The sequence below is a fragment of the Nocardia brasiliensis NBRC 14402 genome (assembly GCF_000308475.2).
GTDB lineage: Bacteria > Actinomycetota > Actinomycetes > Mycobacteriales > Mycobacteriaceae > Nocardia > Nocardia brasiliensis.
On sequence record NZ_BAFT02000006.1, the window covers coordinates 1 to 57,137 of the forward strand.

Sequence of the window (57,137 nt, forward strand, 5' to 3'; positions counted from 1 at the left end):
ACGCGGGCGAGCCGAGCCTGCTACCCGGGGCGGTGCGTCGGCGACCGGCGCTGCCGCGGTGCGGCGGCTCGGGCGCGGGGTGGGCTCGTCGAGGCCCGCCTCGTCCGGATCGTCCTTGGGGCGGCGAGTACGCCGGCGAGCGGATTCGGTGAGCGAGGAGCCGCGCTCGCGGCCGCCGCGCGGACGTTTGGCCGAGGACCGACCCCAGCTTTCCCCCCGGCGCGACTCGGCGCCGCTCTCCGCCTGCTCGATGCGGCGCTGCAGCAGGATCCGGCCGCCGCCGATCAACAGGACGAGCACGGTCGCGAGCATCATCGTGGGGAAGCGCTGCACCAGCGGCACCGCCAGGTTCAGCAGCACATCTTTGATCGAACTCGCCGGGCGGCCGGTCAGCTGCTGGTAGGCCAGCGGAACGGCGATCGAGAGCAGCAGCGGCGGCAGCACCATGGTGGTGAACAAGCCGCGATAGCGGACCGCGAGCACGGCTGCCACACAACCGACGATGTACAGCGCGGCGAAGGTACCGGTGAGATCGGTAGCGTCGCCGTGGGCATCGATCAAGAACCCCAGAAACGTACAGGCGACCGCGATCAGGACCGCCGCGCCCACCGGGATGCCCGGGACCGTCGGCAAGGTCGAACGATGCGGCGCGGGCACCCGGGATCGCACACGTTGGGAAGCAGCCACATTATGAACACTAACTGTCGCCGCGCCCGGGGGCGTTATGGCACGGCGGTTCCACCGGCTAATCGTCGGCGTCGGCGAACCCCACGGCCCGCGGCCACACGTCGACCCGCTGGATTGCCGGCACCTCCTGCTCCGCTATTTCCAGGTCGTGCAGTTTGCGCGCGGTGACCATCACCCGCGATTCCACCGATGCCACGGTGTAGTTGAAAGCGTCGACGGCTTTACCGAGTTGCGCGCCGAGCCGGTCCAGATGCCGGCCCGTCATACCGAGCCGGGCGTACAGCTCCTTACCCAATTGCTGAACGGTTGCCATATCCCGGGACAGTGCTTCCTGCCGCCAGCCGAATGCCACCGTGCGCAGCAACGCGATCAGCGTGGTCGGCGTAGCCAGGATCACGTTGCGGCCGAAGGCGTACTCGAGCAATCCGGAGTCGGTGGTGAGCGCGGCGTCCAGGAACGGATCGCCGGGCACGAACAGCACGACGAATTCCGGCGCCGGGTCGAAGGCCGCCCAGTACGCCTTATCGGCCAGCTGGTCGACGTGGGCGCGCAGGTGCTTCGCGTGCCGGATCAGGTGTTCGGCCCGGACGTCGGGATCCTCGACCGTGCTGGCGTCGAGGTACGCGCTGAACGGCACCTTGGCGTCGACCACGATGTGCCTGCCGCCCGCCAGATTCACCACCAGGTCGGGCCGGACGGTGCCGGTGCGGTCGTTGGCGCCGTCACCGCGGGCCGCCCGCGACACCTGCGTGTCGAAATCGCAGTGCCGCGTCATGCCCGCGAGCTCGACCACGCGCTCCAACTGGATCTCGCCCCACCGGCCGCGCACCTGCGGCGCGCGCAGCGCCGCGACGAGCTGACTGGTCTGGCTGGTCAACTGCAGCGAGGTGCGCTGCATACCCGCCACCTGCTCGCGCAGGCTGGAGTAGGCGTTGATCCGATGGTGCTCGACCTGCTGGATGTGCTGGTTCAACGCACCGACCGCGTCGCGCAGCGGATCGACCATCGCGCCGATGGCGTGCGAATGCCTGCGTGCCGCATCCTCGTTCGCCGCGTTGAGCGATTGCCGCAGCAGCCGTTCGTTGTCCGTGGCCGCGGCCAGTCTCGCCTCTGCCGCCACCGCGCGTTGCCCGGCGCGCGCGGCATGGCCGAGCCAGCCGAGCCCAGCCCCTGCGGCGAATACCAGCATCAGTGCGACGAGCATCGGTGCGGTCATAGCGCCGATAGTGCCGCACGACACCGACAAGAACGCCCGCTCGGCAATCCACCGGCACCGTGTCGGCAAATGCGGCCTGGCGCAAGCCCGCTCGGGCCGGTCGGTGAAACCGTAACGGGGCTTACGCAACCCGGCCCGGAAAACACCGTGGACACGCCGCGTGAAATGCGCCGCTATCCGACACGGCGGCCTCGGCAATTGAATTCTGTCGGTGCCCTCGCCTACGGTTTCGCGGCATGCGGATGCTGCACACCTCGGACTGGCACATCGGGCGCACGTTCCACGGGGTCGATCTGCTGGCCGATCAGGCCCGGGCACTGACCGCGATCGCGGAGCTGGTGGCCGCGGAGTCGGTCGACGTGGTGGTGTTGCCCGGGGACGTGTACGACCGGTCCATTCCGAGCGCGGACGCGATCGCGGTGTGCAACCGGGGATTCGAGGCCATCCGTGCCGCCGGCGCGGTGATCGTCGCCACGTCGGGCAACCACGATTCGCCCGCACGGCTCGGCGCGGGCGCGAGTTTCGCGGCGGCGGGCGGACTCCATCTGCGCACCACGGTCGCCGATGCCGACCGCCCGGTACTGCTGGACGACGCGCACGGCCCTGTGGCGTGCTACGGCATTCCGTACCTGGAACCCGAGATCACGCGCGCGGAACTCGGTGTGCCGCAGGCTCGTTCGCACGCCGACATTCTGGACGCGGCGATGGCCCGGATCCGGGCCGATCTCGCCCGGCGGCCGGGGACGCGCGCGGTGGTGCTGGCGCACGCCTTCGTCGTCGGCGGGGAGGCGACCGGTTCGGAGCGATCCATCTCGGTGGGCGGCGTGGAGACCGTGCCGATGTCGGCGTTCGACGGCATCGACTATGTCGCGCTCGGGCACCTGCATTCGCCGCAGACGCTGTCGGAGTCGGTGCGCTACTGTGGTTCGCCGCTGCCGTATTCGTTCGCGGAGAGCTCGCATCGCAAGGCGGTCTGGCTCGTCGACCTTGATGCCGCGGGGCTGGGCGAGGTGCGCCGCCACGACCTGCCGGTGGTCCGCGGGCTCAGCAAGCTCACCGGCACCTTGGACGACCTGCTCACCGACGTGCGGCACGACGCCGCCACCGACGATTACGTCTCCGCGGTGCTCACCGACTCGGCCCGGCCGGTGGACGCGATGCGTAAGCTGCGCGAGCGCTTCCCGCACGCGGTACACGTGGAGTGGGTGCGCCCGGAGGGCAACCCGGAGCTGCGCTACCGTGAACGGGTGCACGGCCGCCGCGATACCGAAGTAGCGCAGACCTTTCTCACCGATGTGCGGGGCGAGCCCAGCGCGGGCGAAATGGCTTGGCTGGAGCGGGCACTCGCGGCCGCGGTCGCCGAGCCCGACCGCGTGCCGACGGCGGCGGAATCGGCCACGGAACTCTCGGCGTGAGCGCCCAGGCCGGGGCGTACCCGGCGGCGGCCGCATGAGGCTGCACCGGCTGGAGATGACCGCGTTCGGCCCGTTCGCCGAGACCACGGTCATCGACTTCGACGCGCTCGGCGCCGACGGACTGTTCCTGCTGCACGGGCAGACCGGCGCGGGTAAGACCACGGTGCTGGACGCGATCGCGTTCGCGCTGTACGGCAAGGTCCCGGGCGCGCGTGGGGAGAGCAAGCGCCTGCACTCCGACCACGCACCGGACCAGACGCCGCCGCAGGTGGTGCTGGAGGTGACGCTCGGCGGCCGCCGCATCCGCCTGACCCGCATCCCCGAGTTCGAACGTCCCAAGCTGCGTGGCACCGGGATGCGCACCGACCCGGCCAAGGCCACGCTGACCTGGCTGGACGGGCGAGGCGAAAACCTTTCCCGGATACCCGATATCGGAGACGAGATCATCCGGCTGCTCGGGATGAGCGCCGACCAGTTCTTCCAGGTGGTGCTGCTGCCGCAGGGCGACTTCGCACGATTCCTGCGGGCGGAGAACGAGGATCGCGAGAAGCTGCTCGAAAAGCTCTTCGACACCGAACGATTCGGCAGCGCCGAGCAGTGGCTCGCGGACAAACGCCGCGCCTCCGCCGCCGACCTGGAGGCGCGCAAACAGGGCATCGACCGGTTGATCGCCAAAGTCGGTGTCGCGGCGGGAGTCAGCGCCACCGAGACTGTCGGTCCACTAGAGGCGGTGGGCTGGTCGCAGGATCTGCTAGCCGCCGCTCGCGTCGAGCTGACCGGTGCCGCCGCGACAGCCGAACGCTGCCAACAGGAGGCGGCGCGGGTGCAGGCGCGCGCCGAGGAGCAACGCCGCCTGCACGACCTGCTCCGCCGCCGGGCGGCTGCCCACGCGCAACTCGAGCAGTACGCCGCGGCCGCCGACCACCGTGCCGCGGCGCGGGCCGAACTCGACGCCGCCCGGCGCGCCGAGCCGGTTGTCACGGCGATCGACGAGGCCAGGGACGCGGTCATGCTGATGCGCGCCAAGGAGAACGAAACCGCCGGTACGGCCCGCCGTTTGGCCACGCATCTGCTGGAGCCCGGCGCGGCGGATCTCGGCGGCGCGGAGCTGATCGGTGTCGAAGATTCGCTCACCGTTCGCGACGACGCCGACATCGATGCCGCGATCCGCCGCTGGAGCGCGCAGATCGGCGGCTTGGACGAGGTGCGCGCCGACGCCGCGGCCGTGACCGGGCTGCACCAGGAACTGGCGGGACTACGGGCCGAGAGCACGGCGCTCACCACCCGGATCGCCGACCTGACCAAGCGGCGCGACCAGCTGCCCGGCGCCCTCGCCACGCTCGAAACCCGGCTGCGCGAGGCGACGAACGCGGCCGCGACGCTGCCCACCCTGACCGCCGAATGCGAACGTCTGCAGGCCGCCGCCCTGGCGGCGGTCGAACTCGCCTCGCGCAGAACGAATCTCGATCACGCCAGGGTCGAGTTCGAGACCGCCCGTGCCGCGCACAACGATGCCAAGGAACGGGTCCTGGAGCTGCGCGAACGCCGGTTGGCGGGCATGGCCGCCGAACTGGCCGGTGAGCTCGTCGACGGCACCCCCTGCGCGGTATGCGGATCCGCGGATCATCCCGAACCGGCCCGCCCCACCGCCGACGCCGTGTCCAAGGACGCCGAGGACGCGGCGGTGACCGCCGAACGCGCGGCCGAAGACGCCCGCGACCGGGTGCATGCCCGAATCACCGGTCTGGAACGCGAGATCGAGGCGCTCATCGCCCGCGGCGGCGACGCCGACCGGGTCGAGCTGGCGGCCGCCCTGCGCACAGCCACCGATCGCTACGAAGACACCGCCGAGCTGGCGGCCCTCGCCGACGGGCTGACCGCCGAGCTGACGCGCCTGCGCACCGACGAGACCCGCCTGCACGACGAACTGCGCGAAGCGGATTCCCGGCGCAGCGCTGTCGCCGCGAACATCGTCGCGGCCGATACCCGTCTCGTGGAACTCACCGAGCGCCTGCGCGTCGCGGCCGGTGCGGACGAAACCATCGAGCGCCGCCGCGCCCGCCTCACCGCCCTGGTCACCGACAGCAGTGCGCTGCGCGACGCCCGCGCCGAGGCCGCCGCGGCGCGAGAGAAGGTGGCGGTCATCGCCGGCCGGGTCGAGAACCTCGCTCGTGCAGCGGGTTTCGTGCCGGACGATCCGCGCTGGAACATTGGCGACGGCACAGAGCAGCACGATGCGGTCCTGGACGTGACGTCCGACCAGGGGGCCTCTGGCCCTGGGACAACAGGCAGCGCAAGCACCGGTAGTGAAGGTGTCGCCGGGACCGCCGCGACCGAACCGGACGCTGCGCCGCGCGATCACGTGGCACGTTTGACCGCGTACGCCCGAGTCGTCAACGCGGCGAGCCGAACTCCGCAGCGCCGGCAAGAGATCGACGCGGAACTGGCCGCCGCCGACAACGCCCGCGCACACGCGCAAGCCGTGCTCGCCGAGCCGGAGATCCAGGCGGCCGCGACCCGGGAGCCGAGTGATCTGGCCGAACTCGAGCAGCTGGTCGAAGTCGCACGGAAGCAACTGAACGCCGCTGTCGCCGCGCACGCGGAGGCGAACCGGCGGGTGAGCCAGCTCGAGGATCTCGGCGGTCAGCTCTGGGCCGCGGTGGACCGGATCGCCCCGCTGCAGCGCACGCACGACGAACTCGCCGGGCTCGCCGAGGTGGTGGCCGGGCGGGGCGAGAACAATCGCCGGATGTCGCTGCGCTCTTACGTTCTCGCCGCCCGGCTGGAAGAGGTGGCGCAGGCCGGTTCGGTGCGGTTGCGCCGAATGTCAGCGGGCCGTTACGAATTCGTGCATTCGGACAAGGCGGGTCCGCGCGGCCGCCGCGGCGGCCTCGGCCTGGACATCCGCGACGACTACACCGGTGCGGTCCGCCCCGCCAAAACTCTGTCCGGCGGTGAAACCTTCATGGCCGCACTCTCTTTGGCTCTGGGGCTGGCCGACACGGTGGCCGCCGAATCCGGCGGCCTGGTCCTGGACACCCTGTTCATCGACGAGGGTTTCGGCGGCCTGGATGCCGACACCCTCGACGCGGTGATGGGCGTCCTCGACGAACTCCGCGCCGGCGGCCGCGTCGTCGGCGTCGTCAGCCACGTAGACGAAATGCGCCAGCGCATCCCCAGCCGCCTGCACGTCCGCCGCGGCCGCACCGGCTCCCACCTACAAGCCACCGTCGCCTGACCGCTCTGCGTCTTACGCCTCGTGGTCGAGTAGCCAGCGTTTGATCGGCAGGCCCCAGCGGAAACCGCCTAGGGCGCCGCCGATTCGGTAGATGCGGTGGCAGGGGACGAAGAGGGCGGCGGCGTTGCGGGCGCAGGCGTTGGCGGCGGCGCGGGTGGCGTCGGGGCGGCCGGAGATGGCGGCGAACTCGGTGTAGGTGATCGGGCTGCCTGCCGGGACTTTGCGTAGTACTTCCCAGGCGTGCAGCAGGAATTCGCCGGAGTGCTGGCGGACCGGGACTGCGTCGATCGCGGTGACATCGCCGCGGTGGTAGTCGAGCACGGCCTGGGTCACCGCGCCGAGCGAATCACGTTGGCGCAGTTCGGCTGGGCGCAGGGACGGGTGGATCAGCGTGCGCAGGTTCTGTGCGTCGGTGGTCCACCCGGCGGCCAGCACCTGTCCTTCGGGGTCGACGAGCGCGGTGAACGGGCCGATCGGGGTCTCGGTCGTTGCGAAATCCGCAGTGCCGGTGCCGATCCGGCGGGTGGCGGGTCGAACGGCGGCGGTCATGGCCGGCTCGCTTTCGCGGCGGCGGACTTGGCCGCGGCAGATTTGGTGCGGTCGGCACGCTCGGTCAGCGCGGCCTTCCACAGATGCATGGACAGGTAGGAGCGCCACGGCGCCCAGCGCCCGGTATCGGCCAGGTCCACGCCGAGCAGCGCGGCGCCCTGGCGGACCACCAGGTCGGTGTTGAGCAGCACATCGGGATCGGCGAGCAGCCGCATGGTCACGTAGTCGGCGGTCCACGGGCCGACGCCGTCGAGTGCGAGCAGGTCGCGGCGCAGGTCGGCGGCGGTGCGGCCCTGGTGCAGTGCGAGTTCGCCGCCGGCCAGCGCCTCGGCGACGCCGATGATCGAGCGGACCCGCCGGGCCGGACCGGTGAGCACCTCGGCACCGCGTTCGGCGATGGTGGCCGGGGTGGGGAACAGCAGCGGAATGGGCCCTTCGACGCGTTCGCCGAGCGCCTCGACCAGTCGCGCGGTGTGCGTGGCGGCGGCCGACACCGAGATCTGCTGGCCGATCATGGTGCGCAGCAACAATTCCGGGCCGTCGAGGCAGCCGGGTACGCGAATGCCCGGACTGAACACGGGCGGCCTGGTGCCGGTCGCGTCGGGCAGGTCTTCGGCGTCCGGCGGCGCGCCCGCGCCCGCGTCGGGCAGCCGGGTGGTGCCAGGATCCGCGAGCTCCGGTGCCGGAAGGTCTTGTCCCGCGCTGACTCCCAGCACCTCGTCGATGCCTACCGGGTCGGCGTCGAGGTCGAGCAGGTGACGCAGGCGCGCGACGGTCGGCGCGAGATCGCGCATGTCGTGCAGTGCCAGCTCCGCGCGGACGTGGTCGCGCTGGAAGCTCAGCCGCGTGGTCGCGTGTCCGTGCGGGGTGCGCAGATTCCTGGTGTAGGAACGGTTTTCCCACAGTTCCATGCCGGGAGCCACGTGCGAGGAGAGGAACCATTCGAGCCAGGCGCGGTCGAGCGGCTCCCGGTAGGGCAGGCGCAGGCTGAGCGTCCCGTTGACCGGCGGCGTCTGGCGGCCATTCGAGCTGGACTTCGTCCGTTGCGCTTCGGTGCGCATCGTGGTCGGGCTGACCGCGAACACTTCGCGCACCGTGTCGTTGAACTGCCGGATGCTGGCGAAGCCGGCCGCGAAGGCGATGTCGGACATGGGCATTGCCGTCGTCTGAATGAGCAGCCGCGCCGTATGTGCCCGGTGCGCGCGGGCAAGCGCCAACGGACCGGCCCCCAGTTCGGTGGTGAGCACGCGGGTCAGCTGCCGCTGCGAATAGCCGAGGGTGGCCGCCAGCGCGGGGACGCCACCGCGTTCGATCACGCCGTCGCCGATCAGCCGCATCGCGCGCGCGGCCAGATCGGCCCGGGTGTTCCAGAGTGGTGAGCCGGGGGCGGCGTCGGGCAGGCAGCGGCGGCAGGCCCGGTACCCCGCCTGCTGTGCCGCGGCGGCGGTGGGCAGGAACGAGACGTTCGCCCGTTTCGGGGTGATCGCCGGACACGAAGGGCGGCAATAGATTCCGGTGGTCCGCACCGCGGTGAAGAACTGCCCGTCGAATCGGGAGTCTCTGGTCGACACCGCCCGATAGCACCGCTCGAAATCCAACACCGTGATCGTCACGCTCACCACAATGTCATTTGGAAGCAATCTCCGCTAGCGGGAATCCGCCATTATCGCCGTCGAGTCGCTGAGCTGCGCGGAGCTCGGATAAATGCTGGAAGTCAGCAGCAGCGGTTCTGCGGATTGCTGTCGGCGTCGGCGTGCCGGATGCGCCAGTACTCCCGTTCGGTGGGTATCGCGCAGCCGGGATGGTTGCGCGTCAGATGCGCGACGTAGCGCTGATAGTCCTGACCCCCGAGGATCGAGTTGAACCACCAGCCGATGTTGCGAACCGCTGTCGCACAGGCGTTTCGAGCGGTCCGCAGGCGCCGCAGGACGGCCGGTCGAGCCGACCGGCCGTCCTGCGGGGTAGCACTGAGCGTCAATGCAGGGCCTTCGCCGCGCCCGGCGGGCGGACCTTCCCCGTGGCGATCAGGGCGTTCCATTCCTGCTGCACTTCTTTCTCCGTGGGGGTCGCGAGGAAGCCCTTCGGCGCGAAGATCTTCGACGGCTCGTCGGGCGTTTCACTGCTCTCGCCGCCGCCCGCGCGCCAGGCTCGCACGCAGACCAGCACGCCGACGATCGCCACGACCAGCACCAGCACCGCGAAGATGATCGACAGGCTGCCCTGGATGAAGCTGTTGCGGACCACCTTTTCCATATCCTCGGCCGTCTTGGCCGGTGCCACAACCTTTCCGGCGTCGAGTGCCGCGCTGTAGATGCTGTGCTGCTTCCAGTAGCCGATCTTCGGGTCGGCGGAGAAGATCTTCTGCCAGGACGCGGTCATCGTCACGATCAGGTCCCAGACCAGGGGGATCGCCGGAATCCAGGCCCATTTGATCAGGCCCTTCTTGATCACGATGGTCAGCACGACGGTGAGCGCGATCGCGGCGAGCAACTGGTTGGAGATGCCGAACAGCGGATACAGCGTGTAGATGCCGCCGAGCGGATCGGTGACACCCATCAGCAGCACCGAACCCCACGCGGCGACCACGATCGCCGAGCACAGCCACGCGCCGGGCCGCCACGACGGATCCTTGAACTTCTTGGCCGGTCCGCCCAGGTTGCCCAGCGAGTCCGACAGCATGAAGCGCGCGACGCGGGTGCCCGCGTCGATCGTGGTGAGGATGAACAGCGCCTCGAACATGATCGCGAAGTGGTACCAGAACGCCTTGAGCCCGGTTCCGCCGAGGAAGCGGTGCAGTACCTCGGACATGCCGACCGCGAGCGTCGGCGCGCCGCCGGTGCGGGACACGATGCTGGTCTCGCCCACGTCCTTGGCCGCCTGCTCCAGCTGACCCGGGGTGACCGGCGGGCCGCTGAGCCCGAGGCTGTTGGTGTAGGCCGCCGCCTTCTCTGCGGTGCCGCCCGTGACGCCGGCGCCCGCGTTCATCGCGAAGTAGAGGTGCTGGTCGATGATGCTGGCGGTGATCATCGCCATGACCGCGACGAACGATTCCATCAGCATGCCGCCGTACCCGATCATCCGGGCGTGCGACTGCTTCTCCAGCAGTTTCGGCGTGGTGCCCGAGGACACCAGCGCGTGGAAGCCGGACAGTGCGCCACAGGCGATGGTGATGAACAGGAACGGGAACAGGCTGCCCGCGAACGCCGGCCCGTTGCTCGAACTCGCGAACTGGGAGACCGCGGGGGCCTTGAGCACGGGCATGGTGATCAGCACGCCGACGGCCAGCAGGACGATGGTGCCGATCTTCATGAAGGTGGACAGGTAGTCGCGCGGCGCGAGCAGCAGCCACACCGGTAGCACCGAGGCGATGAAGCCGTAGGCGATGAGGAACCAGGCGATGGTGGTGCCCGACAGCGTGAACCAGTCCTGGCCCCAGCTGGATTCGGCGACCCAGTTACCCGAGATGATCGCGAGCATGAGCAGCGCGAAACCGATCAGGGAGACCTCGCCGACCTTGCCGGGGCGCAGGTAGCGCAGGTAGACGCCCATGAACAGGGCGATCGGGATGGTCATCGCGATGGAGAACACGCCCCATGGGCTGCCGCCCTGCAGCACGCCGTCCTTGCCCGGGGTCGCGGCCAGCGCGTTCACCACGACGATGCCGAGCACCGCGAGCAGGATCATCATGATCACCAGCACGGCGACGATGGCGGCGATACCGCCGACCACGCCGAGCTCGTCACGCGCCATCTGCCCGAGGCTGCGGCCGCGGCGGCGGGTCGAGGCCCACAGCACCAGGTAGTCCTGCACCGCACCGGCGAACACGACACCGAACACGATCCAGAGCGTGCCGGGCAGGTAGCCCATCTGCGCGGCCAGGACCGGACCGACCAGGGGACCCGCGCCCGCGATGGCGGCGAAGTGGTGCCCGAAGAGCACCCGCCGGTCCATCGGCATGTAGTCCTTGCCGTTCTCCAGGATCTCGGCGGGCGTGGCCTGATCGTCGCGCGGCTTGGTGATCCGGTGTTCGATCAGCCTGGAGTACAGCTGGTAGGCGAGCACATAGGTACAGACCGCCGCGACCACGATCCACACCGCGTTGACCGACTCGCCCCTGGCGATGGCCAAGACGGCCCAGGCGATCGCGCCCACCACGGCGATCACCGCGAAAATGGCCTTTTTGGTGGGGGTGATAGGCGAACGGTCCACGACACCCACGGGAGGGAGGTCGGGATCAGTCCGGAGGTATTCGATGGTCGCCATGCGAACTACTCTCCCGTGAGATCGAGCTTGACTTGCTGAAACGTTGACAACGTAGCTGAACTGAAGCGCGCTCGAGCCGGACTTAGGGAAGTCTGAACATTCGCTGCATTTCGTTCTCGGCGCGGCGACTCGCCCTGTGTCTTCCTACGAGTCGCGGCGCGCGGCGGGTACGGGTGGCCCACGTGACGCTGTGCTCCGGGGGCCTGGGTCGAGGTCGCCGGTTGTTCGCCGGTTCGGCTGGGCGTGTTCCCTCGCCCGGCGATGTTGCCATCCGTATGCTGCCATGCCGGGTCGGGCATTCGTTGGTCGGACCCACCGTGGAGGAGGCGGCGATCCTCGACGGCTGCACCCCGTGGCAGGTCTACCGGCGGGTGTTGCTGCCGCACACCCGTCCCGCGCTGATGGTGCTCACCTGGATCACCGTGTGGAACGACTTCCGGTGGCCGCCGGTGATGATCCAGCGGCAAACGGCCCGGACCCCGCGGTCGCCGGGCCGTTCGAGACAGCTAGGGCAGCAAGGCTATTCGCCCCAGTAGGTGCCGAAACTCCACAGGTTGCCCTCGGGGTCGCGGACCACGAAGCCGCGCGAGCCGTAACTCTCGTCCTGCAGGCCGCGGATCACCTCGGCGCCGGCGGCCGAGGCGCGCTCGAACAGCGCGTCGGGGTCTTCGCAGACCAGATAGACCGAGTCGTTGCCGGGCAGGCGCTTGCCGAAAACACCCGCGTCCTTGCACGAGCTGCCGAACATGATGCCGCCGCCCAGCGGCCAGCGCATTTCCGCGTGCTCGATCACCGAGGGGTCGTCTTCGCGGGCGTACATCGCGGTCTGCACGAAGCCGAACGCCTCGGCGAGAAACGTGGCCATGGCTCGGCTGTCCCGGAAGGTCATGGTGGGCCAGACCGCGGTGCGGGTGGTGATATCGGTATTCGCTGGATTCGTCATGCGTCCAGCCTCACTCGGCCGACCCCGCCCCGTCTTGGACGGATGGAACCTCCTCGGCCAGCCAGATCGTCGGGCTGGCGCCCGCGAGTTCGGCGAAGTCGCGATTCAGATGCGCCTGGTCGTAGTAGCCGCACGCGGCCGCCACCTGGGCGATGGAGATATGGGAAGGGGTGCGCTGCAGCATCCGCCGGGCCCGCTCGAAGCGGGCGATCCGGGCCGCCAGCTTGGGGCTCAGCCCGAACTCGGCGCCGAAGCGGCGCGCCAAATGCTGTCTGCTCCAGCCGATCTCGTCCGCCAGCGCGCCGACGGCGAGCGCGCCGCCGGACCCGACCACCGTGCGCCACGCCCACGTCAGTTCCGGCCCGACCAGTCGTTCGGGCTGCGCGATCCGGCCCAGGATCCGGTCGCAGGTCGCGAAGCGCGCGGCCCAGGTGGCCGGGCCCTGCAACCGCTCCCACAGCTCGGTGCCGACCGGCCCCACGACATCCGCCAACTCGACCGAGACATCCCAGAGCGCCGCCGCGGGCGTCCCGAACAGTGCCCGGCTGCCCAGCGGGGTCAGCGCGACCGCGACGCCCTCCTGGTGACCGGTATGCGAGATGAGCGCGGAACTGGCCTGCAGTCCGCCCAACGAACACCGGTAGTCCTGGGGCGACTGCCGCGGATCGGTCTGCGCGACAACGTCGATGGTCGGTCCGATGCTGACGATGAACGTCATGTGCGCGGACGGCAGGCCACGGTGCAGGCCCGCCGGATACCCCACCATCCGGTAGCCCACGTAGTGGTCGATGAACCGCGCGAGCACCGGCGCCGGTCGCGCCGTCACCATCTCGGTGCTCGGCTCCATGCAGGTCACGCTACGCCTCGCGGGCCGCGGTGCAAGGTGGCCCGGCGCTTCACCAGCACTGCCGCCCGCCGGTGAGATGTCGCACTCGGGGGTGTGGTTCGACGGCGATCTGCGGTTACCGTGGCCACTTCTGATGAGTTGTGGAGGTGTGATGCGTCGGGTCCAGTACGAGCGCAGCGGTGGTCCGGAAGTGCTCGAGGTCGTGGCGGTCGAGGTGCCGACGCCGGGTCCTGGCGAATTGCTGGTGCGGGTCGAAGCGATCGGCGTGACCTTGCCGGTGGTGCGGAAGGTGCGCGAACAGCGCGAGCCGATCGCGCTCGGCGGCGAGATCGCCGGTGAGGTGGTTGCCGTCGGTGAAGGGGTCACGGGTTACCAACCCGGCTATCGGGTGACCGGGCTGGTGTTCGGGCACGGCTACGCCGACTACGCCCTGCTCTCTGCGGCGATGGCCTCGCCCATCCCCGACGGCGGGTCCGCCGTCGACGCGGTCGCGCTGGTGCGCAGCGGTCTGGTCGCGCTGGGTGCGCTCGACGCGGCGCAGCCCAAGGATGGTGAATCGGCGCTGATCACGGCGGCAGCCAGCGGCGTCGGCCATCTCGCCGTGCAGCTGGCCCGGCTGCGTGGGGCCGCGCGCGTCGTCGGTGCGGTCTCCGATCTCGCCAAGGCCGAGTTCGTGCGCGATCTCGGGGCCGACGAAGTCGTCGAATACGGCCAGGAATCGTGGGGCGCGCCCGTCGACTACGCGCTCGACGCGGTCGGCGGCGAGCTGCTCGGACCGGCCATCGCGGCCGTCGCGCCCGGCGGACGGCTGGTCGCCTACAGCTCCGGCGGCGGCACCATCCAGGCCTACGACCTGCTCGTCGGGGCCAAATCGGTGATCGGCTTCCAGGTGGCGCGGATCGCGCAGGGACAGCCCGACCTGTTCGACCACTGGCGGCAGGAACTGTGGCAGTTCCTCGCTTCTGGTCTGCTGCGGCCCGTCGTGCACGCGGAGTTCGCGCTCGACGACGCTGTCGCGGCGCATCGGGTGATCGAGGGGCGTGCCAACCTCGGCAAGGTTGTGCTGGTGCCCTGATCGCATGCCGGCTTTCCGCACCCGGCAGTGTTTGACTGTTCGGGTGCGGGAAACCGTGGGGGTGGCGGCCGGTGCAGGTAGAAGTGCGTCTGCCGCGTAGACTTCCGTTCTCGTGAGTCTCACCCTCGGAATCGTCGGCCTGCCCAACGTCGGAAAGTCGACGCTTTTCAACGCGCTGACCAAGAACGACGTGCTCGCCGCGAACTATCCGTTCGCGACCATCGAGCCGAACGTCGGCGTCGTGCCGCTGCCGGATCCGCGGTTGAACAAGCTCGCCGAGATCTTCGGTTCCGAGCGGATCGTGCCCGCCGTCGTGTCGTTCGTCGATATCGCGGGCATCGTGAAGGGCGCCTCCGAGGGCGCCGGGCTCGGCAACAAGTTCCTCGCCAACATCCGTGAGGCCGACGCCATCTGCCAGGTCGTGCGGGTGTTCGCCGACGACGACGTGGTGCACGTGGACGGCCGGGTCGATCCCGCCGCCGATATCGAGGTGATCGAGACCGAGCTCATCCTCGCCGATCTGCAGACCTTGGAGAAGGCGGTCCCGCGCTTCGAGAAGGAAGCGAAGATCAAGAAGGATCGCAAGCCGATCGCCGATGCCGCCAAGGCCGCGCAGGAGATCCTGAACGAGGGCACCACCCTGTTCGCCGCGGGCAACAAGGTGGATACCGAACTGCTCAAAGAACTTTCGCTGCTCACCACCAAGCCTTTCCTCTACGTCTTCAACGCCGACGAGTCGGTGCTGACCGACGAGGCGAAGGTCGCCGAGCTGAAAGCCGCTGTCGCACCGGCGGATGCGGTCTTCCTCGACGCCAAGGTGGAAGCCGAACTGCTCGAGCTGGACGACGAGTCCGCCCTCGAACTCCTCGAATCCATCGGCCAGACCGAACCCGGCCTGCACGCCCTGGCCCGCGCCGGTTTCCACACCCTCGGCCTGCAGACCTACCTCACCGCCGGCCCGAAAGAGGCCCGCGCCTGGACCATCCACCAGGGCGACACCGCCCCCAAGGCCGCAGGCGTCATCCACACCGACTTCGAGCGCGGCTTCATCAAAGCCGAAGTAGTCGCCTACACCGACCTCATCGAAGCCGGCTCCATGCCCGCCGCCAAATCCGCCGGCAAGGTCCGCATGGAAGGTAAGGACTACATCATGCACGACGGCGACGTAGTCGAATTCCGCTTCAACGTTTGATCTTTCGCCACGGGCCCGGCTGGGGGCAAGGGGTCTAGGCTTGGATTACCTCTACTTTGACGAGGGCGTTGAAGGAGTCGCAGCTGGCCCAGGATTGGTTTTGGCCGTATTGGATGGGGCCGTATTTCCAGTAGGTGAAGGGGACGGGCCAGGCTACGCAGGTGAGTTTGACCTGGTGCCAGGTGGGGAGTTCGCAGTTGGCCATGCCGCCGGTGTTGAAGATGTTGTAGACGTGGCAGTTGGCTTCCCAGACCGGTACGTCGGCCTGGGCCATGCCGCCACCGGCGAACACTGTGGCCGCGGTGGCGGTGGCAACGACGGCCCCGGCCGCAAGGCGCTTCGCAGTTAACATCTCGAACCTCCTGAATCGATGTTGTGTGGATCACATCGCAGGCGGCTGTCGTTTGTTACTCATCGGGCTTTGACGTGCTCAAACAAGGATGGGCGGCTTAGCGTGGGCGTGTCACGCTCGCCTGGATCAAACGATTCGGCTGCTACGGGACCGGGTAGCGGCTATCCCGTAGCGAAGGTGGGGCCTCGCTATTCCCCCGTCTGTCCGTCGATGGCTTCGCGGAGCAGGTCGGCGTGCCCGTTGTGGCGGGCGTATTCCTCGATCATGTGGAGGAGGATCCAGCGCAGGGAATAGGTTTCGCCGTTCGAGGGGCGGGTGGCGGTGGTGTCGAGGGCCGGGGCGGCGGCGACGATTTCGCGGGAGCGGTCACATTCGTTGCGCCACAACTGGATCGAGGCGATCGGGTCGGCGTCCTCGACGTGGAAGTCGGTGTCTTCGGCGGGATCGGTGGCCCAGTAGAGCGGGGGTGCCTCCGTACCTGCGTAGACCCGGGTGAACCAGGTGCGTTCCACCTCGGTCAGGTGACGGACCAGGCCGAGCAGGGACAGGGCGGACGGCGGCACCGCCCGCCGCCGCAACTGTTCGGCGGTGAGCCCGGCACACTTCCAGTCCAAGGTGTCTCGCTGGAATTGGAGAAAGCCGACGAGCATCTCGTACTCGCCGGCCACCAGAGGTGCTTCGCTGCGCTGACCGGACTCCATGCCGTCATCATGCCGGGCGGGTCGGACACCGGCAGCGGAAGGCGATCGGCACTGGCGGAAAGCCGGATGGCCGCTGACCGGGGTGGGGTCAGCACTACCGGAAAGAAGGGTGTTCGCTGGATGGGAGGGGGACAACGCGGCTCGTAGCGTGATCGTGGTGTGGGAAGCGAATGGGTTGCGTAACAGGGTTTGTTGTCGATTGGCCGCCGCCGTGGCGGCGGCGGGAGTGCTGGTAGCGGGGTGTAGTTCTGCGGAAAGTGACAGCGGTGCAACAGCATTCGGCGCGACCGGACAGGCGCAGGTCGTAGAGGGCTTGAATCGCCTGATTTCCGACGATCACCTGCCCGGCGCACAGGTGGTGGTGAGCGAGCGGGGGCAGGTGTGGACGGCGCACGCGGGGTTTGGGGATATCGAGCGCGGCACACCGATCACGGACGACGCGCGCATCCGGATCGGCAGCAACACCAAGCCGTTCGTAGCCACGGTCATGCTGCAACTGGTGGCCGAGGGCAAGGCCGAGCTGGACGCGCCGGTGGAGCGTTACCTCCCAGGGCTGGTGCACGGTCCGGGGATCGACGGCAATCGGATCACCATGCGAAATCTGTTGCAGCACACCAGCGGGCTACCGGAGTACGCGGCGGAGTTCGGGGCGACGCCGAAACCGGGACAGGTCGACACGCATGCCGAACACGTGCGGTGGGGGATCACCGACATCCACGAGGTGGTGCGCAATGTCTTGACTGTGCCCGCGGACTTCGAGCCGGGTGCGCGATGGGCCTACTCCAACACCAACTACGCCATCGTCGGCATGGTGATCGAGAAATTGACCGGCGGCTCGCTGGGCGAGGAGATCACGCGCCGCGTCATCGAACCGCTCGGGTTGCGCGACACCTACTATCCGGACGCCGCGGAGACCGACATCCGCGGGCCGCATCCGGTGGGCTACGCCGTGTTCGGCGGGGACCGGGTCGACTACACGCGACAGAACGTGTCGGTGGCCGGCGCGGCAGGCGCGATGGTGTCGACCGGCGCGGACCTCAACCGGTTCTTCACCGCGCTGATGAACGGTGAACTGGTGCCGCCCGCTCAGCTGGCGGAGATGAAACGGACTGTGCCATTGGAGGTCTCGGGGCCGCCCGCAGGTTACGGACTCGGCCTCATGCAACGCCGGCTGCCGTGCGGCAAGGACAGCTGGGGGCACGGCGGTGATATCGACGGGTTCGAAACCCGCGGTGGTGTCACCGAAGACGGACGGGCGGTGACCGTGAGCATCAACCAGGTGCCCGAATCCGCCCAGCCTGCAGCCGATGTCATGAAGGTCGTCGACGCGGCACTCTGCGCCACGAGCTGAACCGGCTACGGTTGTCGGCAGAACCGGCGTGCGAAGGTGAGGTCGATCGTGTTCTCTCTCCCGTTGACCGAGACCGCCCGGCTCGGCCCGCTGGAGCCGTGGCAGGCCGAGGAATTCGCCGCGCATCTGGATCGGGCCCGCGAGCACATCCGGCCGTGGGTGAGCGCCGCGTTCGTCACCGACGATATGGACGGCGCGCGGGACACGCTGCGCCGGTACGCCGAGGGGCAAGCCGCGGATGGCCGACGCCTGTACGGGATTTGGCTGCAAGGCGTGCTGGTCGGCGGGGTGATGTTCGTCGATTTCGACGCTACCGCGGGTTCCTGCGAGCTCGGTTGCTGGCTCGAGCCCGCCGGCGAGGGGCACGGACTGATCACCGCGGCCTGTCGCGCACTGCTGGATTGGGCCTTCGGCGTGCGCGGCCTGCACCGCGCCGAATGGCATTGCCGCGCAGACAACGAGCGCAGTTCCGCCGTGGCCGCGCGACTCGGCATGACGCTCGAAGGTGTGCCGCGCGCGGCCTGGCGCTACGGCGGCACCTGGCACGACGAACAGATCTGGGCGATTCTCGCCACTGAATGGACTGCGCTGTCGGCGATTACCCGGGGCGCCGGGCAGTAACGAGGACGGGTCTTCGCTCGATCGAAGTATGCGGACGTTGGTCCGCATATTCAGTGCCACCTTGCGGGTGGGGGTGCTGCCGCGGCAGCAGGAGGAGACGAGGTTCGGATGATCCGGACGGGTGGACGGCTGCGCGTTGTCCTGAGTGCGCTGGTGGCAGTTGTCTTGTCGATGGTGGTGTTCGCCGGATGTAGTGCCCAGGAGACTGATTCGGGAACGCGAGCGTCGGGTACGACAGTCAAGACTTCGGCTACGGCGACAACCACGGTGATGCCGTCGAGTCCCATTGTGGCGCAACCCAATCCGGGGGCATCGGCGCAGGACACCGCGCGACCGCGCCCGGCCGACAATCGACCACCGGCACCTGGCGGCACGGACAACTGCGGCGTGATCGTGTGCGGTGAGCAGCCGGGCGGCACGGACAATTGCGGCATCATCGTGTGCGGTGAGAATCCGCCGCCCACCGCGGGTGGCACCGACAACTGTGGCGTGATCTTCTGCGGCGCGGTCTGCACGGACCGCTTCGACTACACCGGTGACCCGCGGGCGAAGGACGAGATCAACGCCCTCGCACAGCCGGATGGCAAGTGCCCTGAGCCGATTCGGCCGGTCACCACGTCGCCCGCGCCGCCGGCCACCACGTCGGTGGCACCCACCGCGGTGGCCACGACCTCGCCCGCTCCCGCGGTGACGACGAGCCCGGTGGCGAAGTAGCCGAGGCGGTGGAATCAACACGGAATCCACACAGGATGGACACAACTGCGCAGGTACGCGCGTCTACTGTGTGGGCGGTGCGATGGAAAGCGATTGCGGCCTGGGGCGCGGTTCTGCCAGGTGCGATCTGGGTGGTGGTGCGGATCGGCGGGTTCGACGCCTGGTATCCGATGGTGCAGCTGATCGCCTTCACACCCTATGTGGCGGCGTTGTCGGTGGTGCCGCTGTTGTGGACCGTGCTGCTGCGGCAACGGTATCCGGCGTTGATCGCCGCGGTGACGGCGATCGCGCTGGCCGCGTGTGTGGTTCCGCGTTGGCTGGAGGACGGCGACGCGCTGCGCGGCGCGCGCGGCCCGGAACTGCGCGTCATGTCGGTGAACCTGCTGATGGGCCGGGTGGACCCGGCCCGGTTGGCCGACTTGGCCAGGGACGCCGATGTCGTTGCAGTGCAGGAGTTGACGCCGGAGTTCGCCACCGCCTTCGCGAAGTACTTCCCGCACCGCGTGAGCTATCCCGCCGCGGGCGTCGGCGGTTCGGGCGTCTTCGCTCGAATCCCGTTGCGGGACGCGGGCGTACGGCACAACCCGTGGGGATTCACCCAGGCCATCGCCGAACTCACCGACTACGGCGTGTTCGTCGAGTCCGCGCATCCGGCGGCGCCGTCGAGCCGGGAGGCGATCGAACCGTGGCGGGAGAGCTTTCGTCGCCAGCAGCGCGCCACCCCAGGCGGCCCGCTGCGCATCCTGGCCGGTGACTTCAACGCCACCCTCGACCATTCGGTGATGCGCGACCTGCTGCATTCCGGCTACCGGGACGCGGCCCTGGTGCGCGGTAAGGGATTGTCGGGCACCTGGGGACCTTACGACGGCGACCGGATCCCCCCGGTGACCTTGGACCGAGTCCTCGCCGACAACCGAATCGGCGTCCGCGACCTGCGCATCCTGGACCTTCCCGGCTCGGACCACCGCCCGGTCCTCGCTGTCTTGGTGCTGCCCTGACTCCTGCCTCTCGACTTGACTTCAACCTTTGTTGATGTTCGAAGCTTGCCGTCATCACCCGAACACCTCGAAAGGAATTGTGATGACGGAGAATCCGCTACGGCTGGCAGTGATCATGGGTAGTACCCGGGCGGGGCGGTTCGGGCCGACGGTGGCCAACTGGTTCGTCCGGCGCGCCGAACAGCGGGCCGACGTCGCGGTCGAGTTCATCGATCTGGCGCAGGATCGCTTACCCGCGCACATGTCGCACGAGCCCGAACCGGAAGGGGCCCAGGCGCTGCACTCCGTCGGGTCGCGGCTGACCGCGGCCGACGCGTTCGTCATCGTGACGCCGGAGTACAACCACAGTTACCCGGCGGCACTGAAGAACGCGATCGACTGGCATTTCACCCAGTGGCAGGCCAAGCCGATCGGATTCGTTTCCTACGGTGGCGTTTCCGGCGGCCTGCGCGCCGTGGAACATCTGCGGCACGTCTTCGCCGAGCTGCACGCGGTCACGGTGCGGGACACGGTGAGCTTCCACGGTGCGGCCCAACTCTTCGACGAGACAGGCGAACTCACCGAACCCGCGGCGGCCCAGCTGGCGGCCGACCAGCTGCTCGACCAGATCGTCTGGTGGGGAACGGCTTTGCGCTCGGCCCGCGCCGAGCGCCCGTACGTCGCCTGATCGTCGGCGACGCACCGCGACAGGGTCAGTGTTCGGCGAGCCCGGCGGGCAGCGGCCGGCCACAGGTGCCGGGCGGGGACTGACCCGCCAGGCGCGCGCTGAACCAGTCGAGCACCTTGGGCGCGACGGCCATTTCGTTGTCGTTGTCGTGGCCGACACCGGGATTCCACTGCGTGGTGACGTCGATGCCCGCCGCGCAGTAGCGCTGCGCGAGCGCGGCGGTGAATTTCGCCGGGACCAGCTCGTCGTCGAGACCGTGCGCCAGATACACCGGAATCCCCGGTGGCATGTCCGGTGCGCGGTTCTCCTCGAAGGCTTTTCGCCAAGCGGGATCGGCGAGCGGGTCGCCCTTGAAGTAGTCACCCAGACCGGGAAGCGCGGTGAGCCGGGGTAGCAGCGCGCTGAAAGGTGTTGCGGCACAACCGGCCGCGGCGATCTCGCGATTGCGCAGCGCGGCTTGCGGCGTCAACAGCGCATTGGGATCGAGGTTCGGGTACGCCTTCGGGAACTGGGTGGTGAGGAACGGGACGACGGCCCAGCCATTGACGAGTTGCGGCGGCCGGGCTTGCAGAATGCCCGCGATATCCGAGGCGGCCGCGTTCGCGGCGTCGGCGACCAGGTGCAGTTCGGGCGCATAACCGGGCGTCAGCGCGGCCGCGGCCAACGAGATGAGACCGCCCTGCGAGACCCCGTAGATGACCATGTCGGTGCCCGCGCCGGTGCCCGGCAGGTTGCGGGCGGCGCGGGCGGCGTTCACGGCGTCGCGCCCCTGATCGGCGGTGACCAGGTAGTGCTCGCCGTCGCCGGTGCCCGCCGCACCCGCGTAGTCGCTGGCGGCGACGACCCAGCCGCGTTCGAGTGCGCCGTCCAGCCACGGCCGCATGGTCGAGGCGAAATCGGCTTGCCGGCTCGGCGCGCAGTCGGCGCCGAGACTGACGGTGCCGTGCGTGTAGTTGAGGATGGGCCGGTTCGCGGCCGGCCCGAGCGGTGCGATGACCACGCCGGAGGAGACCGTCGGCCGTCCCTGACCGTCTTGGGACCAGTACAGGAGGCGCCAGCCCTGGCCGCGCACACCGGGCAGCGGCAGCGGCGAAGAACGAATCACCGTGCCGGGGGCGGCGGGGGAAAGTCCTTGTGGCACTGCGTAGAACGCGGCCAGCCGCCCCTGTTCGTCCTGCTGCCGCGCGGCTTGGGTGACGATCGTGCCGTACCAGCCGAGCGCGCCCGCGAGCACGATCAACTGCACACCGACCGACACCGGCCGCCACCAGCGCAGCGTGCTCGCCCGCGGTAGTGGAGCGGTCAGGCGCACGCCGCGCACCACCATTGCCACACCGGTGACCAGCAGCGCCAGAATCGTCCACGCGGTGAAGTCGAGCCCCGTCCGATAGGGCAGCGTCGCGAGGACCGACCCGGCGAGCACCTGCCACCCGGCCAGCGCGGTGGACGAGACGAGCACCTCGTCACGGTGTGCGCCGACGACCAGCTCACAGGTTCCGAGCGCGACGAAGAATGCTCCCGCCCAGACGAAAGCCAGCGATACCGGCATCGATACAGCGGCGACACCGACTACGGCAAAACCTGCGGCCACCAGTGCTTCTGCCGCCAGCGCGCGGCTGAGCCGGGCCAGGCGGCGGGTCCGCGCGTCGGCCGGTGGATCGGGCTTGCGCACCGGTGTCAGCGTGCCGGCCTCCGGTTCCGCCGGTACCGGCCGCGCCCACCACCAACGCCACGCCGCCGACGCACCCAGCGCCACCATCGCGACGGCGACGACCACCCGCCCCGCGCTCAGCGAAACCCCGAAGGGCGAGTACAGCAACGCACCGGCCAGCAGCACAGCCAGCCCGGGTAGCCACCAGACGATGCCGCGCAGGTCCCATTTGCCACCGCTCACCTGTGGCCTCCGTCCCTCGGTTACGTGGCAAAGCTCGTATCCGACAACTCTACGGACGGGGCGGAACCGGTCTATGTGATCTTCGCCGGGTATCTGCCGTGCAGGTCACAGCTGGTGTGCTCGGTACCGGTGCCACCGCCGCCGGGCCCAGGTCCGGGCGGCGGGGCTGAGCGCGAGAATTGGGAGCAGCAGCACGAACCCGACCACTGCGGCGGGAATCATCAGGTAGATGAGCAACTCGCCGAGCACCTGCAGCACGGTGGGAATCGCGAAGGGAACGGCCAGCACCGCCAGGGCGATCGCGAGCGGGTAGGTGCCGCCGGCGGCCGCGGCGATCGCGGCGAATGCGAATCCGGCCGCGAGCACGAGCCCCAGCAAGGCGACGAGATAGTTGTCCCACCACGCGTGTTGTTTCGTAGGAATCGAAGCGCCTCCGTTGTCGTGCCCGACCCAGCCGCAGAGCCTAGCGGCGCCCGGCCTCGTCGACGCCTGGTTCCACGGATCACGTTGCAGGGGATAGGTTCTCGTCCTGGTTCAGCGTCGGCGTCGCGGCCGGGGGCGTCGCCCTGCGGGTGCTCAGCCACGCGCCGACGAGCATCGCCGCCGCGCCCACCGCCTGCACCGGTGCGATCGTCTCGCCGAGCAGGACCCACGCGCAGGCCAAACCGAAGGCGGGTACCAGGAACATCGCCGTGGACGCGGTGGCCGGCCCGACCTGCCCGACCGCGCGGTAGTAGAGCACGTAGGCGAGGGCGGTCGGCAGGATGCCGAGATAGGCCTGGTTGAGCCAGAATCCGAGGCTCAGCTCCGACCACGCGACGGCGGGCAGGACGGGTGCGGCGAGCAGGCCGAGCACCGCGGTGCCCGCGGCGGTGGCATAGACGGTGACGGTGGGCGCGGCATGCCGGGCCAGGATCGGCGCACCCAGCATGGTGTAGCAGGCCCAGCAGGCCGCCGCGGCGACGAAGGCGAGATCGCCGAACAGGCGGTGCCCGCCGGTCGCCGGGATGCCCAGGAAGAACACCACTCCGCCGAGGACCGCGACGGACAGGCCCAGCGCGCCGGACCAGGACAGCCGAGTGCGGCCGAGCGCGCTCAACACCGCGAAGGTGAGCACCGGCGCCGTCATCGGCACGATCACGCTGCCGTCCGCCGCCGGCGCCAGCGACAGGCCCAGGAAGAAGAAGAGGTTGTAGCCGAAGACGCCGATCAGCCCGAGCCCTGCGATGCGGGTGAACTCCGCCGCGGGCAACCGCCTCGGACGCAACACGACGATCAGCACCAGAGTGCCGATCAGGAACCGCAGAAACCCCGCCACCTCGTGCGGCACGTCGTGCACCGCCAGTTTCGAAGAGGCGAACGCGCTGCCCCACAGCGCCATGACCAGCACAAGCATCAATCGAATACGCACGCTGCCGATCTTCGTGCGCCGACCGGGTCGCGGTATTGAACGCTGGTGCGGCGACAATGGTGGGGTGGCGGCGGGTGAATGGGTGACGTACCGGCGGATGCCGGACCGTCCGGTCGAGGTGATGCAGGCGCATTTCGAGCGACACGTCTATCACCTGCACAGCCACGAGACGTACTCGTTCGGGCTCACCAGGTTCGGTGCGCAGAGCTTCGATTGCCGGGGCGCGTCGCGGGTCAGCGCGGCGGGCATGGTGATGGCGTTCAACCCCGACGAGCCGCACGACGGGCACAGCACCACCGAGCTGGGTTTCACCTATTCGATCGTGCACATCGGCACCGAGTTGATCACCGATCTGCTGACCGAACAGACCGCGCGGCCGACCGGCCTGCCGCTGTTCGCCGATCCGGTACTGGACGATCCGCTGCTGTCCCGGGCGCTGTCCAGATTGCATGCGAGCCTTTGGCAGCCCGGTAGCGAGCTGGCGGCGGACGAGGCGCTCGGTGCGACGGTCGCCGCCCTGGTGCGTCGCGGCGCGCGACGTCCGCTGGTGCGGTCGGGCACCGGCGGGGGCGGGGCGGGCGTGGACATCGCCCGCCGGGTGCGCGCCGTGCTCGACGACCGCTACCTCGAGCCGTTGTCCATGGACGATCTCGCCGAGGCGACCGAGTGCAGCCGGTTCGCCCTGTACCGGGCGTTCCGCGCCAATTACGGTCTGGCCCCGAGTGATTACCAGCGGCTGCTCCGGTTGCGTGCCGCGCGCCGGGCGATCGCGGCGGGCCGCCCGGTCGCCGCGGCGGCCGTCGCCGCGGGCTTCGCCGACCAGGCCCATCTCACCCGCTGGTTCCGGCGTTGCTACGGCATCACCCCCGGCGTCTACCTGAGCGCCGCGAGCTGAGCTAGGACCTGTCTCGAAGTTCCATCCGGCGCGTCCACGGTTCGACTTCGAGACAGGGTCTAGACGACGGGTTCGACGGTCGCGCCGGCGAACAGGACGAAATCGGGGGTGTCGGTGAAGTCCGGGGCGGTTTCCTCGCCGACATAGAGGTCGAGGTGGTGCGGGCCGCCGAAGCCCGGGATGAACTCGTCGCCGACGAACCATTCGGCGGACTGGAATCTGGTGCACGCGTCGGCGGCTTCGGGATCGATGATGCCGCAGTCGGTCAGGCGCAGCCGGGTGCCCGGATCGAGTCCGTCGGCGGCGGCGCTGTGAAACGGCCGCAAGATCTCGCCCGCGGCGTCGCGCGGCGCGGAGTCGAGCCAGAAACCGGTGTCGTAGGACCAGTTCAGGTACGTTCCCGCGTGGGCGCCGCTGGTGATCCGGCCGGTGCCCTCTTCCCGCACCGCGGCGATGAAATCCGATGGCAGCAGGCCTATTTCGGCATCGGGATCGGTGCAGTCGGCATCGGCGCAACCGCGCACCGGTTCGCGCGGGCCGTCGTGGTAGGACTCGACCGCGGTGTAGTTCACCGTGACGGTCCAATCGGACCACTCGCCCGCGCCGAAGTTGGCCTCGCAGCCCGCCGCGAGCACCGACACGGCGAGCAACCCCACACCCAGCCTCACGCTCCGATCCTACGGCGACCCCGCGGTCAGGCTGCGCCGAGCCGGAATTCGGCCGCGTGGTCGGTGGCCCACTGCCGGAAGGTGCGCGGCGGCACCCCGGTGATCCGCTCGACGCTGTCGTGCACGACGGAGGTGAACGATGCCAGCGCGGTGGCGCGCAGCGCCATGATCGCATCCGCCAGTTCGGCGGGCACGCCGTGGTCGAGCAGCGCCTGCCGTGCCTGCTCCGGCGCGATCTCGCGGAATTCGAGCTTCCGGCCGAGTACCTCGCCGATGATCGCGGTCTGCTCGCCGGGCGAAAGCGCTTGGGGCCCACTGAGGGTGTAGATCCGCCCCAGGTGCGCGTCGGTGGTCAGCGCGGCCGCGGCGACCGCTGCGATATCGCGCGGATCGATGACGGCGATGCGGCCTTGGCCGTAGGGCGCGTGCACGGCGCCGTATGCGCGGATCGAGCCGGCCCAGTGCAGCGCGTTGGACATGAAGCCCAGCGGGCGGATGATCGTGCACGCCCACCCCGGACGCCCGCACCGCCGCTTCCCCGGCGCGATGCCAGGTGGGGATGGGGTCGGTGGCCGTCTCGTCACCGGCACGACCCGACGACAGCTTCACCAGGCGGCCGACCCCCGCAGCGGCCGCCGCCCCGGCGACCGCGGCGTCGTGCTCGGGAATCGCGGGCCCGGTGGACAGCAGGAAGACGCGGTCGACGTCCCGCATGGCGGCGGCCACGGTAGCCGCGTCGCCCAGCTCGTCGCGGACGACCTCGACGGCGGCGGGCAATCGGGCGGACTCCGGCCGTCTGGTGACCGCTCGCACTTGTTCACCTGCGGCGAGTAGCTGTTCGATCAGGGCCCGGCCGACGGTTCCCGTGGCACCGGTAACGAGAATCATGATGTCGCTTCCTTTTTCGCGGGGCGGGTGCCCGGATCGAGCACGCTGCGCCGGAGCCAGCATCGATCGGCGCCACGATCTGCTCCATTCATTCACCGGTTATCGGTGGAAAAGCTCCATGGTGCGTGCCGATTCGAATGGAATTGCCGTACGGACGAGCTCGTCGGGCCACAGATCCGCCATCCGCGGGCAGCGGCAGGTCAGCGCACCTCGGGTGGGCGGGGCCAGGGGTTGTCCTCGAGGTGTTCGACGGACTGGTTGAAGCGGGCGATGAGTTTGCCGAGCTGATCGATGTCGGTGCCGGGCCAGTCCGCGACCACCGCTCCGATGCCGTCGTGGCTCTGCCTGCGATCGGAGGCCAGCGCTTCCAGTCCTTTACTGCTGGCCCGGATCTTGCGGGCGATACCGCCCCCGGGGTCGGGCACGCGGTCGACCAGCCCCTGCTTGAGCATCGCGGCGACCTGGCGGTTGATCGTGGAGATGTCGAGTTGGAAGGCCTCGGACAACTCGCGCAGGCTCAGCGGGTCGTCGCATTCCAGCCTGGTCAGAATGAGGAAGGCCGAGCGGTCGAGCTGGAAGCCCGGTCTGCGCAGCAGCGACGCGGGGAAGTGCCGGGCGAGCAGGGTCAGCTCGTAGACCAGGCGGGGGAGCGCGGCGTTGTCGGCCGGACCGGAATCGGACATGGCCACACTATGTCGTGTGCGTCACGCCGATATCAAATTGTGCACCATACACATCGTGTGTAGCGTGCACATTCGTGAGTGTTGCTGCCGACGCGTCTTCGACCGTCTCCGATTCCGACGACCGACGGCGTCCGGCGCCGGCCGTGCTGATCGCGACCCTCGGCATGGTCGGTGTCGTCGTCTCGCTCATGCAGACGCTGGTCATCCCGATCATCCCGTCATTGCCCACGCTGCTGGACACCTCGGCGGCCAACGCCTCGTGGGTGGTCACCGCGACCCTGCTGGCCGGCGCGGTGGCGACGCCGATCAGCGGGCGGCTCGGCGACATGTTCGGCAAGCGCCGGGTGCTGTTCGCCAACCTGCTGCTGCTGGTCGCGGGTTCGGTCGTGTGCGCGGCGTTCTCCTCGCTGGTCCCCGAGATCATCGGGCGCTCGCTGCAGGGCGCGGCGGTCGGTGCGATCCCGCTGGGCATCAGCATCATGCGCGACGAACTGCCCGCCGAGAAGGTCGGTTCGGCCATGGCGATCATGAGCGCCACCCTCGGTGTGGGCGGCGCTCTCGGCCTGCCGCTGGCCGCCGCCATCGCGCAGAACGCCGACTGGCACATGCTGTTCTGGACCGCCGCGGGACTCGGTGTCGTCTGTGCCGCACTGGTTTTCGTCTTCGTGCCGGAGTCGCCGGTGCGCACGCCGGCCAAGTTCGATTTCGGTGGCGCGCTCGGTCTGTCGATCGCGTTGCTGGCGTTGCTCATTCCGATCACCAAGGGTGCGGACTGGGGCTGGGCGAGCGCGCCGACGCTGATCCTGTTCGCGGTGTCGGTGGTGGTGTTCCTCGGCTGGGGCGCGTTCGAACTCCGGCAGCGTTCGCCGCTGGTCGACCTGCGGGTCTCGGCGCGGCCGCGGGTGCTGTTCACCAACTTGGCCTCGATCGCGGTGGGCTTCGCGCTCTACGGCATGTCGCTGACCTTCCCGCAGCTGCTGATGGCGCCGGAGCAGACCGGCTACGGCTTCGGTCTGACCATGGTGAACGCCGGATTGGCCTTGGCGCCGACCGGTTTCGTGATGATGCTGCTCTCGCCGGTGTCGGCGCGACTGTCGGCGGCCCGCGGCCCGAAGATCACCCTCGCGCTGGGCGCGGCCGTGATCGCGGCGGGTTACCTGTGCGCCGTGGTGCTGATGAACAGCGTCTGGGAGATCATGGTCGCGTCGATGATCGTCGCGGCGGGCGTCGGCCTGGCCTACGCCGCCATGCCCGCGCTGATCATGGGCGCGGTGCCGATCACCGAGACCGCGGCGGCCAACGGCCTGAACTCGCTGATGCGCTCGGTCGGCACGTCCACCTCCTCGGCCGTGATGAGCGTGGTGCTGGCGCACATGACCATGCAGCTCGGCCCGCACGTGCTGCCTTCACGTGACGGCTTCCACACCACCTTCCTCATCGCGACGGCCGCGGCCATTGTGGCCATCGTGCTCACCGCGCTGATCCCGATGCGCCGGGCGGCCGACGCAGCCACCAAGGTGGGCCACGCCTGAGCCGAACGTCGCCGGGGCCGATTCGAGTTCGCTCGGGTCGGCCCTTTCGTCTGTCCGGTTCAGTCCGGCGGTACAGCCTCGGTGTAGCGGCGAGCGAGGGTGCGGATGTGCGCGACCAGCTCCGGCGGGTCCTCGACGCGGAAGTCCATCATCAGCATGCTGAGGTAGATGGCGATGGTTTCCAGGGCGTCGGCGCCGGTCAGCAGTACGCAGCTGTGCTCGTCGACGGCCTCGACCACGCCGACCGCGGGATTGATTCTGGCGATGACGGTTTCGGCGGAGGCGAGCACCGTGACCCGGGCCTGCACCTGCCAGCCGGTGGTGGCGATATGCCGCATCACGAACGCGACCAGGTCGTCGTCGGGCAGTGCGCGGGCCGCGAACCGACGGCTACCTGCGCTGGCGCGTCGCACCCTGGCGACGGGAATCGCACTCCAGGAATGGGTTTCGAGCAGATAGGCGACGAGGTACCAGCGGCGCTGCCAATTGATCAGCCGGTAGGGCTCGATTTCCCCGGACTGTTCATCCTGCTCCACGACGACGGTGGCGCCGTCCCGGATCGCACTGGCCAGCGTGGTCAGCACCGCGGCCGGAACCGGGGCGTCGGGTTCGCGTGAGCCGGTGGTGGCCGGGCCGATCGCGGTGGCCTCACGGAGCGCGGTCACCTTGCGCTGCAAGCGTTTCGGCAGGATCTGGTCCAGTTTGGCGAGTGCCCGCGTGACGTGGTCGCCGATGTCCGCGATGCCGGTGGCGCCGTCCTCGGCGAGGCCGACGGCCACCGCGACGGCCACCGCCTCGTCGTCGTCGAGCAGCAGTGGCGGCATGGTGGTGCCGCGGCCGAGCCGGTAGCCGCCCACCGACCCGCGTTGCGCCTGCACCGGATAGCCCAGTTCGCGCAGGCGCTGGATGTCGTGGCGCAGCGTGCGATCGGTGATCTGCAAGCGCTCGGCCAGTTCCCGTCCGGTGTGCGCGCGGTCTTGGAGCAGGGCCAGCAAACGCAGTACCCGCACTGTGGTCGGCATCACATTTTTCCCGTGGTCATATTAGGAACAATATTAGCCTAATGGCCGCATAAGCTCATGTCAGAAGCAAGAAACAAGAACTCGAAAGGCTCCGACATGAACGCCACCAACACCGCCGCCGCGACCCTCAGCCCCGTCTGGCGCGCCGTGCTCACCGACTCCTACCGCGCGCTGGCAACCGTCGTCGCCCGCGTCCGCGACGACCAGTGGCAGTTGCCGACCCCCTGCTCGGAATGGAACGTGACCCAGGTGGTGCAGCACGCGGCGGGCGATCAGCTGGCCTTCGCGCAGTTCCTCGGCATCGGCACCGGCCCGGCCTACAACCCCTTCGAGCCGTCGGGCAGCATCGACGGCCCCGCGCAGGCCCTGGTGGACGACGCGATCGAGCAGACGACCACGGCGTGGGCGACGGTCGCCGACGGCACCGAGACCGTGCCGACGCCGCTGCCGCACGGCGCCCTCGCCACCCCGGTGGCCGCCGTGATGTGCGCGCTGGACGCCGCGGTGCATGCCTGGGATATCGCGATCGCCACCGGTCAGCCGTCCCCGCTCACCGACGAACTGGCCGGGCGCCTGCTCACGGCCGCCCGCGCCCTGCACCCCGCGCCGGGCAGCGGCCAGGAAGCCGAGATCGTCGAGCCGCTGCGGCAGTGGGGCGCGTACGCGGCCGTCGTCGACGGCAAGCCGGACGACACCGAGGTCGCCGAACTGCTTCGCTACCTCGGTCGCGACCCGCGGATCTGAACTCGGGCAACAACTTTGATGTCCCGCACGCGGAATCGGTGACGATTTCGTCTGCGGGACATCAAAGTGTTTGTGGCACAGCCTTTCAGCGAGCGGTGACGAAGCCTTGGGCGACCATCCAGTCGCGGGCGACCTCGGCGGGTTCCCGGCCTTCGACGTCGACCTGCCGGTTCAGCTCGGTGATGGCCTCGTTGGTCAGGCGTTTCGAGATCGGCTCCAGGATGGTGGCGACCTCGGGGTGCGCGTCGGCGAAGGACGCGCGCATCACCACGGCCGCGTTGTATTTCGGGAAGAAAGCTCGATCGTCTTGCAGCAGGACCAGATCCAGTGCCGGGATGCGGCCGTCGGTGGCGGCGACGGAACCGAACCGGCACTGTTTGGCGTCGGCGACGGCCTGATAGACGATCGGATCCTGGACGATCTGCTTGCGCACCTTGCCGGTGTCGATGTCGTACTTGCGCGCCATGCCTGGGTATCCGTCCTGGCGCACATTGAATTCGGTGCCGACGCAGGTCGCCGCGGCCTCGGGATCGCTGCCGACCAGTTTCGCGTAGTCCGACAGGGTGCGCACGCCGGTGCGTTGCGCGGTGGCCGAACTCGTCACCAGGGCGTAGGTGTTGTTCATCGGCGCCATGGCCGTCCAGACCATGCCGTGCGCGTCCAGATCGGCCGCGCGCACGGCTTCGAACTGACCGAGCTCGTCCGGGATCGGTTGTTCCTTGCCGAGATAGTTGACCCAGCCGGTGCCGGTGTAGTCGTAAGCCACATCGATCTGGCCGTGCAGTTGCGCGTCGCGCAGACTGTTGGAGCCCTGGATGTTCGTCAGGTCGCGGACCTCCGCGCCCGCCGCGGACATCGCGAATTCGATCAGATAGCCGAGGATGTTCTGCTCGGTGAAGTCCTTGGACCCCACGATGATCCGCACGCCGTCGAGTTCGGGCACGGGCTGGATACTGCCCGGACCGACCCGAAGCGGCACCGCGGCACCGGATTCCAGCCCGCACGCCGCGAGCAGCAGCATCCCGGTCGCGAGCGCCAGGCCCCGCCAGCGCCGGTTCACCGCAGCCCCCTAGGCCCGAGGAACTGTTCGGCGAGCGCGCCGAGCCAGTCGACCAGCAGGGCGAGCGCCACCGCGAGCACGGCGCCGACCACCAGCGTGACGTTGTCGCGCAGCTTGTAGCCGGTATCGATCAAAATGCCGAGACCACCCGCGCTGACCAGGAACGACAGCGTCGCGGTGCCGACGGCGAGCACCAGCGAGGTGCGCAGCCCGGCCAGAATGTAGGGCACCGCGAGCGGAAACTCGATGCGGCGCAACACCGTCGCCGCCGACATGCCCTGACCGCGGCCGGCGTCGATGAGCGTCCGATCCACCTGCTGATAGCCGAGGATCGTGTTGCGCAGCACCGGGAGCAGGGAATAGAACGCGATCGGCGCGACGCCGATCCAGAACCCGGTGGTGCGGGTCGCGAGATAGAACAGCACGATCAGGCCGATCGCGGGCGCGGCCGCGCCGATATTCGCGATGCCGACGAAAAGCGGTGCGACGCGGCGGTATCCAGGTCGGCTGAGCACGGTGCCGAGCGGCACCGCGACCGCGACCACGATCAGCACCACGGTGGCCGTGATCAAGATGTGCTGCCAGGTGACGGTCACGATATTGCCGGTGTTCAGACTCGCCTGCTGAGTGACGGTCAGGTCCCTGGCGAAGGCCCACACCAGCACTCCCGCGGTGAGCAGGACGACGAGCACCGGCTGCGCGATCAACCGGATCCGCTCGGCTCGGCGCTGCGCGGCGGGTCCGGCGACGGTCGGTGCGGTGCCGGTGGTCGCGGTCATGGCGCGTCACCCGCTGCGGGGCCGCCGGTTTCGGGGATTCGGTCGCGGCCGGGGGTGCTGCCGGAGCCGTGTTCGGCCCGCATCGCCGACAGGTGCGCGACCAGGGTATCGATGGTGATCAGCCCGACGTACTCGCCGCGTTTGCCGGTGACCACCGCGTTCGCCGTCTGATCGGCGAGCAGCGCTTCCAGCGCGTCCTGCAGGGTGGAGCGCAGCGACAGCGGCTCGCCGATCGCGAACCCGGTGTCGCGCAACGAGTTCGCGTGCGCCAGATGATCGGTCGAGACCCAGCGCAGCGGCCGCCGCTGCCGGTCCAGGATCAACGCCCAGGGCCAGTCTCGTTCGGCCAGTGCGGTGCGCAGGACATCTACCGGTTCGTCTTCGACGGCGGTCGGGCACTGGGCGAGTTCGGCATCTTGCACCCGCGTGAGCGTCAACTGTTTCAGTGACGCGTCGGCCCCGACGAAGCCGGCCACCGTCTCGTCGGCGGGATCGGCCAGAATCGCCGCGGGGGTGTCGTACTGCAGGATGCGCGAGCGGCTGCCCAGCACGGCGATGCGGTCGCCGAGCTTGACCGCCTCGGTGAAATCGTGCGTGACGAAGACGATGGTCTTGCCCAATTCGCCTTGCAGGCGCAGCAATTCGTCCTGTAGCAGGCCGCGGGTGATCGGGTCTACCGCGCCGAAGGGCTCGTCCATCAGCAGTACGGGCGGGTCGGCCGCGAGCGCGCGGGCCACGCCGACGCGCTGCTGCTGACCGCCGGAGAGCTGACGCGGATAGCGGTGCCGGTAGGTGTCGGGATCGAGGCCGACCAGGTCCAGCATTTCGTCGGTGCGGGCCGTGATCCGCTTACGATCCCAGCCGATCAGTCCGGGTACGGTCGCGACGTTCTTGGCGACCGTCATGTGCGGGAAGAGCCCGGCCTGCTGAATCGAATAGCCGATGCCGCGGCGCAACTGGTCGGCGTCGATCGAGGCGGCATCCCGGCCACCGATCGTGATGGTGCCCGAGGTCGGTTCGATCAACCGGTTGATCATCCGCATGGTGGTGGTCTTGCCGCAGCCGGACGGGCCGACCAGCACGACGATCTCCCCGGCGGGGATCGTCATGGACACCCGGTCGACGGCCGGATCGCGTTGCCCCGGATAGTGTTTGGTGACCGCGTCGAGCACGATCTCCTCGCCGGACACCGCCGTCGAGGCGGTGCCGGAACGGGTTTCGGTGTCAGTCACGGATTCCCCTCGAGGTGGTGAGACGTCCGAGCAGGACGTAGATCCCGTCCAATACCAGTGCGAGCACGACGATCAGGACGGTGCCGACGAGTGCCTGGGGCACCGCGTTCGGGCTGCCGAGACGGCCGAGGCCGGAGAAGATCAGGTTGCCGAGCCCGGGCCCCTTGGCGTAGGCCGCGATGGCCAGGATGCCCATGGACAACTGGGTGCTGACCCGCATACCCGTCAGGATGGCCGGCCAGGCCAGCGGCAGTTCGATGGCGGCGAGCACGCGCAGCCGGTTCATCCCGACGCCGCGCGCCGCGTCGGTGACCGCGGGATCCACCGAGGAGAGCCCGATGATGGTGTTGCGCAGGATCGGCAGCAGCGCGTAGAGCACCAGCGCGGTGATGGTCGGGCCGACGCCGAGGCCGAGAATCGGAATCAGCAGACCGAGCAGGGCGAACGACGGCACGGTGAGAATCGCGCTCGCCAGGGCGGTGGCGAGCGAGGAACCAAGTGGACTGCGGTGCACCAGGATTCCGATGAGCACCGCGACGATCGTCGCCAGCAGCACCGACTGCAACACCGCCGACACATGCAGGTAGGAGTCGATGAGCAGCTGATGTCGCCGGTGTACTACGAAGGTCCACAGCGTGTCCAGGGTCGTACCTCCCCGTCGCCCGGTTTTTCGGACCCTATCGCGGATTCCCGTCCGAGGGAGGGAAATACGGGCGGCGTGGCGGGTGGTGCGGCGGATCGGGCCGCCGCACCACCCAATTCAGCGAGACGTCAGACCGCGGATCTGATGTCGGTGTGCACGAAGTCGTTGCCCTTGTAGAGCAGCGGCTCCTTGGTGACGGTGGCGAGTGCGTAGGCGAAGCAGTCGCCGAGGTTGAGCTGGGCGGGATGCCCACTGCCCTTGCCGAAATCGCGGTAGGCGGCGCGGGCGATCGCTGCCTGCTCGAGTGACACCGGAACGAGCTCGATACCTGCTCGTTCCATCAGTTGTTCGGTGCGTCGTGCAAGCACCGGATTCGGGTGACGGTCGACCTTGATGGCCACCTCGAAATGGTTGACCACCGACATCGAGATGCCTCTGGTCGAGCCCAGAATCTTGGTGAACGAATCGGATTCGGGTTCGCCGTTGACGATGGCGAGCAGGGCGGACGCATCCACGATCATGCGGGCAGCCCCTCGTCATCGTAGAGATCGTCGGTGGTCAAGGGTGGATAGCCGGACTCCCGCACGATGGCGTGCATATCCGCCGAGATGGTCCGTAGATCGTCGAGCACAGTTTCGTGCTCGGCATCGAGTTCTTTCAACATGCGTTTCAGTGCCTCCTCGATTACGCCGGTTTGCGTCATCCCCGTCCGCTCCGCTGCTTCACGCACCAAGGCGTGCACCTGTTCGTTCTTGATGTTCAGTCCCATATCTACCATCCTGTACCGGGGTGGTAGAAATCTACATCAGCCGCCGGGGCGAGGGCAAATCGTTTTTCGCCGGGAACCGTTCGGTCCGCCCGTTCGTAGAATTCGGCAAGGGTCCCGAACGACGGGACCGCGACGAACCGGGGGAATTGATGTCCGAACAGCCGATCGGTGCCGTCCATCGACGCGGGCGTGCCCGGGGCCGACTGGTAGCGGCGGTACTCGCCGCCGCGCTGGTGGCCGCGGGCGTGGTCGGTGTGTGGTGGTGGCAGGACCGCACGCATCCGCCCGCGATCGCGGGCGAGCGGCTCACCGCGTTCCCCGCGATCGATCGTTCGGCTCTCGATCCGGCGCAAGCCCGGGTGATCGCGGTGGCGGAGCGGGAATTCCGGTCGCCGGGCGCGGGGGAGAAGTATGCCGAGGGGGTGCGGGAACCGTGGTGTGCCGACTTCGTCAGCTGGGTGATGCGCGAGTCGGGCGTACCGCTGGCCAACCCGAATTCGAGTTCGTGGCGAATCCCCGGCGTCTACACCCTGCAGGAGTTCTACGCGGGCACTGACCGATTCGTCCGTTTCGGCGACTATCGGCCGCGCACCGGTGACGTGATCCTCTACAGCGATGCCAGCCCGTTCAACCAGCACACCAACATCGTGCTGAAGTCCGACGCGGACACCGTGACGACGTTGGGCGGCAACGAGTTCGGTGAAATCGGCCTGCACACGTTCCGGCTCGCGGAGGTGCCGGGGATCGTCGGATTCGGGCGGCTGTGAACGCCGCCGCGGTCACCGCGCGGCAACAGGCATTCCAGCAGGTGCGCAATTAGTTCTACGATAGAAGCGGCGGCGCCCGGCAGCGCCGTCGCCGATCCCCGCCCTGTCTCCCCCTCATCGACAGGACGGGGATCTCGGGTTCAGCCGCGCGCAAGTTCCGGGCAATGTCGGTCGCGTACCGTGTCGGATGTCCATCGAGTGGTGAGGTTCCGGAACAACTGATGCAGCCGACCGACGAAACGAGCAGCGATCCCGAGTGGATCGACTACGCCGCCTTCGGCGAGCGCTTCGTCACGCACGCGGTGACGAAGGACCGGGTCGAGGCCGCGGTGGCCGGCGTGACCGGGCGCGGCATGACGATCGGGCCGTTCTCCCTCGGTCCGGCCGGGCTCGCCGGGTTCGTCGCCGAGGGCAAGGTCGGTACACCGGAGGTGGTGCACAGCGGCCCCGATGTCACGTTCGAGGTCACCGTGCCGGTGTCGTTGGCGCTGAAGGTGATGCTGGGCGGTAAGAAGCTGCGGCTCGAGGCCCGCGTCGAGGTCGACCTGACCCTGCACGCGCGCACCGCCGACCCGCTGCTGATCGTCATCGACATCCCGCCGATCACCCAGCGCGACATCAGCTTCGTGCTGCGGGCCCAGGCCGAGGATTCGGCGTTGGAAATGCTGCTCGATCCGATCGCGGGCCTCGTGCAGCGGGAGGTCGCGTCCCGGGTGAACGGCATGCTCGCCGATCCGCAGGCCCGTCGCGCGCGCGTGTTCGACGTGGAAGCGCTGGTGAGCGGAACCCGGTCCGAGTATCGGGAACAGGCCGAATTCGACTGGATCGGCTACGACGAATTCGGGCACCGCTTCTTCTCCCGCATTGTCACCCGCGATCGTGTGCTGCACGTGGTGGAAAAGATGGCGGGACGGCCGATCGAGGTCGGCCCGCTCAAGACCGGGCCGCGCAACGCGGCGACCGTCACCGTGCGCGGGGCCATCCGGGTGCCGCAGCTGGCCGACAAAGCCGACACGCCACGGGCTTTCGACCTGACGCTGCCGGTCAGCCTGGACATCACCGTCGACGTGCTCAAGGCCAACCGCTACCGCGCCGACGTCGAGGTGCCGCTGGTGCTGACGGCGCGCGCCGCCGATCCGTTGCTCGTGATCATCGACGTGCCGCCGCCGGATCGGGACGAGATCCGGCTGGAGTTCAAGGCGCACGGCGTACGCGCGGCCACGCTCGGCGCCCTGGCCGGCATCAAGAAGCAGGTCATCGCGCAGGTCGCCGGGGTTGTCGGCAAGGAGCTGGCAGACAGCTCCGGCCGGACCATCGACGTCGCGGCCCGCATCGACGGCACCGCGTAACCCCGGGCCGGTCCATTCGGGCGTGTGACCAATGTGAACAGCTGTGTCCCGTGGGTCTAGCGGTTCCCAAGTGATTGTGGTGAAATGAGTGCACGTTCGAGGCTCCCGGCGCGCGCGTAAAGGTATGGGGAAGGTGCGCCGGGCCGGCTGCGACGCCTGCGAAGGGCCGATTGAGCACTGCCATCCATGGTCGGGGTTGCGCGAAGGAGTCCTGCGATGCGTTCGATGTCTCTGTCCCGCCGCCGCTTGTTCGGCTATGCCGCCGCCACGGCCGCACTCGGGGTGACCGCGGCTGCCGCGCCCGCCGCCGCACGGCAATCGCTCGGCACGCTGATCGACTATTCAGGCGGCGTGCCCTCGGCTCAGGGGATCAAGGAGGCCGGGCATCTCGGCGTGATCCGCTACGTCTCGGATCGCCGCCCCGGCGCGGAATGGATGATCGGTAAACCGTTGCTGGCCAACGAGGTCGACCAGCTGCACAACGCCGGACTGCACATCGTGTCCTGCTACCAGTTCGGCAAGGGGCCGACCGCGGACTGGCGGGGCGGCTTCGACGCCGGGATCAAGCACGCACAGCGTGGGCTCGAACTGCACCGCGCCGCAGGCGGTCCCGAGGGCGTGCCGATCTACGCGTCGATCGACGACAATCCGGATCCGGTCGAGTTCACCACGATGATCGCGCCCTACCTGCTCGGCTGGCAGGAGGTGCTCGGCCGCGAGAACACCGGCATGTACGCCAATGCGCCGACCATCGAGCTGGCCACGGCCGCAGGCCTGGCCACCTATTACTGGCAGCACAATTGGGGCACGCCGAAGGGCTTCGTGCACCCCGCCGCCGACCTGCACCAGTTCGAGATCGACAAGCGTTCGCTGGACGGCATCGGCATCGACCTGAACAACATCCTGCACGACGACTTCGGCCAGTGGTGAGCAGCTACGCGCTAGACCCTGTCTAGGTCTGGCTGTGGGTGACCGGTGCGACGCGCAGGTCCGGTTCGTCGTCGGGGACGACGCGCAGCGCGGGGCGGGTGTCGGGCGCTTCGTGGTCGCCCAGCCAGGAGAACAGTGACCAGCGCGAGAGCCCGGAGAACGCCGAGCCGAGACTGGTGAACGAGAACGAGGAGAGCGCCGACCCGAACGAACCCACCGACCCGATCGAGAGCACCGAGCCGACACTGCCGATCGACAGGATCGAGTAGGCCGAGCCGATGGAGAGTATGGAGCCCTCGGACCGGAAGGACAGGATCGATCGATGGGAGCGCCTGCTCCGAATCGAGTGGCCGGGCCGTATCGAGTGTTCGATCGTCGCCATAGTTAGCGGTCTACCACAACCGCCGAGCACGCACAGGTCATCGCGGCGTTTCGCTACCGGGTTGGCACGGGAACGACAAAGGCGGCGTCCCGAATGGGCCGCCGCCTTCGTGCTCGGAAAACCTATGCCACGGTGAAGAAGCCCAGGGTGGGCAGGAACGAGCAGGTGCGCGGTTCCGCGTCGGCGGCCTGGGTGGTCAGCGAACCGGAGATCACCGCGACGATCCGGCCCGCGCCGGTGTCGGCGATCGCGGACAGGGTGGCCGGGCCGCCCGGGTTGATCTTGGCCTCGTCGGTCAGCGGCAGGATGCCGGACTGGCGGGTGTCCAGGTTCATCCACTGCACCGACATCGGCGGATTCTGTTCCGGCGTCGGCGATTTGGTGCCGAGCGCGGTGAACACGAAGCCGGCCTGGCCTGCCTTCGGTCCGGGCGGCGGCAGCTGCGCGGGGCCCGCGACGGCGAGTGCGGTACCGACCGAGTCGGCGGTCGGGCCGATGCAGCCCTTGCCGATGGTCGGGTACAGGAACTGGGCGATGACCGGGCCCTCCTGCGGCAGTTCGGGGCCACCGCCGCCGCTGCCGTCCAGGAAGGTGATGATCCGCTCCAGCGTGGACTTGATCTGCGGGGGCAGGCCCAGCGTCGCCAGCAGCCTGCGGGCCTGATCGAGGATGGCCGACTGCGGACCGGCCGCGATATCGGCGGGCCCGGCGATCGAGCCGACGATGGCAGGGGCCAGGGCGGCGAGCGCGTCGACCGGGACGCCCTCGGGGACCATGGGCACGGCGTTCGGAGTCGCCGCAGGCGCGGGCGCGGGCGCGGCGACTGCTGTCGTCGGCGCGGCAAGCGTGGCGCTCACCGCAATGGCGAGCGCGGACAATGCGATCCGCGATCCTCGGGTGCGAAGCACTGGTCTAGCCGTCCTTACCTCGGGTACATCTGGGTCGATGCTGAAAAGCCATCGTTTCGGGGGTCACTCTAGGGACATCACGGCTATGTGTACAGCGGCAGTGCCCTACAGGTCGTGCGGACGATCAGTGATATCAGACGGTAGCGCGTGAAGGATGTTACTGGTGTGAAAGGTGATGTAAATGTTATCAGTGATTCGAGGTCGGAGCAGCACGGATCGACGCTGCGGTTAATCTAATCCGAGCCATCCGTTCTTGTCGCCGAACACCCGCATCGTGCGAGTGTCGGGCCGACGCACCGCACCCGAGTCGAAAGCCTGCGATTTGAACCGTCACCTTCGATGGGCCGTGCTCGCGCTCGGCCTGTCCGTGTTGGCCAGGCTGTGCTGGATGTTGTTCACCGAGAACGGAAGCAACGTCGTCGACCTGCACGTCTACGTGGACGGTTCGGCCGCGCTGCTGACCGATCGGCTCTACGACTTCACCTACGCGGAGAAGACGCCGGACTTCCCGCTGCCGTTCACCTATCCGCCCTTCGCCGCGCTTGTCTTCTTCCCGCTGCACTATCTGCCCTTCGGCGTCGTCTCGGTGGGCTGGCTGCTGGCCACCGTCGCCGCGCTCTACGGCGTGGTGCGCATCGCGATCGAGCTGATCCTCGGCGCGGAGCGCGCCCGCGAGTGGCAGATCGGCGTGGTCGGCTGGACCGCGGTCGGGGTGTGGATGGAGCCGGTGCGGACCACCATCGACTACGGCCAGGTCAACGTGTTCCTGGTGCTCGGCGCGATGCTCGCGGTGCGCAGTTCGCGCTGGTGGATCTCGGGTGGTCTGGTCGGCATCGTCGCCGGGATCAAGCTGACCCCGGCGATCAGCGGCCTCTATTTCGTCGCGCGCAGGCGCTGGGCCAGCGTGGTCTGCTCGGCGCTGGTGTTCGGGGCGACGGTCGGGCTCAGTTTCCTGATCGCGCCACACGAGGCGCGGCGCTACTTCGGCACCCTGCTCGGCGACGCCGATCGGATCGGGCCGGTCGGCTCGGTGTGGAATCAGTCGCTGCGTGGCGCGATGAGCCGAATCCTCGGCTACGACGTGCAATCCGGGCCGTGGTGGCTGGCGGGGGTGCTGGTCGTCGCGGTGCTGGCGTTCCTGGCGTGGCGGGCGCTCGCGCCGGACGACCGGATGGGCACGCTGGTGCTCGTGCAGTTCTTCGGGCTGCTCGTCTCGCCGATTTCCTGGTCGCACCACTGGGTCTGGCTGGTGCCGACGGTGCTGTGGCTGCTGTACGGGCCGCTGCGGGAGGTCCGGGGCGCCAAGCTCATCGCGGGCTACTGGCTGGTGACCACGCTCACCGGCGTGCCGTGGGTGCTGTCGTTCTTCCAGGATTCGATCTGGACCATTCCCCGCCCGGCCGTGCTGGCCTGGCTCGGCACGGTGAATGTGTTCGGCGCGTTGGTGTTGTTCGGCTGGGTCATCTGGACGGGGCGCGGCCGGACGAAGCAGGCGCCGGCGGTGACGACGGCCGAAGGCCAGGCGCGCGCCGCGTAGCCACGGCGCGCGCCCGCGGTCTCAGCCGAGTTCGCCCGCCAGCCGATCGATCTCGCGTGCGAGCTCGATGTCCAGCACGGTGAGCCCGCCGGAATCGTGGGTGGACAGCGCGAAGGTCACTTTGCGCCAGCGGATGTCGATATCGGGATGATGGTTGGCGTCCTCGGCCGCCGTCGCGACCTGCCGGACGAGTTCGATGCCCGCGAGGAAGCTGGGCGCTTGCACGGTACGGCTGATGACGGCACCGTCTCTGGACCATTCGGGGAGTCCGGTCAGGGCCTCGGCGAGTTCGGTCTCGGTCAGCAATGGCTTGCTCATAACCCGGTTCTACTCCTGTGCGCGAAGTGATGTCCGTCATTGCCGGACAGACCGGGTGCGACGCGGTGGGCGAGGCGGCCGAACCCCGGTCAGGGTCAGGCGGCGCGTGCCACCTTCAGCGCCTTTTTCAGGTCTTTACCGCAGATGCCTGCGGCTTCGCACTTCTTCATCCGCATAATGACCACAGGGCATTTCAGGCAGCGCGTCTTCTTGCGACAGCACTTCTTCTTGGGTTTCAGGCGCGAAACCTGCTTTGCTTTGACCTTGCCCACGCCGGTTAGCATACCCTAAGTCGAGTGCCTGAAACTCTGCGGTGAGCCGGACACAGGTACTGTATAGACGGCCGCAATGCCCGGTGAGTTTCGATTCTCCACCTGTTTGCAGGGGGTCGGCCGGTACCTACACCTAACAGCAGGAGGATTCAGCGTGTCGTCTGCGCGCGATTTTCGCAACGTCGCCATCGTGGCCCACGTCGACCACGGTAAGACGACGCTGGTCGACGCGATGCTCCGGCAATCCGGCGCGTTCGCCGAGCGAGCCGAACTCGTCGACCGCGTGATGGACTCCGGTGACCTGGAACGCGAGAAGGGCATCACCATTCTCGCCAAGAACACCGCGGTGCACCGGCACCACCCGGACGGCTCGGTCACCGTGATCAACGTCATCGACACCCCCGGGCACGCCGACTTCGGCGGCGAGGTCGAGCGTGGCCTGTCCATGGTCGACGGTGTCGTGCTGCTGGTCGACGCCTCCGAGGGCCCGCTGCCGCAGACCCGGTTCGTGCTGCGCAAGGCGCTCGCCGCGTCGCTGCCGGTGATCCTGGTCGTCAACAAGACCGACCGCCCGGACGCGCGGATCGAAGAGGTCGTCGAGGAGAGCCACGACCTGCTGCTCGACCTGGCCTCCGACCTGGACGACGCCGCCGCCGAGGCCGCCGAACTGGCCCTGGACCTGCCGGTGCTCTACGCCTCCGGCCGAGAGGGCAAGGCGTCGAAGGAGCGTCCGGAGAACGGCAACGCGCCTGACGCGGAGAACCTCGACGCGCTGTTCGACGTGCTGATGGAGAACATCCCGGCGCCCAAGGGCGATCCGGCCGCGCCGCTGCAGGCGCACGTCACCAACCTGGACGCCTCCGCGTTCCTCGGCCGCCTCGCGCTGGTCCGGATCTACAGCGGCGAGCTGCGCAAGGGACAGAACGTCGCGTGGATGCACGCCGACGGCGTCAAGCAGGTGAAGATCACCGAGCTGCTGCAGACCATCGGCGTCGAGCGCCAGCCCGGCGAACTCGCCGTGGCGGGCGATATCGTCGCCATCGCGGGCATCCCGGAGATCATGATCGGCGATACCCTCGCCGACCTGGAGAATCCCGTCGCGCTGCCGCGGATCACGGTCGACGAGCCGGCCATCTCGGTGACCATCGGCACCAACACCTCGCCGCTGGTCGGCCGGGTGCAGGGGCACAAGCTCACCGCGCGCATGGTGAAGTCGCGCCTGGACCAGGAACTGGTCGGCAACGTGTCGCTGCGCGTGCTCGACATCGGCCGCCCGGATGCCTGGGAGGTGCAGGGCCGTGGTGAGCTGGCGCTGGCCATCCTGGTCGAGCAGATGCGCCGCGAGGGCTTCGAGCTGACCGTCGGCAAGCCGCAGGTGGTCACCAAGCAGGTCGACGGCAAGGTGCACGAGCCCTACGAGGAGCTCACCATCGACTGCCCCGACGAGTACCTCGGCGCGATCACCCAGCTGCTCGCCGCCCGCAAGGGCAAGATGGTCCAGATGACCAACCACAGCGCGGGCTGGGTGCGGATGGAATTCATCGTTCCCTCGCGTGGTCTGATCGGTTTCCGCACCGACTTCCTCACCGAGACCCGCGGCACCGGCATCGCCAACGCGGTCTCGCACGGCTACGCGCCCTGGGCGGGCGAGATCCGGGCCCGGCACACCGGCTCGCTGGTCTCCGACCGCGCGGGCACCGTCACCCCGTTCGCGATGATCCAGCTCGCCGACCGCGGGCAGTTCTTCGTCGAGCCGGGCGCGGACACCTACGAGGGCATGGTCGTCGGCATCAACCCGCGCGCCGAGGACCTGGACATCAACGTCACCCGCGAGAAGAAGCTGACCAATATGCGTAGCTCCACCGCCGACGTGATGGAGACCCTGGCCAAGCCGCTGCAGCTCGATCTGGAAGGCGCGATGGAGTTCTGCGCCGGCGACGAGTGCGTCGAGGTCACCCCCGAGGTGGTCCGGGTGCGCAAGGTGGTGCTCGGCGCGACCGAGCGCGCCCGTGACCTGTCCCGCCGCAAGGCGCGGGACCGCGCCGCGCTGTAATCGTTTCCCGGGCAACGGGATTCCGGCCGCCGCGGCACGCCTGCGGCCGCCGGAATCCCGCGCCCGAATACCGTCGCGGGATTTCCGGCGGTGGTCGGCCGAGTTGAATTCTCCGGAAATTCTGCGCAGCCGATCGGATCAATTGAGTGGGCGTTGTCCACGCAGCCTTTCGCTGCGCGGATATTCCGTAGCAACCGGTGCCTCCCGGGTGAATGAACCGGGTGAATGTTGTCCAGTTCTATATGCGGGAGTTGCTTATTCGGGCGGCGCCGCGTCCGTGTTCCGGGAATTGCCCGACCGTGGTGGTTTTCGTGGCAGGGGAGGATGCGTCGCGGCGGCGGACCCGGCGTGGTGACGGTGGCTTCCTGGCCTGACGCGGGGGTGACGACCGGCCCGGCACATGTGGCTGCCGCCGCCGAACAGATCGTCCGGGCTCGTCCGCGGTAGCGAATATCGGACGGCCCGAACCGAAGTCGCGGCCGAGTAATGCGAATGCCGAATGTTTGCCCCGGTGTGCCGCTCGGGCAATTACCACGAGTGATCGTAGATCTTATGCGCGCATTGTCGCTATCCGGCCGGGTCGGCGTTGCCGGGATTCCGCTGGACCGGTGCGGTAGAGTCCGCAGGCGTGAAAGCGGGCGTAGAAAAAGGTGCGAAGCGGCTCGGCGCGGTAGCGTGCGCAGCGTGAGCCCGCGGCGGCACCGCAGTACGGCGTGGCGCGTGATGCTGCTGGTCATCACGGCGTCGCTGACGGTGTTCGCCGGGTGTACCGCGAACCCGCCGCCGCCGATCGAGAGCACCGACAGCCCCAAGACCACGCCCGCCAAACCGGGTAAGAGCACCGTGGTCGTCGCGATCGACACCATCGGCATCGGTTTCAACCCGCACCTGCGTTCGGATCAGTCGCCCGCCACCGCGGCGCTGGCCTCGATGGTGCTGCCCAGCCCGTTCCGTCCGGTGCCGAGCCCGGTCGCGCCGGGTGTCACCGACTGGGTGCCCGACACGTCGCTCATCGCCACCGCCGACGTCACCGCGCAGGATCCGTTCACGATCACCTACACGCTGCGCAACGAGGCGAACTGGTCCGACGGCGCGCCGATCGCCGCCGAGGATTTCCAATTCCTCTGGCAGCAGATGATTTCCCAGCCCGGCGTGGTGGATTCCGCGGGCTACCGGCTGATCTCGGATATCGACTCGGCCGACGGCGGCAAATCGGTGACCGTGCGGATGCGGGAGCCGTATCCGGCCTGGCGGCAGCTGTTCACCAATCTGCTGCCCTCGCATCTGATGAAGGACTCGCCCGGCGGTTTCCAGGACGGCTGGGTCAAGCGCATCCGGGTGTCCGGCGCGCAGTTCCTGATCAAGAACATCGATCCGCAGCGCGAAGAGATCCTGCTGGAACGCAACGCGCGTTTCTGGGGCACCCCGGTGGCACCGGACGAGATCTTGCTGCGCCGCGGCGGAACCCCCGCGCAGCTGGCGGAATCGTTGCGCACCAACGACGCTCAGATGAGCCTGGTGCACGGGGGTGTTGCGACCCGGGCGCAGCTGGCCGCCATCCCGTCGGTGCGCACCGCGATCATGCCGCAGTCGCGCGTGCTGCAGTTGGCGCTCAACGGACGAACCGGCCCGGTGAGCGATATCCGGGTCCGCCGCGCCGTGCTCGCGCTGCTCGATCCCGCGCTGCTGGCCACGGTCGGCGCGCAGACCGGCGGCTGGGTGGATCCGATTCGCGCGCAGATACTTTCGCCCTCCGACCCGGGCTACGGTCCGACCGAACCGCCGCGCCTGCCCGCCGAGGAGGCGTTCGCGCTGCTGGCCGAGGCGGGCTACGGCCGCGCGCCGGAACCGCCGCCGGTCAATTCGCCGACCTCGCCCGCGCCGACGCCGCGGCCGATCGCGAAAAACGGTAAGTCGCTGACCATTCGGATCGGTGCGGTAGAGGGCGACCTCACCGCGATCGCGGTGGCCAACACCGCCGCGGACCAATTGCGCAGTGCCGGAATCGATGCCACGGTGCGCGCCATCGCGGCCGACGAGCTCTACGGGCGCGAGCTGGTGGAGGGAAGCACCGACGCGATCGTCGGCTGGGAGAGCGCGGGCGGCGATCCGGCCACCGTGCTCGCGTCCCGATATGGTTGCCCGCCACCGGAAGCCGCCGCCGGCGGCACCACCCCGTCGGCCACCGCGCCGGAACGCCGGGCACCCGCCAACCTTTCCGGTATCTGCGATCCGAGCCTGCAGGGGCCGATCGACGAGGCGCTGCGCGGGATGGATCCGGGCCGGGTGCTCGCCGAGGCCGAGCCGAAGTTGTGGGCACTGGCCACTGTGCTGCCCATCGTCCAGGACAACGTGGTGGCCGCGGCGGGTCCGCGGGTGGACGGCGCCTCGCTCAACGGCAGCATCCAGGTCGGCATCTTCGGCGACGCCGGACAGTGGCGGAAGATCCAGTGACGGGGGGTCTGCTGCTGGTGCACGCGCATCCGGACGACGAGACCATCACCACCGGCGGCACGATCGCGCACTATCGCCGTCGCGGCGTCCCGGTCACCGTCGTGACCTGCACGCTCGGCGAGGAGGGCGAGGTGATCGGGGACGAGTGGGCCCAGCTCACCGCCGAGCATGCCGATCAACTCGGCGGCTATCGCGTGCTCGAGCTGAGCCGGGCGCTGGCCGCGCTCGATGCCGGGCCGCCGCGGTTCCTCGGCGGTGCGGGCCACTGGCGGGATTCCGGGATGGCGGGCACGCCCGCGGCGCAGAAGCCGCGCGTGTTCGTGCAGTCGGGCGCCGAGGCGGTGGATACGCTGACCGAGGTGCTGCTGGAACTGCGGCCGCAGGTGGTCGTCGGCTACGACCCGAACGGCGGCTACGGCCATCCGGATCACATTCGCGCACACCAGATCACCACCGCCGCGGTGCACGCGGCCGCCGATCGCGGCTGGGACACACCGAAGTTCTACTGGACCGTCACCGACGCCGACATGCTGCGCCAGCACACCGCCGCCCTGGCCAAACGCACCGTGGACGGACTGCCGGGCCGCTTGCCCGCGGGTTGGCGACTGCCCGCCGAGGGAGAACTGGCCGCGGTGCCGAGCCATACCGTGACGACCACGATCGACGTGTCGGACGCGCTCGCCGCCAAACGCGCCGCGCTGCGCGCTCATGCCACGCAGGTCACGGTGGCGCCCTCGGGGCGGGAGTTCGCGCTGTCGAACAATGTTGCTCAGCCGGTACTGCCGGAGGAGTGCTACGTCCTGGTGCGCGGCCGGCGGGGACCGGTTGGTTCGGATGGCCGCGAACATGATCTCTTCGCCGGGCTCGATCACTGAATTTCCGTCGATGGCCACCGGCCGTCGCCGTATCTCGTGCCGGATTCGACCGGAATCTCCGAATCGTTCCGGAACCGCCACTGAGCTGCGGCTATCTATAGCCTGAGGGTTGCTGTTACCTCGATCTCGTACGCCGGGTACCGTTCCCGTGATCTCAATCATCGATGTGGAGGGCGAAGCGGTTCATGACAGCGGTCGGTGACAGGGCGCACCTCAGCATCGAAGACGACGGCTATCACAAGAGTCTCAAGCCGCGGCAGTTGCAGATGATCGCGATCGGCGGCGCGATCGGCACCGGTCTGTTCCTCGGCGCGGGCGGCAGGCTGGCCAACGCCGGACCGGGACTGTTCCTCGTCTACGGCGTCTGCGGATTCTTCGCGTTCCTCATCCTGCGCGCGCTCGGTGAACTCGTGCTGCACCGGCCCTCGTCCGGCTCGTTCGTCTCCTACGCGCGCGAGTTCTTCGGCGAGAAGGCCGCATTCGTGGCGGGCTGGATGTACTTCCTCAACTGGTCGATGACCGGCATCGCCGATACCACCGCGATCGCGCAGTACTTCCACTACTGGTCCAGCTTCAGCAGCATTCCGCAGTGGTTGCTCGCGCTCATCGCGCTGGTCGTGGTGCTCAGCATCAACCTGATCTCGGTGAAGTGGTTCGGCGAGATGGAGTTCTGGGCCGCGCTGGTGAAGGTTTTCGCGCTGAGCGCGTTCCTGATCGTCGGCACGATCTTCCTGATCGGGCGGTTCACCGTGCAGGGCCACCCGACCGGACCGAGCGTGATCGCCGACAGCGGCGGCCTGTTCCCCACCGGCGTCCTGCCGCTGGTGGTCGTGGTTTCCGGCGTCGTATTCGCCTACGCCGCGGTCGAATTGGTCGGCACGGCGGCGGGCGAGACGGAGAACCCGGCCAAGATCATGCCGCGCGCGATCAACTCGGTGATCGCGCGGATCGCGATCTTCTACGTCGGTTCGCTGGTGCTGCTCGGCCTGTTGCTCCCGTACACGGCCTACACCGCGAAGGAGAGCCCGTTCGTCACCTTCTTCACCATGCTCGGCGTGCCGGGTATCGGCAGCGTGATGAACCTCGTGGTGCTCACCGCCGCGTTCTCCAGTCTCAATGCCGGTCTGTACTCGACCGGGCGCATTCTGCGGTCCATGTCGATGAACGGCAGCGCGCCCAAGTTCACCGGTGTGATGGGCCGCAACGGCGTGCCCTACGGCGGCATCCTGTTGACCAGTCTGATCGCCCTCGTCGGCATCGCGCTCAACGGTGTGGTGCCGGACCGGGCATTCGAGATCGTGCTGAACATGGCCTCGCTCGGCATCGTCGCCTCCTGGGCCACCATCGTGTTGTGCCAGTTGCAGCTGTGGCGCTGGTCCAAACAGGGCAAGGTGGAACGGCCGTCGTTCCGGATGTTCGGCGCGCCCTACACCGGACTGCTCACGCTGGTGTTCCTGTTCTTCGTGGTGGTGCTGACCGGTTTCGACTATCCGGTGGGCACCTGGACCGTGGCCTCGCTGGTGATCATCGTCCCGATGCTGATCGTCGGCTGGTTCGTGGCGCGCAAGCGGGTGCTGTCCATCGCGCAGGAGCGGATGGGATACACCGGTGAGTTCCCGGTGGTCGCCAACATCCCGATGGACGGCGAGAAGTGATCATGCCGGTCCCGCCCGCCGGGCCGCCGGAATAGACTCGCTGCCATGTACAACTGGTCGGTCCAGGACGCGATCGTCGCGTTCGTCGAAAGCATGCGGCCGAACTGGCCCGCGCAACACGAGCTGTATCTGTCCGTGCTGCACGGGTTCGTGGAGATGCAGAGCCATCTGCTGACCCTGCTCGGCTTCCCGCCGGTGCCGTGAGGCCCGCCGTCGACGACCACGCTGCCGTGGCATCCGCGACCGAATCGAGCGGTGCCGCCGCGCTACCGCTGGTCCCGATCATCCTCGTCGTCCTGGTGCTGGACGCCTTCATCACGCTCGCGCTGGAGGTGCTGTACCTGCCCGCGTATCTGGGCACGACCGCCTTCCCGGTGACCGGGTTGCTGGCCGGGTTGGTGAACGTCTTGCTCGTGCTCGGCGCGCGGTCGGTGTCCACCCGGACCGCGGCGATGTTCTTACCATTGGGCGCTTGGACTTTCGGGTTCCTCGTCTGCGCGAGCACCGGTCCGGGCGGTGACATCATGCTGGCCAGCGATTGGCGCACCGTGCTGCTGCTGTTCTGCGGTTTGGTGCCGCCGCTGGTCTTGGTCTACCTCCGCGTCAATTCGGGGCTGTTCGCCAAGCGGTGACCCGGTCAGCCGAGTTGGCCCGGCGTCACGGCCTCGATCAACGGCCAGGCTTGCTCGATCGGGATATCGATGACGCGATAGCGCTTCTTGCCCGCCGCGGTGGCGGCCACCACGGTGGCGACGCCGCTGCGCCGCTGGAAGAAGCTCTGGCGCACGGTCCAGCCGATCACGCCCGGCGCCTCCAGGCAATCGCGGTCCCGGTCCAATGAGCCGGAGCGGGTGATCAACCAGGTTGGGCTGGTTGCGGTTTCGGGCAGCACGGTGTGGCCGAGGCCGCGATAGCGGTCCTGTGCGAGCGGGACGGCGACCAGGGCCAGCAGCACCGGCACCAGCCACCACCACGGCGAGAACTGTGCGCCGGTCAGCGCCACGGCCGCCATGACCAGCGCGAGCACGGCGACGGGCCCGAGCGTGCGGGTGTATCGCCTGCGCCGCGCGACCGGTCCGTGCGCACGCAGCGGCGCACTGCCCGGATCCGGGGCGCCGCCGGCGACCGAGGGGCCGATCGGCTTGTCCGAGAAGGTGTCCGGGGCGAGCAGGTGTCCGAGGGTGTGTTCGATCGCCGAACGCGGCGCCTGCGGCAGGATCTTCTGCCGCGGGTTCTCGCCGACCATGATCGCTTCGAGTTCGGCGGCGCCGGACAGGCGCAGCAGCAGCGGCTCGTTCACCGTCGCGCCGCGGAAGCGGGCCAGGTCCAGGGTGATCTGGCGGGTGGTGAACAGGCCGTGCCGCAGGTGCAGGGTGCGCCCGTCGTCGAGCACTTTCAGGCCGAAATACGTGGTCAGGTACCGGGCACAGGCCGCGAGGCTGACCACGGCCACCACCAGCACGATCAACACGAACACACCGAGGGCGAGCACTACCGCGCCGCCGTTCTCGACCCGCTGCACCGTGTCCGAACGGACCAGCAGCTGCCCGATGCCGTACTGGAACGCGATGCCGACGATCGGGGCGATGATCGCGAAACCGGTCAACGACAGCGGCGCGTACCGGACCCACTGCGGCTGCCAGTGCGCGATCTCCTGCGCGGGCCGTGCGTCCTGCGCGTCGGTGAGCGGTCCGTCGGCGGAAAGCTGTTGTCCCGCATCGTGATACGACAGGTCACCGGCCGGGCCGCCCGCGGCGGTGTGCGCCAGCAGCGCGGCGCGCAGGTCGGGGACCAGGCGAGCGTCGAGCGCGTCGAGTTTGAACTTCTCGCCCGAATCCGCCTGCTGTCCGGTACCGATGGCCAGCACGGCGAGGCCGAGCAGCCGATGCAAGAGGTCGGCTTCGATATCCACCGAGCGGATCCGCGAGCGCGGCACCGACAGCTTCTTGCGCTGGATCAGTCCGGTGCGCAGTTCGACATGGGTCGGCCCGACCCGGTAGGTGGTGGTGAACCAGCGGGTGAGTGCGAATCCGACGATCGCCGCCAGCGGAATGACGCTCCACACATGGTTGCCGCTGCTGGTGCCGAGGATCACCGAACCGATCAGCACCGGGATGAACTTCACCACCTCGGTGACGGGGTGCACCAGCAACATTCGCTTGTCGAGCCGGGACCACGGCTGATCCGTCTCCGGTGGGACGGCCGCGACATCGGTCATGTCGCGTCTCCGCGGTGCTGCGCGGCGATCCGGGTCAGCCGGGTCACCGTCTCCTCGGCGACCGGGAGATCGAGCGCGGAGATCTGTACCGCGCCCGCCGACGACGCGGTGGTCACGGTGACCGTGGCCAGGCCGAGCAGGCGCTCGAGCGGGCCGCGTTCGGTGTCGACGGTCTGCACCCGGGAGATCGGCGCGACCCGGCTCTCCTGGCTCAACCACCCGACCCGGGTGTACACCGCCTCGTCGGTGACCTCCCAGCGGTGTACCGCGTACCGCCACCACGGCACCACCACGATGTTCAGCACGGCGAGCGCGAGCGTCACCAGGAACACCACGAGTTGCCAGCCGCGATGGGCGGAGTCGAGCACCGCCCACACCAGTTGCGCCGCGAACGGCACCACCCAGGCGAGCACGGCCTGAACGGTCCACAGCAGTTTCGCCTTGGGACTGGGACGCCAGGCCGGATCGGCCATGATCGTGCGCGGCAACGACATGGGTGCCATGGTTCCATGCCGGAGGCCGGATCGGCGTGCTACCGGAGCGGAATTGCCGCGTGGCACAGCCGTTGCCGCCCCCGTGACAGGAACTTGTCGGTGACCGGCAGCGGGTCCGGACGCCGGAATACTGTGATGCGGGGCGGGGTTGTCTTCGCTCAACGGCTTCGGAAGGAGACAGGTCCGGATGGTTAGCGCATGATCGAAACCGTGACTGAGCGTAGCGAAGGAACCATAGGCACCGCACGACCCGCCGCGGTCGCCTCGAGCGTCAGCGAGGCCAAGCCGTGACGGAACTGCCGAACCCGAGCATCCCCACTCCGCCGCCCTCCCCGTCGGCCATGCGGCGCGCGCTGCGCCGGGCGCGCGACGGCGTCACGCTGAACGTGGACGAGGCCGCGGTGCTGCTGCACGCCACCGGCGACGACCTGAAGGATCTGAGCGAGAGCGCGGCTCGGGTGCGCGACGCCGGGCTGGAATCGGCGGGACGGCCGAAGACGATCAGCTACTCGCGCAACGTCTTCATCCCGCTGACCAAGCTGTGCCGGGACAAGTGTCACTACTGCACCTTCGTCACCGTCCCGGGCAAGCTGCGCGCCGAGGGCAAGGGCATGTTCCTCGAGCCCGACGAGGTGCTCGACATCGCGCGCCGCGGCGCCGCGCTCGGCTGCAAGGAAGCGCTCTTCACGCTGGGCGACCGCCCCGAGGACCGCTGGCCGGAGGCCGCGCAGTGGCTCGACGAGCGTGGCTACGACTCGACGCTGGACTATCTGCGCGCCGTCTCGATCATGGTGCTCGAGGAAACCGGCCTGCTGCCGCACCTGAACCCGGGCGTGATGTCGTGGGAGGAGATCTCCCGGCTCAAGCCGGTCGCGCAGTCGATGGGCATGATGCTCGAGACCACCTCGACCCGCCTGTTCACCGAGAAAGGCAACTGCCACTACGGCAGCCCGGACAAGGATCCGGCGGTCCGGCTGCGCGCCATCACCGACGCCGGCCGGCTCTCGGTGCCCTACACCACGGGCATCCTGGTCGGCATCGGTGAATCGCTGCTGGAGCGGGCCGAGTCGATCATGGCGATCCGCAAGCAGCACAAGGCTTTCGGGCATATCCAGGAAGTCATCATCCAGAACTTCCGGGCCAAGGACGACACCGCGATGCGCGACGTGCCGGACGCGGGCATCGACGAGTTCCTCGCCACCATCGCGGTGACCAGGCTGCTGCTCGGCCCGGATGTGCCGGTGCAGGCGCCGCCGAACCTGGTGTCGCTCGAGGACTGTCTCGCGCTGATCGACGCGGGCATCGACGACTGGGGCGGCGTCTCGCCGGTCACGGTCGATCACGTGAATCCGGAGCGGCCCTGGCCGAACCTGGACACGCTGCGCGAGATCACCGAAGCGGCCGGATACCAGCTGGTCGAGCGGACCTCCGCGCACCCGAAGTACGTGCGCGCGGGCAGCCCGTGGATCGATCCGCGGATCGGCGTGCACGTCGCGGCGCTGAGCGATCCGGAGACGGGCCTGGCGAACCCGGACGCGATGCCGGTCGGCCTGCCCTGGCAGGAGCCGGACCAGTCCTGGGAGTCCGCGGGCCGGGTGGATCTCAACACCTCGATCGATACCGAGGGCCGCAACACCGAGAGCCGCAGTGATTCGGCGCTCGGCCAGGACGTGGTCGGCGCGTTCGGCGACTGGGACACCATCCGCGAACAGGCGCGCGACCTGGCCGTCGCGGCACCGGAACGGCTCGACTCCGACGTGCTCGCCGCGTTGCGCGCCGCCGAGCACGATCCGGCCGGGCTCAGCGACGCCGACTACCTGGCCTTGGCCACGGCCGACGGCGCGAACCTGGAGGCCGTCGCGGCGTTGGCCGATGAGCTGCGCCGGGCCGCGGTCGGCGACGACGTCACCTACGTGGTGAACCGGAACATCAACTTCACCAACATCTGCTACACCGGTTGCCGGTTCTGCGCGTTCGCCCAGCGCAAGGGCGACGCGGACGCGTTCACGCTGAGCATGGACGAGGTCGCCGACCGGGCCTGGGAGGCGCACGTCGACGGTGCGACCGAGGTGTGCATGCAGGGCGGTATCGATCCCGACCTGCCGGTCACCGGCTACGCCGACATCGTGCGCGCGGTGAAGCAGCGGGTGCCCTCGATGCATGTGCACGCCTTCAGCCCGATGGAGATCGTGAACGGCGCGTCGCGCGGCGGGCAGAGCATCCGGGACTGGCTGGTCGCGCTGAAGGAGGCGGGCCTGGACACCATTCCGGGCACGGCCGCCGAGATCCTCGACGACGAGGTGCGCTGGGTGCTCACCAAGGGCAAGCTGCCCACCTCGGCGTGGATCGAGGTGATCACCACCGCGCATCAGATCGGGCTGCGCTCCAGTTCGACGATGATGTACGGGCACGTGGACAACCCGAAGCACTGGGTCGGGCATCTGCGGGTGCTGCGCGGAATCCAGGACGAGACAGGCGGTTTCACCGAATTCGTGCTGCTGCCGTTCGTGCATCAGAGCGCCCCGCTGTACCTGGCCGGCGCGGCCAGGCCCGGGCCGACGAACCGGGACAATCGCGCCGCGCACGCGCTGGCCCGGATCATGCTGCACGGCCGGATCGACAACATCCAGACCAGCTGGGTGAAGCTCGGCACCACCGGAACCCGGGTCATGCTCAACAGCGGCGCCAATGACCTCGGCGGCACGCTGATGGAGGAGACGATCTCCCGGATGGCGGGCTCGCAGCACGGTTCGGCCAAGACCGTCGCGGAGCTGGTCGACATCGCCTCCGGGATCGGCCGTCCGGCCCGCGAGCGGACCACCACGTACGGCGTTCCGCAGCACAAGGTTTCGGCCCTGCCGTTGTCGGTGGGCTCGGCGTAGGCTGTTGCTGACGGCGCCCACCGGCGATATGCCGAGACCCGGTGTGGCGATCGAAGTCGGATCGTCGCCGATCCGCCGCAACCCGGCGGATCGGCCTGATCCGAGGGGGAACGGACCCGCTCCCACGTGGGACGGTTCGCCAGCGGCCCGGTCCGGCGGGTGGATTCGCGCACCAGCAGTGGCGTGCGGAACATCAGAAGTTAGGCAAGGCTGACCCGGAGTAGCGTGGGGTGTCCGGATAGTGTTTCGCTGGGCGGACTATCCCCGCAAGGTGAGGACAGACTAGGAGAACGGCAGTGCCGTACATCATCGCTGAACCGTGCGTTGACGTGAAGGACAAGGCATGCATCGAGGAATGCCCCGTGGACTGCATCTACGAGGGTGGTCGCATGCTGTACATCCATCCCGACGAATGCGTGGACTGTGGTGCATGTGAACCGGTGTGCCCGGTGGAGGCGATCTTCTACGAAGACGACACTCCGGACCAGTGGAGCGGATACGTGAACGCCAACGTCGACTTCTTCGACGAGCTCGGTTCGCCGGGCGGCGCCACCAAGGTCGGCAAGGTCGATTACGACCCGCCGTTCATCAAGGAACTCCCGCCGATGGCGAGCGAGTAGCTCTGCTGTGAGCACGCGTACCCGGGTCAGCAGCCTGCTTCCCGATTTTCCCTGGGACACCATCGCTTCGGCGAAGGCGAAGGCCGCGGCGCATCCCGGTGGCATCGTCGACCTGTCGGTCGGCACGCCGGTCGACCCGGTCGATCCGCTGATCCGCACCGCGTTGAACGCGGCGTCGGCGGTGCCCGGTTACCCCGCCACGCACGGCACGCCGGAACTGCGCGCGGCCGTGGTGGACGCGCTGAAGCGGCGGTTCGGGATCACCGGGCTGGACGCGGCCGCCGTACTGCCGGTGATCGGCACCAAGGAGCTGATCGCCGGGCTGCCCCGGCTGCTCGGCCTCGGCGCGGCGGACCTGGTCGTCATTCCCGAGGTCGCGTACCCGACCTACGAGGTCGGCGCGTTGCTGGCCGGCGCGCAGATCGTGCGTGCCGACGGGCTCACCCAGCTCGGTCCGCGCACGCCCGCGCTGCTCTACGTGAATTCCCCGTCCAACCCGACGGGCCGCGTGCTCGGCGTCGAGCACCTGCGCAAGGTCGTCGAATTCGCCCGCGAGCGTGACGTGATCGTCGCCTCGGACGAGTGCTATCTCGGTCTCACCTGGGAAGGCCGCGCGGTCTCCATCCTCGACCCCGAGGTTTCCGGGGGCGACCACACGAATCTGCTTGCCGTGCATTCGCTGTCGAAGACCTCGAACCTGGCCAGCTACCGGGCCGGTTTCGTCGCGGGCGATCCCGCGCTGGTCGCCGAGCTGCTCGAGGTGCGCAAGCATTCCGGCCTGATGGTGCCGTACCCGATCCAGAGCGCGATGACCGCGGCGCTCGGTGACGACACGCACGAGGCACAGCAGCGGGAGCGCTACCGTGCCCGCCGCGATGTGCTTCGGAAAGCGTTGGAAGCGGGCGGTTTCCGAGTCGACCACTCGGAAGCGGGTCTGTACCTGTGGTCCACTCGGGGCGAAGCATGCCGGACGACGCTGGACTGGCTGGCCGACCGCGGCATTCTGGCCGCGCCCGGTGATTTCTACGGGCCGGCCGGTGCGGAGCACGTCCGCATCGCGCTCACCGCCACCGACGCGCGCATCGCCGCCGCCGTCGAGCGACTGAGCTAGGCCCTGTCTCGAAGTCCCATCCAGCGCCTCCACGGTCCAGCATCCGGCCGGGCTTCGAGCAGGGCCTAGCCGACACGCAGCCGGGTGCGCGCCGCAAGCGCCGTCGGCGAGCCGGGACGGCGCTAGCCTGAACTATGGACGCTGTCACGGTTGTCCCTATTCCTGCCAACGAGCCGGTGCACTCGTACGCACCCGGCAGCCGCGAGCGCGAGCTGCTGGTCGCAAAGTTGGCCGAGATCGCCGCCGACACCGCCGAGGTGCCGCTGGTGATCGGCGGCAAGTACCGGCCCGGCAGCGGCGCGCGACACGAGATCGTCGCGCCGCATCGGCACCGGCATGTGCTGGGGACCTACACCGACACCACACGATCCGAGGCGCACGGCGCGATCGACGCCGCGACCGCGGCCGCGCCGGACTGGCGGGCATTGCCGTTCGACGAGCGCGCGGCGATCTTCCTGCGTGCTGCCGATCTGCTCGCCGGTCCGTGGCGGGAGACGGTGGCCGCCGCGACCATGCTCGGGCAATCGAAATCGGCGCAGCAGGCCGAGATCGACGCGCCGTGCGAGCTGGTGGACTTCTGGCGGTTCAACGTGGCGTTCGCGCGCCAGATCATGACCCAGCAGCCGGAGTCGAGTCCCGGGGTGTGGAACCGGCTGGACTACCGGCCGCTGGAAGGGTTCGTCTACGCGATCACCCCGTTCAATTTCACCGCGATCGCGGGCAACCTGCCCACCGCACCCGCGCTGATGGGCAACACGGTGGTGTGGAAGCCCTCGCCGACCCAGACCTTGTCGGCGTTCTACACGATGCGGCTGCTGGAGGCGGCGGGCCTGCCGCCCGGGGTGATCAATATGGTGACCGGCGACGGCCGGGACCTGTCCGAGGTGGCGCTGGCCGACCCGCGGCTCGCCGGCATCCACTTCACCGGCTCCACCAAGACCTTTCAGCACCTCTGGCAGCAGGTCGGGGCGAATCTCGGCCGCTACCACGGATACCCACGACTGGTCGGCGAGACCGGCGGCAAGGACTTCGTCGTGGCGCATCCCTCGGCGGACCCGGACGCGTTGCGGGCAGCGCTGATTCGCGGTGCCTACGAATACCAGGGGCAGAAGTGTTCCGCGGCGTCGCGCGCCTATGTCCCGCGCTCGGTCTGGCAGGCGATGGGCGACGACTTCCTGCAGCAGACCGACGAGCTGACCTACGGGGACGTCGCCGATCTGTCCAATTTCGGTGGCGCGCTGATCGATCGGCGCGCGTTCGATA

General features: G+C 68.9%; 55 protein-coding genes and 2 pseudogenes (1 of these 57 running past the window's edge). 27 read left to right on the forward strand and 30 right to left on the reverse strand.

The genetic code is table 11. The features are described 5' to 3' along the window. Window positions 1–633: DUF6542 domain-containing protein (locus TY25_RS01155; protein ID WP_174484626.1), on the reverse strand; the 633-nt coding region annotated here is incomplete at its 3' end. 112 nt (window positions 634–745) lie between these two features. Further along, the gene (locus TY25_RS01160) at window positions 746–1,903 is read right to left on the reverse strand and encodes a DNA recombination protein RmuC (protein WP_042253409.1); all 1,158 of its coding nucleotides are present in this window, start codon (window positions 1,901–1,903) and stop codon (window positions 746–748) included. Window positions 1,904–2,139: 236 nt separating this feature from the next. Between TY25_RS01160 and TY25_RS01165 the strand changes: the two genes are divergently transcribed. Both TY25_RS01165 and TY25_RS01170 read left to right on the forward strand, forming a co-directional pair. After that, complete coding sequence (locus tag TY25_RS01165) at window positions 2,140–3,318, forward strand: exonuclease SbcCD subunit D (RefSeq protein ID WP_042253410.1); 1,179 nt, start codon at window positions 2,140–2,142, stop codon at window positions 3,316–3,318. Between the two features lie 34 nt (window positions 3,319–3,352). Continuing rightward, window positions 3,353–6,556 (forward strand): AAA family ATPase, encoded by a 3,204-nt coding sequence (locus TY25_RS01170; protein WP_042253411.1) that lies wholly within the window; start codon window positions 3,353–3,355, stop codon window positions 6,554–6,556. 12 nt (window positions 6,557–6,568) lie between these two features. Here the strand turns inward: TY25_RS01170 and TY25_RS01175 are convergent, their stop codons facing one another. The 4 genes from TY25_RS01175 to TY25_RS01190 form a co-directional block, all read right to left on the reverse strand. Then, window positions 6,569–7,105, reverse strand: coding sequence for a methylated-DNA--[protein]-cysteine S-methyltransferase (locus tag TY25_RS01175; protein ID WP_042253412.1), 537 nt, complete (start codon window positions 7,103–7,105; stop codon window positions 6,569–6,571). After that, window positions 7,102–8,727, reverse strand: a complete 1,626-nt coding sequence (locus tag TY25_RS01180) for a DNA-3-methyladenine glycosylase 2 family protein (protein ID WP_088607126.1) — start codon at window positions 8,725–8,727, stop codon at window positions 7,102–7,104. The genes TY25_RS01175 and TY25_RS01180 overlap by 4 nt, the downstream gene beginning before the upstream one ends. Window positions 8,728–8,819: 92 nt before the next feature. Next, window positions 8,820–8,981: a YbdD/YjiX family protein gene (locus tag TY25_RS01185; protein WP_370466206.1), complete on the reverse strand. Its 162-nt coding sequence runs from the start codon at window positions 8,979–8,981 to the stop codon at window positions 8,820–8,822. Window positions 8,982–9,079: 98 nt separating this feature from the next. Beyond that, complete coding sequence (locus TY25_RS01190; protein WP_042253413.1) at window positions 9,080–11,368, reverse strand: carbon starvation CstA family protein; 2,289 nt, start codon at window positions 11,366–11,368, stop codon at window positions 9,080–9,082. A 317-nt stretch (window positions 11,369–11,685) separates the two neighbouring features. Between TY25_RS01190 and TY25_RS41365 the strand changes: the two are divergent. After that, window positions 11,686–11,847 (forward strand): annotated as a pseudogene (locus tag TY25_RS41365) (carbohydrate ABC transporter permease); the annotation flags it as partial. Window positions 11,848–11,888: 41 nt separating this feature from the next. On the opposite strand, the gene TY25_RS01200 reads toward TY25_RS41365, so the two are convergent. Together TY25_RS01200 and TY25_RS01205 are read right to left on the reverse strand one after the other, a co-directional pair. Next, the gene (locus TY25_RS01200) at window positions 11,889–12,311 is read right to left on the reverse strand and encodes a VOC family protein (protein WP_042253415.1); all 423 of its coding nucleotides are present in this window, start codon (window positions 12,309–12,311) and stop codon (window positions 11,889–11,891) included. A gap of 10 nt (window positions 12,312–12,321) precedes the next feature. Next, window positions 12,322–13,158 (reverse strand): AraC family transcriptional regulator, encoded by an 837-nt coding sequence (locus TY25_RS01205; protein ID WP_042253416.1) that lies wholly within the window; start codon window positions 13,156–13,158, stop codon window positions 12,322–12,324. A gap of 151 nt (window positions 13,159–13,309) precedes the next feature. On the opposite strand from TY25_RS01205, the gene TY25_RS01210 reads away from it, so the two are divergent. Further along, window positions 13,310–14,233: a quinone oxidoreductase family protein gene (locus TY25_RS01210; RefSeq protein WP_042253419.1), complete on the forward strand. Its 924-nt coding sequence runs from the start codon at window positions 13,310–13,312 to the stop codon at window positions 14,231–14,233. Window positions 14,234–14,345: 112 nt separating this feature from the next. Then, window positions 14,346–15,425 (forward strand): redox-regulated ATPase YchF, encoded by a 1,080-nt coding sequence (ychF, locus tag TY25_RS01215; protein WP_014988021.1) that lies wholly within the window; start codon window positions 14,346–14,348, stop codon window positions 15,423–15,425. Between the two features lie 34 nt (window positions 15,426–15,459). Here ychF and TY25_RS01220 read toward each other — a convergent pair whose 3' ends face one another. Beyond that, a complete protein-coding gene (locus TY25_RS01220; RefSeq protein ID WP_042253420.1) occupies window positions 15,460–15,777 on the reverse strand; it encodes a hypothetical protein in 318 nt (105 codons plus the stop codon). Window positions 15,778–15,965: 188 nt separating this feature from the next. Continuing rightward, entirely contained in the window at window positions 15,966–16,478 is a 513-nt protein-coding gene (locus TY25_RS01225; RefSeq protein ID WP_042253422.1) for a DinB family protein, read from the reverse strand. A 313-nt stretch (window positions 16,479–16,791) separates the two neighbouring features. On the opposite strand from TY25_RS01225, the gene TY25_RS01230 reads away from it, so the two are divergent. The 5 genes from TY25_RS01230 (at window position 16,792) to TY25_RS01250 (ending at window position 20,829) form a co-directional block, all read left to right on the forward strand. After that, window positions 16,792–17,829 carry a serine hydrolase domain-containing protein gene (locus tag TY25_RS01230; RefSeq protein ID WP_052382726.1) on the forward strand — a complete coding sequence of 346 codons (1,038 nt, stop codon included), beginning with the start codon at window positions 16,792–16,794 and terminating at the stop codon, window positions 17,827–17,829. A 48-nt stretch (window positions 17,830–17,877) separates the two neighbouring features. Further along, window positions 17,878–18,450, forward strand: coding sequence for a GNAT family N-acetyltransferase (locus tag TY25_RS01235; protein ID WP_042253424.1), 573 nt, complete (start codon window positions 17,878–17,880; stop codon window positions 18,448–18,450). Between the two features lie 387 nt (window positions 18,451–18,837). Continuing rightward, complete coding sequence (locus tag TY25_RS01240) at window positions 18,838–19,164, forward strand: hypothetical protein (protein WP_042253426.1); 327 nt, start codon at window positions 18,838–18,840, stop codon at window positions 19,162–19,164. 77 nt (window positions 19,165–19,241) lie between these two features. Then, on the forward strand, window positions 19,242–20,162 hold the full coding sequence (locus tag TY25_RS01245; RefSeq protein WP_226887179.1) for an endonuclease/exonuclease/phosphatase family protein: 921 nt from the start codon (window positions 19,242–19,244) through the stop codon (window positions 20,160–20,162). Window positions 20,163–20,244: 82 nt separating this feature from the next. Next, window positions 20,245–20,829 carry an NADPH-dependent FMN reductase gene (locus tag TY25_RS01250; protein WP_042253428.1) on the forward strand — a complete coding sequence of 195 codons (585 nt, stop codon included), beginning with the start codon at window positions 20,245–20,247 and terminating at the stop codon, window positions 20,827–20,829. Window positions 20,830–20,854: 25 nt separating this feature from the next. On the opposite strand, the gene TY25_RS01255 is transcribed toward TY25_RS01250, so the two are convergent. From TY25_RS01255 to TY25_RS01265, 3 genes are all read right to left on the reverse strand, one after another. Then, complete coding sequence (locus tag TY25_RS01255; protein WP_042253429.1) at window positions 20,855–22,723, reverse strand: lipase family protein; 1,869 nt, start codon at window positions 22,721–22,723, stop codon at window positions 20,855–20,857. 105 nt (window positions 22,724–22,828) lie between these two features. After that, window positions 22,829–23,101: a hypothetical protein gene (locus TY25_RS01260; RefSeq protein ID WP_042253430.1), complete on the reverse strand. Its 273-nt coding sequence runs from the start codon at window positions 23,099–23,101 to the stop codon at window positions 22,829–22,831. 124 nt (window positions 23,102–23,225) lie between these two features. Next, window positions 23,226–24,134, reverse strand: a complete 909-nt coding sequence (locus tag TY25_RS01265; protein ID WP_146154142.1) for a DMT family transporter — start codon at window positions 24,132–24,134, stop codon at window positions 23,226–23,228. A gap of 64 nt (window positions 24,135–24,198) precedes the next feature. Between TY25_RS01265 and TY25_RS01270 the strand changes: the two genes are divergently transcribed. Continuing rightward, window positions 24,199–25,029 carry an AraC family transcriptional regulator gene (locus TY25_RS01270; RefSeq protein WP_201773617.1) on the forward strand — a complete coding sequence of 277 codons (831 nt, stop codon included), beginning with the start codon at window positions 24,199–24,201 and terminating at the stop codon, window positions 25,027–25,029. Between the two features lie 59 nt (window positions 25,030–25,088). On the opposite strand, the gene TY25_RS01275 is transcribed toward TY25_RS01270, so the two are convergent. The 4 genes and pseudogenes from TY25_RS01275 to TY25_RS01285 form a co-directional block, all read right to left on the reverse strand. Then, window positions 25,089–25,697 (reverse strand): hypothetical protein, encoded by a 609-nt coding sequence (locus tag TY25_RS01275; protein ID WP_226887180.1) that lies wholly within the window; start codon window positions 25,695–25,697, stop codon window positions 25,089–25,091. Between the two features lie 26 nt (window positions 25,698–25,723). After that, entirely contained in the window at window positions 25,724–26,176 is a 453-nt protein-coding gene (locus TY25_RS43810) for a Rossmann-fold NAD(P)-binding domain-containing protein (protein ID WP_226887554.1), read from the reverse strand. 97 nt (window positions 26,177–26,273) lie between these two features. Beyond that, a pseudogene (locus TY25_RS43815) lies at window positions 26,274–26,648 on the reverse strand (SDR family oxidoreductase); the annotation flags it as partial. 137 nt (window positions 26,649–26,785) lie between these two features. Beyond that, window positions 26,786–27,268, reverse strand: coding sequence for a MarR family winged helix-turn-helix transcriptional regulator (locus TY25_RS01285; protein ID WP_042253436.1), 483 nt, complete (start codon window positions 27,266–27,268; stop codon window positions 26,786–26,788). Window positions 27,269–27,342: 74 nt separating this feature from the next. Between TY25_RS01285 and TY25_RS01290 the strand changes: the two genes are divergently transcribed. Continuing rightward, window positions 27,343–28,800: an MFS transporter gene (locus tag TY25_RS01290; protein WP_201773618.1), complete on the forward strand. Its 1,458-nt coding sequence runs from the start codon at window positions 27,343–27,345 to the stop codon at window positions 28,798–28,800. 59 nt (window positions 28,801–28,859) lie between these two features. Here TY25_RS01290 and TY25_RS01295 read toward each other — a convergent pair whose 3' ends face one another. Beyond that, a complete protein-coding gene (locus TY25_RS01295; RefSeq protein ID WP_042253437.1) occupies window positions 28,860–29,822 on the reverse strand; it encodes a helix-turn-helix transcriptional regulator in 963 nt (320 codons plus the stop codon). 96 nt (window positions 29,823–29,918) lie between these two features. On the opposite strand from TY25_RS01295, the gene TY25_RS01300 reads away from it, so the two are divergent. Next, complete coding sequence (locus TY25_RS01300; protein WP_042253438.1) at window positions 29,919–30,566, forward strand: TIGR03086 family metal-binding protein; 648 nt, start codon at window positions 29,919–29,921, stop codon at window positions 30,564–30,566. 85 nt (window positions 30,567–30,651) lie between these two features. Here TY25_RS01300 and TY25_RS01305 read toward each other — a convergent pair whose 3' ends face one another. The 6 genes from TY25_RS01305 to TY25_RS01330 form a co-directional block, all read right to left on the reverse strand. Next, complete coding sequence (locus tag TY25_RS01305; protein ID WP_042253494.1) at window positions 30,652–31,587, reverse strand: glycine betaine ABC transporter substrate-binding protein; 936 nt, start codon at window positions 31,585–31,587, stop codon at window positions 30,652–30,654. Between the two features lie 35 nt (window positions 31,588–31,622). Continuing rightward, a complete protein-coding gene (locus TY25_RS01310; protein WP_042253440.1) occupies window positions 31,623–32,405 on the reverse strand; it encodes an ABC transporter permease in 783 nt (260 codons plus the stop codon). Next, a complete protein-coding gene (locus TY25_RS01315; RefSeq protein ID WP_042253441.1) occupies window positions 32,402–33,637 on the reverse strand; it encodes an ABC transporter ATP-binding protein in 1,236 nt (411 codons plus the stop codon). The genes TY25_RS01310 and TY25_RS01315 overlap by 4 nt, the downstream gene beginning before the upstream one ends. Further along, window positions 33,630–34,280, reverse strand: coding sequence for an ABC transporter permease (locus TY25_RS01320; protein WP_029902126.1), 651 nt, complete (start codon window positions 34,278–34,280; stop codon window positions 33,630–33,632). The genes TY25_RS01315 and TY25_RS01320 overlap by 8 nt, the downstream gene beginning before the upstream one ends. Before the next feature lie 128 nt (window positions 34,281–34,408). Then, a complete protein-coding gene (locus tag TY25_RS01325) occupies window positions 34,409–34,801 on the reverse strand; it encodes a type II toxin-antitoxin system VapC family toxin (RefSeq protein WP_042253443.1) in 393 nt (130 codons plus the stop codon). Continuing rightward, a complete protein-coding gene (locus TY25_RS01330; protein ID WP_014987995.1) occupies window positions 34,798–35,049 on the reverse strand; it encodes a type II toxin-antitoxin system VapB family antitoxin in 252 nt (83 codons plus the stop codon). The genes TY25_RS01325 and TY25_RS01330 overlap by 4 nt, the downstream gene beginning before the upstream one ends. A 149-nt stretch (window positions 35,050–35,198) precedes the next feature. Here TY25_RS01330 and TY25_RS01335 point away from each other — a divergent pair, with 149 nt between their 5' ends. The 3 genes from TY25_RS01335 to TY25_RS01345 all read left to right on the forward strand — a co-directional run bounded on the left by TY25_RS01335 (window position 35,199) and on the right by TY25_RS01345 (window position 38,095). Continuing rightward, window positions 35,199–35,816 carry a CHAP domain-containing protein gene (locus tag TY25_RS01335; protein WP_042253495.1) on the forward strand — a complete coding sequence of 206 codons (618 nt, stop codon included), beginning with the start codon at window positions 35,199–35,201 and terminating at the stop codon, window positions 35,814–35,816. Between the two features lie 221 nt (window positions 35,817–36,037). Then, complete coding sequence (locus TY25_RS01340; protein ID WP_042253445.1) at window positions 36,038–37,165, forward strand: hypothetical protein; 1,128 nt, start codon at window positions 36,038–36,040, stop codon at window positions 37,163–37,165. Window positions 37,166–37,381: 216 nt separating this feature from the next. After that, the gene (locus tag TY25_RS01345; RefSeq protein ID WP_172595716.1) at window positions 37,382–38,095 is read left to right on the forward strand and encodes a DUF1906 domain-containing protein; all 714 of its coding nucleotides are present in this window, start codon (window positions 37,382–37,384) and stop codon (window positions 38,093–38,095) included. Between the two features lie 22 nt (window positions 38,096–38,117). Here TY25_RS01345 and TY25_RS01350 read toward each other — a convergent pair whose 3' ends face one another. Both TY25_RS01350 and TY25_RS01355 read right to left on the reverse strand, forming a co-directional pair. Then, the gene (locus TY25_RS01350; RefSeq protein WP_014987991.1) at window positions 38,118–38,477 is read right to left on the reverse strand and encodes a hypothetical protein; all 360 of its coding nucleotides are present in this window, start codon (window positions 38,475–38,477) and stop codon (window positions 38,118–38,120) included. Window positions 38,478–38,599: 122 nt separating this feature from the next. Next, window positions 38,600–39,385: an Rv1157c family protein gene (locus tag TY25_RS01355; protein WP_029902139.1), complete on the reverse strand. Its 786-nt coding sequence runs from the start codon at window positions 39,383–39,385 to the stop codon at window positions 38,600–38,602. Between the two features lie 280 nt (window positions 39,386–39,665). Between TY25_RS01355 and TY25_RS01360 the strand changes: the two genes are divergently transcribed. Then, window positions 39,666–40,922: a mannosyltransferase gene (locus tag TY25_RS01360; RefSeq protein WP_042253497.1), complete on the forward strand. Its 1,257-nt coding sequence runs from the start codon at window positions 39,666–39,668 to the stop codon at window positions 40,920–40,922. A 21-nt stretch (window positions 40,923–40,943) separates the two neighbouring features. Here TY25_RS01360 and TY25_RS01365 read toward each other — a convergent pair whose 3' ends face one another. Further along, window positions 40,944–41,240, reverse strand: coding sequence for a 4a-hydroxytetrahydrobiopterin dehydratase (locus tag TY25_RS01365; RefSeq protein ID WP_042253447.1), 297 nt, complete (start codon window positions 41,238–41,240; stop codon window positions 40,944–40,946). A 95-nt stretch (window positions 41,241–41,335) separates the two neighbouring features. Next, on the reverse strand, window positions 41,336–41,512 hold the full coding sequence (locus TY25_RS43325) for a hypothetical protein (protein ID WP_086006248.1): 177 nt from the start codon (window positions 41,510–41,512) through the stop codon (window positions 41,336–41,338). A 154-nt stretch (window positions 41,513–41,666) separates the two neighbouring features. Here TY25_RS43325 and typA point away from each other — a divergent pair, with 154 nt between their 5' ends. The 6 genes from typA to TY25_RS01390 all read left to right on the forward strand — a co-directional run bounded on the left by typA (window position 41,667) and on the right by TY25_RS01390 (window position 49,181). Then, window positions 41,667–43,565 (forward strand): translational GTPase TypA, encoded by a 1,899-nt coding sequence (gene typA / locus TY25_RS01370; RefSeq protein WP_042253450.1) that lies wholly within the window; start codon window positions 41,667–41,669, stop codon window positions 43,563–43,565. 723 nt (window positions 43,566–44,288) lie between these two features. Beyond that, window positions 44,289–46,019, forward strand: a complete 1,731-nt coding sequence (locus TY25_RS01375) for an ABC transporter family substrate-binding protein (protein WP_042253452.1) — start codon at window positions 44,289–44,291, stop codon at window positions 46,017–46,019. Then, a complete protein-coding gene (mshB, locus tag TY25_RS01380; protein WP_226887181.1) occupies window positions 46,016–46,894 on the forward strand; it encodes an N-acetyl-1-D-myo-inositol-2-amino-2-deoxy-alpha-D-glucopyranoside deacetylase in 879 nt (292 codons plus the stop codon). The genes TY25_RS01375 and mshB overlap by 4 nt, the downstream gene beginning before the upstream one ends. Before the next feature lie 185 nt (window positions 46,895–47,079). After that, window positions 47,080–48,549, forward strand: a complete 1,470-nt coding sequence (locus tag TY25_RS01385) for an amino acid permease (RefSeq protein ID WP_014987984.1) — start codon at window positions 47,080–47,082, stop codon at window positions 48,547–48,549. A 45-nt stretch (window positions 48,550–48,594) separates the two neighbouring features. Further along, entirely contained in the window at window positions 48,595–48,753 is a 159-nt protein-coding gene (locus tag TY25_RS43330; RefSeq protein ID WP_162836692.1) for a hypothetical protein, read from the forward strand. Window positions 48,754–48,779: 26 nt separating this feature from the next. Further along, window positions 48,780–49,181: a hypothetical protein gene (locus TY25_RS01390; protein ID WP_042253455.1), complete on the forward strand. Its 402-nt coding sequence runs from the start codon at window positions 48,780–48,782 to the stop codon at window positions 49,179–49,181. Window positions 49,182–49,186: 5 nt separating this feature from the next. Here TY25_RS01390 and TY25_RS01395 read toward each other — a convergent pair whose 3' ends face one another. Next, window positions 49,187–50,767, reverse strand: a complete 1,581-nt coding sequence (locus tag TY25_RS01395; RefSeq protein WP_042253457.1) for a PH domain-containing protein — start codon at window positions 50,765–50,767, stop codon at window positions 49,187–49,189. Then, window positions 50,764–51,261: a PH domain-containing protein gene (locus TY25_RS01400; protein ID WP_052280284.1), complete on the reverse strand. Its 498-nt coding sequence runs from the start codon at window positions 51,259–51,261 to the stop codon at window positions 50,764–50,766. Before TY25_RS01400 ends, TY25_RS01395 begins: the two co-directional genes overlap by 4 nt. 287 nt (window positions 51,262–51,548) lie before the next feature. Between TY25_RS01400 and TY25_RS01405 the strand changes: the two genes are divergently transcribed. The 4 genes from TY25_RS01405 to pruA form a co-directional block, all read left to right on the forward strand. Beyond that, the gene (locus tag TY25_RS01405; RefSeq protein WP_042253459.1) at window positions 51,549–54,143 is read left to right on the forward strand and encodes a bifunctional FO biosynthesis protein CofGH; all 2,595 of its coding nucleotides are present in this window, start codon (window positions 51,549–51,551) and stop codon (window positions 54,141–54,143) included. A gap of 296 nt (window positions 54,144–54,439) precedes the next feature. After that, window positions 54,440–54,763: a ferredoxin gene (gene fdxA, locus TY25_RS01410; protein WP_014987978.1), complete on the forward strand. Its 324-nt coding sequence runs from the start codon at window positions 54,440–54,442 to the stop codon at window positions 54,761–54,763. A gap of 7 nt (window positions 54,764–54,770) precedes the next feature. Further along, window positions 54,771–55,874, forward strand: coding sequence for a succinyldiaminopimelate transaminase (gene dapC, locus TY25_RS01415; protein WP_042253462.1), 1,104 nt, complete (start codon window positions 54,771–54,773; stop codon window positions 55,872–55,874). 134 nt (window positions 55,875–56,008) lie between these two features. Then, window positions 56,009–57,137, forward strand: partial view of an L-glutamate gamma-semialdehyde dehydrogenase gene (gene pruA, locus TY25_RS01420; RefSeq protein ID WP_042253464.1) — the 5' portion only. 515 nt of this gene lie beyond the right edge of the window; only the first 1,129 of its 1,644 coding nucleotides appear in the window; it begins with the start codon at window positions 56,009–56,011; its stop codon lies beyond the right edge, outside the window.

Bases quoted from the DNA above. Each gene is read 5' to 3' on its own strand.
- TY25_RS01170 (WP_042253411.1), top strand. From the start codon at position 3,353: ATGAGGCTGCACCGGCTGGAGATGACCGCGTTCGGCCCGTTCGCCGAG.
- TY25_RS01400 (WP_052280284.1), bottom strand. From the start codon at position 51,261: ATGTCGTTGCCGCGCACGATCATGGCCGATCCGGCCTGGCGTCCCAGT.
- TY25_RS01330 (WP_014987995.1), bottom strand. From the start codon at position 35,049: ATGGGACTGAACATCAAGAACGAACAGGTGCACGCCTTGGTGCGTGAA.
- TY25_RS43810 (WP_226887554.1), bottom strand. From the start codon at position 26,176: ATGTCCAACGCGCTGCACTGGGCCGGCTCGATCCGCGCATACGGCGCC.
- TY25_RS01375 (WP_042253452.1), top strand. From the start codon at position 44,289: ATGCTGCTGGTCATCACGGCGTCGCTGACGGTGTTCGCCGGGTGTACC.
- TY25_RS01345 (WP_172595716.1), top strand. From the start codon at position 37,382: ATGCGTTCGATGTCTCTGTCCCGCCGCCGCTTGTTCGGCTATGCCGCC.
- TY25_RS43330 (WP_162836692.1), top strand. From the start codon at position 48,595: ATGTACAACTGGTCGGTCCAGGACGCGATCGTCGCGTTCGTCGAAAGC.
- TY25_RS01340 (WP_042253445.1), top strand. From the start codon at position 36,038: ATGCAGCCGACCGACGAAACGAGCAGCGATCCCGAGTGGATCGACTAC.
- TY25_RS01325 (WP_042253443.1), bottom strand. From the start codon at position 34,801: ATGATCGTGGATGCGTCCGCCCTGCTCGCCATCGTCAACGGCGAACCC.
- TY25_RS01250 (WP_042253428.1), top strand. From the start codon at position 20,245: ATGACGGAGAATCCGCTACGGCTGGCAGTGATCATGGGTAGTACCCGG.
- TY25_RS01385 (WP_014987984.1), top strand. From the start codon at position 47,080: ATGACAGCGGTCGGTGACAGGGCGCACCTCAGCATCGAAGACGACGGC.
- TY25_RS01300 (WP_042253438.1), top strand. From the start codon at position 29,919: ATGAACGCCACCAACACCGCCGCCGCGACCCTCAGCCCCGTCTGGCGC.
- TY25_RS01200 (WP_042253415.1), bottom strand. From the start codon at position 12,311: ATGACGAATCCAGCGAATACCGATATCACCACCCGCACCGCGGTCTGG.
- TY25_RS01350 (WP_014987991.1), bottom strand. From the start codon at position 38,477: ATGGCGACGATCGAACACTCGATACGGCCCGGCCACTCGATTCGGAGC.
- TY25_RS01190 (WP_042253413.1), bottom strand. From the start codon at position 11,368: ATGGCGACCATCGAATACCTCCGGACTGATCCCGACCTCCCTCCCGTG.
- TY25_RS01305 (WP_042253494.1), bottom strand. From the start codon at position 31,587: ATGCTGCTGCTCGCGGCGTGCGGGCTGGAATCCGGTGCCGCGGTGCCG.
- TY25_RS01295 (WP_042253437.1), bottom strand. From the start codon at position 29,822: ATGCCGACCACAGTGCGGGTACTGCGTTTGCTGGCCCTGCTCCAAGAC.
- TY25_RS01310 (WP_042253440.1), bottom strand. From the start codon at position 32,405: ATGACCGCGACCACCGGCACCGCACCGACCGTCGCCGGACCCGCCGCG.
- TY25_RS01175 (WP_042253412.1), bottom strand. From the start codon at position 7,105: ATGACCGCCGCCGTTCGACCCGCCACCCGCCGGATCGGCACCGGCACT.
- TY25_RS01220 (WP_042253420.1), bottom strand. From the start codon at position 15,777: ATGTTAACTGCGAAGCGCCTTGCGGCCGGGGCCGTCGTTGCCACCGCC.
- TY25_RS01365 (WP_042253447.1), bottom strand. From the start codon at position 41,240: ATGAGCAAGCCATTGCTGACCGAGACCGAACTCGCCGAGGCCCTGACC.
- TY25_RS01165 (WP_042253410.1), top strand. From the start codon at position 2,140: ATGCGGATGCTGCACACCTCGGACTGGCACATCGGGCGCACGTTCCAC.
- TY25_RS01205 (WP_042253416.1), bottom strand. From the start codon at position 13,158: ATGGAGCCGAGCACCGAGATGGTGACGGCGCGACCGGCGCCGGTGCTC.
- TY25_RS01160 (WP_042253409.1), bottom strand. From the start codon at position 1,903: ATGACCGCACCGATGCTCGTCGCACTGATGCTGGTATTCGCCGCAGGG.
- TY25_RS01335 (WP_042253495.1), top strand. From the start codon at position 35,199: ATGTCCGAACAGCCGATCGGTGCCGTCCATCGACGCGGGCGTGCCCGG.
- TY25_RS01395 (WP_042253457.1), bottom strand. From the start codon at position 50,767: ATGACCGATGTCGCGGCCGTCCCACCGGAGACGGATCAGCCGTGGTCC.
- TY25_RS01225 (WP_042253422.1), bottom strand. From the start codon at position 16,478: ATGGAGTCCGGTCAGCGCAGCGAAGCACCTCTGGTGGCCGGCGAGTAC.
- TY25_RS01285 (WP_042253436.1), bottom strand. From the start codon at position 27,268: ATGTCCGATTCCGGTCCGGCCGACAACGCCGCGCTCCCCCGCCTGGTC.
- TY25_RS01210 (WP_042253419.1), top strand. From the start codon at position 13,310: ATGCGTCGGGTCCAGTACGAGCGCAGCGGTGGTCCGGAAGTGCTCGAG.